This is a genomic window from Nocardiopsis terrae, assembly GCF_014651695.1.
GTDB lineage: Bacteria > Actinomycetota > Actinomycetes > Streptosporangiales > Streptosporangiaceae > Nocardiopsis > Nocardiopsis terrae.
This window is the reverse complement of the sequence record NZ_BMXJ01000009.1, coordinates 1-54,824: the sequence shown is the minus strand read 5'-3', so window position 1 is coordinate 54,824 and position 54,824 is coordinate 1. Positions and strand designations below refer to the sequence as shown.

59 protein-coding genes (1 of these 59 running past the window's edge) are annotated in these 54,824 nt (G+C 71.1%); 33 read left to right on the top strand and 26 right to left on the bottom strand.

The window, feature by feature from the left end:
* On the top strand, nt 1–425 hold the 3' portion of the coding sequence (locus IE195_RS23545; protein ID WP_191275371.1) for a GreA/GreB family elongation factor. 34 nt of this gene lie to the left of the window's left edge; only the last 425 of its 459 coding nucleotides appear in the window; the start codon falls outside the window, past its left edge; it ends in the stop codon at nt 423–425.
* Nucleotides 426–477: 52 nt separating this feature from the next.
* Here IE195_RS23545 and IE195_RS23540 read toward each other — a convergent pair whose 3' ends face one another.
* The 3 genes from IE195_RS23540 to IE195_RS23530 all read right to left on the bottom strand — a co-directional run bounded on the left by IE195_RS23540 (nt 478) and on the right by IE195_RS23530 (nt 2,301).
* Nucleotides 478–783 (bottom strand): helix-turn-helix domain-containing protein, encoded by a 306-nt coding sequence (locus IE195_RS23540; protein WP_191275369.1) that lies wholly within the window; start codon nt 781–783, stop codon nt 478–480.
* Complete coding sequence (locus IE195_RS23535) at nt 780–1,130, bottom strand: type II toxin-antitoxin system RelE/ParE family toxin (protein WP_191275367.1); 351 nt, start codon at nt 1,128–1,130, stop codon at nt 780–782. Before IE195_RS23535 ends, IE195_RS23540 begins: the two co-directional genes overlap by 4 nt.
* Before the next feature lie 172 nt (nt 1,131–1,302).
* Nucleotides 1,303–2,301, bottom strand: coding sequence for a hypothetical protein (locus IE195_RS23530; RefSeq protein ID WP_191275365.1), 999 nt, complete (start codon nt 2,299–2,301; stop codon nt 1,303–1,305).
* Between the two features lie 207 nt (nt 2,302–2,508).
* Here IE195_RS23530 and IE195_RS23525 point away from each other — a divergent pair, with 207 nt between their 5' ends.
* Nucleotides 2,509–2,925, top strand: coding sequence for a PaaI family thioesterase (locus IE195_RS23525; protein ID WP_191275363.1), 417 nt, complete (start codon nt 2,509–2,511; stop codon nt 2,923–2,925).
* Nucleotides 2,926–2,973: 48 nt separating this feature from the next.
* Here IE195_RS23525 and IE195_RS23520 read toward each other — a convergent pair whose 3' ends face one another.
* The 7 genes from IE195_RS23520 to IE195_RS23490 all read right to left on the bottom strand — a co-directional run bounded on the left by IE195_RS23520 (nt 2,974) and on the right by IE195_RS23490 (nt 10,413).
* Complete coding sequence (locus IE195_RS23520; protein WP_191275361.1) at nt 2,974–3,939, bottom strand: nucleoside hydrolase; 966 nt, start codon at nt 3,937–3,939, stop codon at nt 2,974–2,976.
* Nucleotides 3,939–4,718: a phosphate ABC transporter ATP-binding protein PstB gene (pstB, locus tag IE195_RS23515; RefSeq protein WP_191275359.1), complete on the bottom strand. Its 780-nt coding sequence runs from the start codon at nt 4,716–4,718 to the stop codon at nt 3,939–3,941. The genes IE195_RS23520 and pstB overlap by 1 nt, the downstream gene beginning before the upstream one ends.
* A gap of 19 nt (nt 4,719–4,737) precedes the next feature.
* Nucleotides 4,738–5,817 carry a phosphate ABC transporter permease PstA gene (gene pstA, locus IE195_RS23510; RefSeq protein WP_191275357.1) on the bottom strand — a complete coding sequence of 360 codons (1,080 nt, stop codon included), beginning with the start codon at nt 5,815–5,817 and terminating at the stop codon, nt 4,738–4,740.
* Nucleotides 5,814–6,779, bottom strand: a complete 966-nt coding sequence (gene pstC, locus IE195_RS23505; RefSeq protein WP_191275355.1) for a phosphate ABC transporter permease subunit PstC — start codon at nt 6,777–6,779, stop codon at nt 5,814–5,816. Before pstC ends, pstA begins: the two co-directional genes overlap by 4 nt.
* Before the next feature lie 304 nt (nt 6,780–7,083).
* Nucleotides 7,084–8,061: a mycothiol synthase gene (gene mshD, locus IE195_RS23500; RefSeq protein WP_191275352.1), complete on the bottom strand. Its 978-nt coding sequence runs from the start codon at nt 8,059–8,061 to the stop codon at nt 7,084–7,086.
* Between the two features lie 141 nt (nt 8,062–8,202).
* A complete protein-coding gene (locus IE195_RS23495) occupies nt 8,203–9,351 on the bottom strand; it encodes a hypothetical protein (protein ID WP_191275350.1) in 1,149 nt (382 codons plus the stop codon).
* Nucleotides 9,352–9,636: 285 nt separating this feature from the next.
* On the bottom strand, nt 9,637–10,413 hold the full coding sequence (locus tag IE195_RS23490; protein WP_191275348.1) for a winged helix-turn-helix transcriptional regulator: 777 nt from the start codon (nt 10,411–10,413) through the stop codon (nt 9,637–9,639).
* A 108-nt stretch (nt 10,414–10,521) separates the two neighbouring features.
* Here IE195_RS23490 and IE195_RS23485 point away from each other — a divergent pair, with 108 nt between their 5' ends.
* The 8 genes from IE195_RS23485 (at nt 10,522) to IE195_RS23450 (ending at nt 18,379) form a co-directional block, all read left to right on the top strand.
* Complete coding sequence (locus IE195_RS23485) at nt 10,522–10,779, top strand: MoaD/ThiS family protein (protein WP_191275346.1); 258 nt, start codon at nt 10,522–10,524, stop codon at nt 10,777–10,779.
* 34 nt (nt 10,780–10,813) lie between these two features.
* Entirely contained in the window at nt 10,814–11,080 is a 267-nt protein-coding gene (locus IE195_RS23480; RefSeq protein WP_191275344.1) for a glutaredoxin family protein, read from the top strand.
* A 381-nt stretch (nt 11,081–11,461) separates the two neighbouring features.
* On the top strand, nt 11,462–12,154 hold the full coding sequence (locus tag IE195_RS23475) for a redox-sensing transcriptional repressor Rex (RefSeq protein ID WP_191275342.1): 693 nt from the start codon (nt 11,462–11,464) through the stop codon (nt 12,152–12,154).
* Between the two features lie 144 nt (nt 12,155–12,298).
* On the top strand, nt 12,299–13,822 hold the full coding sequence (locus tag IE195_RS23470) for a glutamyl-tRNA reductase (protein ID WP_191275340.1): 1,524 nt from the start codon (nt 12,299–12,301) through the stop codon (nt 13,820–13,822).
* Nucleotides 13,819–14,775, top strand: coding sequence for a hydroxymethylbilane synthase (gene hemC / locus IE195_RS23465; protein WP_191275338.1), 957 nt, complete (start codon nt 13,819–13,821; stop codon nt 14,773–14,775). The genes IE195_RS23470 and hemC overlap by 4 nt, the downstream gene beginning before the upstream one ends.
* 133 nt (nt 14,776–14,908) lie before the next feature.
* Entirely contained in the window at nt 14,909–16,600 is a 1,692-nt protein-coding gene (locus tag IE195_RS23460) for a bifunctional uroporphyrinogen-III C-methyltransferase/uroporphyrinogen-III synthase (protein WP_191275337.1), read from the top strand.
* A 41-nt stretch (nt 16,601–16,641) separates the two neighbouring features.
* Entirely contained in the window at nt 16,642–17,640 is a 999-nt protein-coding gene (gene hemB / locus IE195_RS23455; protein ID WP_191275334.1) for a porphobilinogen synthase, read from the top strand.
* A 136-nt stretch (nt 17,641–17,776) separates the two neighbouring features.
* On the top strand, nt 17,777–18,379 hold the full coding sequence (locus IE195_RS23450; RefSeq protein WP_191275694.1) for a bifunctional DNA primase/polymerase: 603 nt from the start codon (nt 17,777–17,779) through the stop codon (nt 18,377–18,379).
* On the opposite strand, the gene IE195_RS23445 is transcribed toward IE195_RS23450, so the two are convergent.
* On the bottom strand, nt 18,348–19,526 hold the full coding sequence (locus IE195_RS23445; protein WP_191275333.1) for a calcium/sodium antiporter: 1,179 nt from the start codon (nt 19,524–19,526) through the stop codon (nt 18,348–18,350). The genes IE195_RS23450 and IE195_RS23445 overlap by 32 nt on opposite strands.
* An 89-nt stretch (nt 19,527–19,615) precedes the next feature.
* The gene (gene rraA / locus IE195_RS23440; protein WP_191275323.1) at nt 19,616–20,098 is read right to left on the bottom strand and encodes a ribonuclease E activity regulator RraA; all 483 of its coding nucleotides are present in this window, start codon (nt 20,096–20,098) and stop codon (nt 19,616–19,618) included.
* A 296-nt stretch (nt 20,099–20,394) separates the two neighbouring features.
* Between rraA and IE195_RS23435 the strand changes: the two genes are divergently transcribed.
* The 7 genes from IE195_RS23435 to IE195_RS23405 all read left to right on the top strand — a co-directional run bounded on the left by IE195_RS23435 (nt 20,395) and on the right by IE195_RS23405 (nt 26,707).
* Complete coding sequence (locus IE195_RS23435; protein ID WP_191275321.1) at nt 20,395–21,060, top strand: phosphatase PAP2 family protein; 666 nt, start codon at nt 20,395–20,397, stop codon at nt 21,058–21,060.
* Nucleotides 21,061–21,204: 144 nt separating this feature from the next.
* Nucleotides 21,205–22,608 carry an AAA family ATPase gene (locus IE195_RS23430; RefSeq protein ID WP_191275319.1) on the top strand — a complete coding sequence of 468 codons (1,404 nt, stop codon included), beginning with the start codon at nt 21,205–21,207 and terminating at the stop codon, nt 22,606–22,608.
* The gene (locus IE195_RS23425) at nt 22,580–23,146 is read left to right on the top strand and encodes an RloB family protein (RefSeq protein ID WP_191275317.1); all 567 of its coding nucleotides are present in this window, start codon (nt 22,580–22,582) and stop codon (nt 23,144–23,146) included. Before IE195_RS23430 ends, IE195_RS23425 begins: the two co-directional genes overlap by 29 nt.
* An 88-nt stretch (nt 23,147–23,234) precedes the next feature.
* Nucleotides 23,235–24,536, top strand: coding sequence for a glutamate-1-semialdehyde 2,1-aminomutase (hemL, locus tag IE195_RS23420; protein ID WP_191275315.1), 1,302 nt, complete (start codon nt 23,235–23,237; stop codon nt 24,534–24,536).
* 54 nt (nt 24,537–24,590) lie between these two features.
* The gene (locus tag IE195_RS23415; protein ID WP_191275313.1) at nt 24,591–25,226 is read left to right on the top strand and encodes a histidine phosphatase family protein; all 636 of its coding nucleotides are present in this window, start codon (nt 24,591–24,593) and stop codon (nt 25,224–25,226) included.
* Between the two features lie 219 nt (nt 25,227–25,445).
* Complete coding sequence (locus IE195_RS23410) at nt 25,446–25,544, top strand: 30S ribosomal protein bS22 (RefSeq protein WP_013155353.1); 99 nt, start codon at nt 25,446–25,448, stop codon at nt 25,542–25,544.
* 227 nt (nt 25,545–25,771) lie between these two features.
* Complete coding sequence (locus IE195_RS23405) at nt 25,772–26,707, top strand: NAD-dependent epimerase/dehydratase family protein (protein ID WP_191275311.1); 936 nt, start codon at nt 25,772–25,774, stop codon at nt 26,705–26,707.
* A 77-nt stretch (nt 26,708–26,784) separates the two neighbouring features.
* Here the strand turns inward: IE195_RS23405 and IE195_RS23400 are convergent, their stop codons facing one another.
* A complete protein-coding gene (locus IE195_RS23400; protein ID WP_191275309.1) occupies nt 26,785–27,591 on the bottom strand; it encodes an HAD family hydrolase in 807 nt (268 codons plus the stop codon).
* Nucleotides 27,592–27,839: 248 nt separating this feature from the next.
* On the opposite strand from IE195_RS23400, the gene IE195_RS23395 reads away from it, so the two are divergent.
* From IE195_RS23395 to IE195_RS23375, 6 genes are all read left to right on the top strand, one after another.
* On the top strand, nt 27,840–28,982 hold the full coding sequence (locus IE195_RS23395; RefSeq protein WP_191275307.1) for a putative quinol monooxygenase: 1,143 nt from the start codon (nt 27,840–27,842) through the stop codon (nt 28,980–28,982).
* Between the two features lie 241 nt (nt 28,983–29,223).
* Nucleotides 29,224–29,922, top strand: coding sequence for an LmeA family phospholipid-binding protein (locus IE195_RS23390; RefSeq protein ID WP_191275306.1), 699 nt, complete (start codon nt 29,224–29,226; stop codon nt 29,920–29,922).
* The gene (locus tag IE195_RS23385) at nt 29,922–30,245 is read left to right on the top strand and encodes a TlpA family protein disulfide reductase (RefSeq protein WP_191275305.1); all 324 of its coding nucleotides are present in this window, start codon (nt 29,922–29,924) and stop codon (nt 30,243–30,245) included. Before IE195_RS23390 ends, IE195_RS23385 begins: the two co-directional genes overlap by 1 nt.
* A gap of 149 nt (nt 30,246–30,394) precedes the next feature.
* On the top strand, nt 30,395–30,481 hold the full coding sequence (locus IE195_RS26735) for a putative leader peptide (protein WP_373295679.1): 87 nt from the start codon (nt 30,395–30,397) through the stop codon (nt 30,479–30,481).
* A 389-nt stretch (nt 30,482–30,870) separates the two neighbouring features.
* Nucleotides 30,871–31,716 carry a sulfurtransferase gene (locus tag IE195_RS23380; RefSeq protein WP_191275304.1) on the top strand — a complete coding sequence of 282 codons (846 nt, stop codon included), beginning with the start codon at nt 30,871–30,873 and terminating at the stop codon, nt 31,714–31,716.
* Nucleotides 31,713–32,018 carry a DUF1416 domain-containing protein gene (locus IE195_RS23375; protein WP_191275302.1) on the top strand — a complete coding sequence of 102 codons (306 nt, stop codon included), beginning with the start codon at nt 31,713–31,715 and terminating at the stop codon, nt 32,016–32,018. Before IE195_RS23380 ends, IE195_RS23375 begins: the two co-directional genes overlap by 4 nt.
* A 137-nt stretch (nt 32,019–32,155) precedes the next feature.
* On the opposite strand, the gene IE195_RS23370 is transcribed toward IE195_RS23375, so the two are convergent.
* Nucleotides 32,156–32,722, bottom strand: coding sequence for an ABC transporter permease (locus IE195_RS23370; protein WP_191275300.1), 567 nt, complete (start codon nt 32,720–32,722; stop codon nt 32,156–32,158).
* Entirely contained in the window at nt 32,719–33,261 is a 543-nt protein-coding gene (locus tag IE195_RS23365; protein WP_191275298.1) for a hypothetical protein, read from the bottom strand. Before IE195_RS23365 ends, IE195_RS23370 begins: the two co-directional genes overlap by 4 nt.
* A gap of 396 nt (nt 33,262–33,657) precedes the next feature.
* Between IE195_RS23365 and IE195_RS23360 the strand changes: the two genes are divergently transcribed.
* The 3 genes from IE195_RS23360 to IE195_RS23350 all read left to right on the top strand — a co-directional run bounded on the left by IE195_RS23360 (nt 33,658) and on the right by IE195_RS23350 (nt 37,915).
* Nucleotides 33,658–35,847, top strand: a complete 2,190-nt coding sequence (locus tag IE195_RS23360; RefSeq protein ID WP_191275296.1) for a hypothetical protein — start codon at nt 33,658–33,660, stop codon at nt 35,845–35,847.
* An 86-nt stretch (nt 35,848–35,933) separates the two neighbouring features.
* Entirely contained in the window at nt 35,934–37,190 is a 1,257-nt protein-coding gene (locus tag IE195_RS23355) for a Mur ligase family protein (protein WP_191275294.1), read from the top strand.
* 11 nt (nt 37,191–37,201) lie between these two features.
* On the top strand, nt 37,202–37,915 hold the full coding sequence (locus IE195_RS23350) for a type 1 glutamine amidotransferase (RefSeq protein ID WP_191275293.1): 714 nt from the start codon (nt 37,202–37,204) through the stop codon (nt 37,913–37,915).
* A 91-nt stretch (nt 37,916–38,006) separates the two neighbouring features.
* On the opposite strand, the gene IE195_RS23345 is transcribed toward IE195_RS23350, so the two are convergent.
* A complete protein-coding gene (locus IE195_RS23345; protein WP_268249194.1) occupies nt 38,007–40,199 on the bottom strand; it encodes an Orn/Lys/Arg family decarboxylase in 2,193 nt (730 codons plus the stop codon).
* A 387-nt stretch (nt 40,200–40,586) separates the two neighbouring features.
* Between IE195_RS23345 and IE195_RS23340 the strand changes: the two genes are divergently transcribed.
* Nucleotides 40,587–41,288, top strand: coding sequence for a DUF4352 domain-containing protein (locus tag IE195_RS23340; protein ID WP_191275289.1), 702 nt, complete (start codon nt 40,587–40,589; stop codon nt 41,286–41,288).
* 52 nt (nt 41,289–41,340) lie between these two features.
* Here the strand turns inward: IE195_RS23340 and ygfZ are convergent, their stop codons facing one another.
* Nucleotides 41,341–42,360 carry a CAF17-like 4Fe-4S cluster assembly/insertion protein YgfZ gene (gene ygfZ / locus IE195_RS23335; protein WP_191275287.1) on the bottom strand — a complete coding sequence of 340 codons (1,020 nt, stop codon included), beginning with the start codon at nt 42,358–42,360 and terminating at the stop codon, nt 41,341–41,343.
* A gap of 345 nt (nt 42,361–42,705) precedes the next feature.
* Nucleotides 42,706–43,251, bottom strand: a complete 546-nt coding sequence (locus IE195_RS23330; RefSeq protein ID WP_191275285.1) for a nitrobindin family protein — start codon at nt 43,249–43,251, stop codon at nt 42,706–42,708.
* 216 nt (nt 43,252–43,467) lie between these two features.
* On the opposite strand from IE195_RS23330, the gene IE195_RS23325 reads away from it, so the two are divergent.
* Both IE195_RS23325 and IE195_RS23320 read left to right on the top strand, forming a co-directional pair.
* Nucleotides 43,468–44,244, top strand: a complete 777-nt coding sequence (locus tag IE195_RS23325; protein ID WP_191275283.1) for a GIDE domain-containing protein — start codon at nt 43,468–43,470, stop codon at nt 44,242–44,244.
* A gap of 4 nt (nt 44,245–44,248) precedes the next feature.
* Nucleotides 44,249–44,611: a DsrE family protein gene (locus IE195_RS23320; protein WP_191275281.1), complete on the top strand. Its 363-nt coding sequence runs from the start codon at nt 44,249–44,251 to the stop codon at nt 44,609–44,611.
* Nucleotides 44,612–44,706: 95 nt separating this feature from the next.
* Here the strand turns inward: IE195_RS23320 and IE195_RS23315 are convergent, their stop codons facing one another.
* From IE195_RS23315 to IE195_RS23295, 5 genes are all read right to left on the bottom strand, one after another.
* Nucleotides 44,707–45,453, bottom strand: coding sequence for a phosphoglyceromutase (locus IE195_RS23315; RefSeq protein ID WP_191275279.1), 747 nt, complete (start codon nt 45,451–45,453; stop codon nt 44,707–44,709).
* Between the two features lie 90 nt (nt 45,454–45,543).
* Nucleotides 45,544–46,056 (bottom strand): YbjN domain-containing protein, encoded by a 513-nt coding sequence (locus IE195_RS23310; RefSeq protein ID WP_191275277.1) that lies wholly within the window; start codon nt 46,054–46,056, stop codon nt 45,544–45,546.
* Between the two features lie 68 nt (nt 46,057–46,124).
* On the bottom strand, nt 46,125–47,435 hold the full coding sequence (gene mshA, locus IE195_RS23305) for a D-inositol-3-phosphate glycosyltransferase (RefSeq protein WP_191275274.1): 1,311 nt from the start codon (nt 47,433–47,435) through the stop codon (nt 46,125–46,127).
* A gap of 109 nt (nt 47,436–47,544) precedes the next feature.
* Nucleotides 47,545–48,537 (bottom strand): alpha/beta hydrolase, encoded by a 993-nt coding sequence (locus IE195_RS23300; protein ID WP_191275272.1) that lies wholly within the window; start codon nt 48,535–48,537, stop codon nt 47,545–47,547.
* Nucleotides 48,538–48,707: 170 nt separating this feature from the next.
* Nucleotides 48,708–49,667: a YbgA family protein gene (locus IE195_RS23295; protein WP_191275270.1), complete on the bottom strand. Its 960-nt coding sequence runs from the start codon at nt 49,665–49,667 to the stop codon at nt 48,708–48,710.
* An 86-nt stretch (nt 49,668–49,753) separates the two neighbouring features.
* On the opposite strand from IE195_RS23295, the gene IE195_RS23290 reads away from it, so the two are divergent.
* Nucleotides 49,754–51,061: a cryptochrome/photolyase family protein gene (locus IE195_RS23290; protein WP_191275268.1), complete on the top strand. Its 1,308-nt coding sequence runs from the start codon at nt 49,754–49,756 to the stop codon at nt 51,059–51,061.
* 47 nt (nt 51,062–51,108) lie between these two features.
* Here the strand turns inward: IE195_RS23290 and IE195_RS23285 are convergent, their stop codons facing one another.
* From IE195_RS23285 to IE195_RS23275, 3 genes are all read right to left on the bottom strand, one after another.
* A complete protein-coding gene (locus IE195_RS23285; protein ID WP_191275266.1) occupies nt 51,109–51,273 on the bottom strand; it encodes a hypothetical protein in 165 nt (54 codons plus the stop codon).
* A 4-nt stretch (nt 51,274–51,277) separates the two neighbouring features.
* The gene (locus IE195_RS23280) at nt 51,278–51,706 is read right to left on the bottom strand and encodes a hypothetical protein (protein ID WP_191275264.1); all 429 of its coding nucleotides are present in this window, start codon (nt 51,704–51,706) and stop codon (nt 51,278–51,280) included.
* Between the two features lie 125 nt (nt 51,707–51,831).
* The gene (locus IE195_RS23275) at nt 51,832–52,356 is read right to left on the bottom strand and encodes an O-acetyl-ADP-ribose deacetylase (RefSeq protein ID WP_191275262.1); all 525 of its coding nucleotides are present in this window, start codon (nt 52,354–52,356) and stop codon (nt 51,832–51,834) included.
* 195 nt (nt 52,357–52,551) lie between these two features.
* Here IE195_RS23275 and IE195_RS23270 point away from each other — a divergent pair, with 195 nt between their 5' ends.
* The 3 genes from IE195_RS23270 to IE195_RS23260 all read left to right on the top strand — a co-directional run bounded on the left by IE195_RS23270 (nt 52,552) and on the right by IE195_RS23260 (nt 54,299).
* Nucleotides 52,552–52,914 (top strand): BlaI/MecI/CopY family transcriptional regulator, encoded by a 363-nt coding sequence (locus tag IE195_RS23270; RefSeq protein ID WP_191275260.1) that lies wholly within the window; start codon nt 52,552–52,554, stop codon nt 52,912–52,914.
* 5 nt (nt 52,915–52,919) lie between these two features.
* Complete coding sequence (locus IE195_RS23265; protein WP_191275258.1) at nt 52,920–53,864, top strand: M56 family metallopeptidase; 945 nt, start codon at nt 52,920–52,922, stop codon at nt 53,862–53,864.
* 135 nt (nt 53,865–53,999) lie between these two features.
* On the top strand, nt 54,000–54,299 hold the full coding sequence (locus tag IE195_RS23260) for a DUF2516 family protein (protein WP_191275256.1): 300 nt from the start codon (nt 54,000–54,002) through the stop codon (nt 54,297–54,299).
* Nucleotides 54,300–54,824: the final 525 nt, after the last annotated feature.

Genomic DNA, 54,824 nt, shown 5'->3' with positions numbered 1-54,824 from the left:
GGACGTACGAACGGCTCACCGCCGAACTGGCCGTCCTCACCGGCGCGGCCGGCCCCGAGGAGCACGGCTTCGCCGGCATCGAGGACAGGGACGCCCGGGAGGCGCGCGTCAACCGGATCCAGGACCTGTTGAAGGACGCGGTCGTCGGTGAGGCGCCGCCGGACGACGGCATCGCCGAGCCCGGCATGGTCGTCACCGTCCGCTACGGGGACGACCCCGAGCCCGAGACCTTCCTGTTGGGGGTGCGCGACCGCGCCGACGCCGACGGGATCCCGGTCTGCTCGCCCGACTCACCGCTGGGCCGGGCCCTGATCGGGGCCGCCCAGGGGGAGGAGCGCACCTACACGGCGCCCAGCGGGCGGACCCTGGGGGTCAGCCTGGTGCGCGCCGTGCCGTACGGACCTGAGTCCGCGCAGGTGCCCTGAACCGTGGCGGGGCCGCCGGTGTCGACGGCCCCGCCACGGTGGGCGGGTGTGTTCAGGCTGCGTTCGGAGACTCCAGGCGCACGTTCAGTACCAGCCCCAGAGCTTCGGCGAGTCGTTCCAGGGTGGTCAGGGTTGGTTGTGTGCCACCGTGCTCGAACCTGGCGATGCTGGACTGCGGCATCCCGCATCGGCGCCCCAGCTCGGCCTGGGACCAGCCGAGTTCCTCCCTGCGCAGCCTGACCGCCTCACCGAGCTCGAACCGCAGCCGGGTCATCTCGTAGGCTTCCTGAACCTCGGGGCGTCCGAAGCGCTCGGAGGCTCTGAGGTCGTCAAGGGTCACCCGGTCGGGGATGCTCACGCTTCCTCCTCGTCGGTGGTGTGGCCAGCTTCCACACACGTGTCCATCGCGCGTTTCGCCCGCCGTACCTCGGCGGATTCACGGCGGCGGGTCTTGTGGAACACGGTCAGCATGATGATGCGACGCACTCCGGTGATGAAGTAGGTGATGCGGACCTGGCGTCCGCCGCAGTAGAACCGGAGTTCCCGAAGCTTGCCGTCGAGTTGGCTCGTGTACGGGAAACCGAGGTTCACCCCCCGGGACTCCAGAAGGTCCAGATGGAAAAGCGCCTGTGCCCATTCCTCTTCGGTGAGTCCTGCCAACCATTCGCTGACTTCCGTCTCCAGTTCGATCTTACCCCAGGCCATAGCATTGATGCTATAAGCGAGAGGTGTGCTCACGGAGGTGTTCCAGGAATCGGTCAGGATGCTTCGGTGAGCGGCCCCGGTCAGGTCGGCTGCTTCACGCCGAGCAGTGTTCCGGGAGGGCGGGGCCGCCGGTGTCGACGGCCCCGCCCGGGGCACCCCGTGACGGGTGGGTTCAGGCCACGTCGCCGGAGAAGTGCAGCGGGGCGTAGAGCCGGTTTCCGTCCTCGTCGAAGAACTCCAGGGTCCAGGACAGGTAGGTGTCCTCCTCGTCGGCCCAGCAGTCCGCCTCCCAGCTGCCGCTCCGGCCCGGTTCCAGGTTCTGCGGCGGGTTGACGGTCTCGCCCAGGACCGGGGCGGAGGACTCCTCCAGCGGATCGCCCACCGCGCACGTGCTGGTGATCGAGCCGGTGTGGACCGCCTGGTCCGTGCCGTTGGTGATCTCCACCGTCCAGGCGAAGTAGTCGTCGCCCTCCTCGGCCGCCCCCTCCGTGGCCTCCTCGGAAGGCTCCTGCGTCGGCTCCTCCGCGGGGTCTTCCGTGGCCTCGCCCGAAGGCTCCTCGGTGGCCTCCCCGGTGGGGTCCTCCGTGGTCTCCTCGGTGGCCTCGTCCTCCGCCGGGGACCCGGGTGCCCCGGTGGTCCCGTCGGTGGGCTCCCCCGTGGTGTCCTCGGTGGCCTCCGCCCCCTCCTCACCCTCCTCGGGGTCCTTCCCGGTGGGGGCTGCGGGTTCCTCGGGAGTCTCCTCGGAGGTTCCCTCCTCCTCCGGTCCGGTGTCCTCGTCGGAGGCGCCGGGAGAGGTGCCGCCGGGGCCTTCCCCGTCCTCCCCGGTGGTGCCGTACTCCTCCACGGACCCGGTCCGGCGCTCCACGGGACCCATCGAGACGGTGAAGCCGTCCTCGAACTCGTGGCTCTCCCCGAGACCGAGCGAGACCGGTTCGTCGGGGAGGTACGGGGGCTCCTCCTCCCCGCCCCGGGGCGGCGGGGTCCGGGTGGGCCCCTGGCCGCCGGGGTCACGTTCCTCGGGGCTCCGCGTGGTCTCTTCGGGGGCCTGCGTGGTCTCGGTGTCGTTCTCCGTGTTCTGTTCCTGGTCGCCCGTGGTGGTCGCGGTCTCGGGCCCGCAACCGACGAGGGCGACCAGGAGAACGGCGGCCGGTACCGACGTGAAGCTACGCACCACCATCATCCTCCCTCGCTCAAGGGGGACCCTAGGTGACATAAGCCCATAAAAAGGGGCAATTTGCCAGAGTCGAACGAAACGCATCCCGGACAGTGACCCCGCCGAGCAACGGCCCGGGCGCGCACGGTATCCGGACGGGCCCGCACCGGGAGGCGGCCGGGCCGGGTCCTAGGGTGGCGGTACCGCGCACAGGAAGGACACCCCGTGGCCGAGGAGATCACCCCGGAGTTCGCCGCGCTCGTCCTGGACGCCCAGCCCTTCAGCAGGCTGGTCCGGGTCAGGATCGCCGTGTTCGAGCCCGGCCGCGCCGTACTGGAGGTCGGCGTCCGTGACGACCTCCTCCAACAGAACGGGTTCCTGCACGGCGGGGTGCTCTCCTACGCGGCGGACAACGCGCTCACCTTCGCGGGCGGTACCGTGCTGGGCGCCTCGGTGCTCACCAGCGGGTTCTCCATCGAGTACCTGCGCCCCGGCCGGGGGCGGCTGCTCAGCGCCCGCGCCCACGTCCTGGAGTCCACGCGTCGGCGGGCCGTGTGCCGCTGCGACCTGGTGATGGTCGACGGCGAGGGAGCGGAGAAGCTCGTGGCGGCGGCCCAGGGCACCATCGCTCTGGTCGAATGAGCGCGAACCGCCCCGGAACGCCCCGGGGAACGCCCCCGGCCGCCCGGATCACAGACCGGTGACCGCCCGGGGCGGCTCGGTGTCGCGGGACAGCAGCTCCAGGACGTACCCGAAGAAGGCCTCCGCGTCGATCTCCTCGACCACCCGGGCGTTGGGCTCCAGCCCGTGGACGCCCCAGGACATCGCCGAGTAGCCGCGGGTCAGCTCCCCGGCGGTCTCCACGTCCACGTGGTAGCGCGAAGCCGCGCGAACGAGCTCGGGACGAAGCAGCACCGCGGCGGTCAGGGAGTCGGGGTGGGTGGTGCCGTCGATGCCGACGCTGCGGTCGAACTCCAGGGTCGGGCCGCAGATCCTCGTGAAGAACCGGGCCAGCGGGGTGCCCAGGGCGGCGATCTCGTCCAGCCGCTCCTGCCCGAACACGGCCTGCTTCAGGGTGAGCGGGTCCCAGGGCACCACGGTGACGTCGAACCCGGCGGCGAACACCGCCTTGGCGGCCTCCGGGTCGACGTAGAAGTTGAACTCGGCGGCGGCCGTGATGTTGCCCCGCCCGTTGTTGGACCCGCCCATGACGTACAGCGACTTCACGTTCCGGGCGAAGCCGGGATCCCTGACCACGGCCGCGGCGATGTTGGTGAGCGGGCCGATCGCCACGACCGACAGTTCGCCGGGGTTCTCCGCGGCCATCCGCACCAGGGCGTCCACGGCGTGCTCGCCGCTCGGCTCCAGCCCGTCCTGGTCCATCCGGAGCCCGCCGGACCCGTCCCCGTGCACGTTCTCCGCGCTCACCCACTCCCGTACGAGGGGGCGGCGGCAGCCCAGGTGGACGGGCACCCCGGTGCGTCCGCCGGCGACGTTGAGCGTCATGAAGGCGTTGCGCACCTGCTGGTCGAAGCCCACGTTCCCGGCGACCATGGTGATCGCCCGCAGGTCCGCGGCGGGGTCCAGCAGCCCCACCAGCAGGGCGACGCAGTCGTCCTGGGCGGTGTCGGTGTCGATCACCAGGGGCGTGCCCATCACCCGAACCGGCCGGTGATGTAGTTCTCGGTGTCCTTCTGCTCCGGGCGGGTGAAGATCTGGTTGGTCTCGCCCATCTCGATCAGCCTGCCGGGCTTGCCGGGGGCCGACAGGTTGAAGAAGGCGGTCCGGTCGGAGACGCGGGCTGCCTGCTGCATGTTGTGCGTGACGATCACGATCGTGTAGTCCTCCTTCAGGTTGTGAATGAGGTCCTCGATCGCCAGCGTCGAGATGGGGTCCAGGGCGGAGCAGGGCTCGTCCATCAGCAGCACGGACGGCCTGACCGCCGTGGCGCGGGCGATGCACAGGCGCTGCTGCTGGCCGCCGGACAGGCCCGCACCCGGCTTGTTCAGGCGGTCCTTGACCTCACCCCAGAGGTTGGCGCCGCGCAGCGACTCCTCCACCAAGTCGTCGGCCTCGGACTTGCTCATCCGCTTGTTGTTGAGCCTGGCCCCGGCGATCACGTTGTCGTAGATCGACATCGTGGGGAACGGGTTGGCCTTCTGGAAGACCATGCCGATCTCGCTCCGGACCATCACCGGGTCGACCCCACGGCCGTAGATGTCGAGGTCGTCGAGGAGGACCTTGCCCTCGGCGCGGGCACCGGGGGTGACCTCGTGCATCCGGTTGAGGGTGCGCAGAAAGGTGGACTTGCCGCAGCCGGAGGACCCGATGAACGCCGTCACCGACCGGGGCTCGATGGTCATGGACACGTCCTCCACGGCGAGGAAGTCGCCGTAGTAGACGTGGAGTCCGGAGACGTCGATTCGTTTCGCCACAGGATGTACCTCGAGTGCTCTAGCGGGACTTGGGTGCGAACAGGCGGCCGATCAGGCGTGCCAGGAAGAACAGCAGCATGACCGTCAGGACCAGCGTCAGCGCCGCCGCCCAGGCCCTCTCGTAGTTGACGGCCCCACCCATGCGGAACTGCGAGTAGATGAACACCGGGAGGTTCATCATCTGGCCGTCGAACAGGTTCCAGTTGATGGCGACCGCCGAGGATCCCGCGGTGAGGACCAGAGGTGCCGTCTCTCCGATAACACGCGCGATGGCGAGCATGATTCCGGTGGTCAGACCGGCGGCCGAGGTGGGCAGCACCACCTTGGTGATCGTGCGCCACTTGGGCACGCCCAGGGCGTAGGAGGCCTCGCGCAGGTCGCGGGGGACCAGGCGCAGCATCTCCTCGCTGGAGCGGACCACCACGGGGATCATCAGCACGGCCAGGGAGACGGCGCCCGCGGCACCGTTGGTCCTGCCCGGGCCGAAGAGCATCATCCACAGCGCCACCACGAACAGACCCGCGACGATGGAGGGGATGCCCGTCATGACGTCCACGAAGAAGGTGATGACCTTCTTCAGGCGGCCCTGGGCGTACTCGACCAGGTAGACGGCGGTCAGCACGCCGATCGGCACCGAGATGAGCGTGGCCATGCCGGTGATCGCCAGGGTGCCGACGATCGCGTGGTAGACGCCGCCCGCGTCCATGCTCGGCAGGACACCGTTCATCGACACGGTGAGGAAGTACCAGTCGAAGCGGTCCAGGCCGTAGCTGACGACCGTGTACAGCAGGGACACCAGCGGGACCATCGCCAGCAGGAACGCCGAGTAGACCAGCGAGGTGACCAGGCGGTCCTTGGCCTTGCGGCCGCCCTCCACCCTGGCCGAGGCGGTCACGGCGATGACCACGTAGGAGACGCCGGTCAGCAGGGCCCACAGGATCAGGCCGAAGGAGGCGAACGCGGCCAGCACGCCCGCGACCACCGTGGCGCAGACGACCAGCAGGACGGCGGGGAAACGGCTCGGCAGGGCGCCGGCGCGCAGTTCGCTCTTGCCCGGCCCCGTCTCGGGCCCGGGGGGTTGCGTGGTCGTCATGCTCATGCGGACTCCTTGTTGCCCCGGGCCACGACGTAGCGGGCGCCCATGTTGACGGCCAGGGTGATCGCGAACAGGACCAGACCGGCGGCGATCAGCGCGGACACGCCGTAGCCGGTGGCCTCCGGGTACTGGAGCGCGATGTGCGCGGCGATGGTCTGGTTGCCGCTCTGGAGCAGGTTGAAGGAGATCGCCAGGGACGGGGAGAGGATCATGGCGACCGCCATGGTCTCGCCCAGGGCGCGGCCCATGCCGAGCATGGCGCCGCCGACGATGCCGGACTTGCCGAAGGGCAGGACGGCGAGGCGGATCATCTCCCAGCGGGTGGCGCCCATGGCGAGCGCGGCCTCGCGGTGGCCCTGCGGGACCTGGTGGAACACGTCCCGCGACATCGCGGTGATGATCGGCAGGATCATGACGGCCAGGACGATGCCCGCGGTGAGCAGGGTCCTGGCGGAGGTGGAGGCGGGCCCGGCGAAGAGCGGGATCCAGCCCAGGTACTCGGTCATGCCGTCGTAGACCGGCACCAGTTCCGGGGCGAGCACCATCATGCCCCAGAGGCCGTAGACGACGCTGGGGATCGCGGCGAGCAGGTCCACCAGGTAGCCGAGCGTCGTGGCCAGCTTGCGGGGTGCGTAGTAGACGATGAACAGCGCGATGCCGATCGCCACCGGGGTGGCGAGCAGGAGCGCGATCGCGGCGGCCGTGACCGTGCCGAACGCCAGCGCGGCCACACCGAACGACGGGTTCTCCCGGACGTTGGCTTCCCATGACTGGTTGGTCAGGAAGTTCGAGGTGTTGGCCGCCAGCGAGGGCCAGGCCTGGATCAGCAGGAAGGCGGCCACACCCGCGAGGATCAGCAGGATCATAATGCCCGAGCCTCGGGCGAGCCCGGCGAAAACGACATCGCCGATCCGGCGCTTGCCCGTGGGCGGCGGTGCCGCCTGGGGCGCGTCCGTGGTCGTCATGGGTTCTCCGGTTCGGAAAGGTTGCGGGTCCGGTCGCTCGGTCCGTGTCCCACCGGGACGGCCGTGCGTCGCACGGGGGGCGACCGCCGTGTCGCGGTCGACGCGAGGACGACAGCCGAACCGCGCCGAATGCGAAGGTAGGCGTAGGAGGTGACCAGTTGTCCCAGGAAAGGTGAACGGCAGGTGAACGCGGTGTCGCACTCCCGTGGCGCAAAGGAGTTCGGTCGGTGAATGTGACGAGACGCACCCCGAAAACGGTCCGGACGCAGGCCGAATCCGCTTCGGACGGGTGGCTGCCGGTCGGTCAGTCCCGGTCGCCGGACGGCGCGAACATCACGTCCGTGTCCCACATGGAGAAGCCGAGGGACTCGTACAGGCGCACCGCCGCCTCGTTGTCCCCGTCCACGTACAGGTGCACCCAGGGCAGCCCGGCGTCACGCAGGTGGGCCAGCCCGGCCAGGGTCAGGGCACGGCCCAGGCCGGTGCCCTGCCAGGCGGGATCCACACCGACCACGTAGACCTCACCCACGGTCTCGCTGTCGCTGAGCCCCGCTCCGTCCGCGTGCGTCTTGGTCCAGTGGTAGGCGGCGATCGAACCGCTGTTGGTGACCGCGACGAAGAAGCCCCGCGGGTCGAACCAGTCCTCGACCTCCCGCTGGAGCAGGTCGTCCAGGGTCAGGGAGCCCTGCTCGGGATGGTCGGCGAAGGCGCGCGCGTTCGCCTCCAGCCACGCCTGCTCGTCCTGGCCCACCACGAAGGGGCGGATCCGCACCTTCTCGGCCACCTCCGGCCGCAGGGCGGGCTCGGGGATCCCGGGCGCGGTCCACGGGCCGCCGGGCACCTCGGGTCCCAGGTCGCGCAGGGGCATCCGCATCTTGTGGAGTTCGCGGGCGGGGACCCACCCTTCGGCCTCCGCCACCGAGACCGCTCCGGGCGTCCGCCCGTGCGCCCACACCCGGACCCCGTCCGGTCCGGCGTCGGCGCGGACCGAACGCAGCAGCGCGGAGCCGTGCCCCCGGCCCCGGTGGGCGGGGTCGACCACGACCTCGCCGGAGTCGGGTTCGCTCTCGACCCGTTCGACGAACGCGAAGCCCACGGTCAGGCCGTCCTCGGAGAGCACGTGGAAGCGGCTGCTGCCGGCGGGGGCTCCGTGCCGGATCCTGAGCAGGGTGTGCTCGGACAGGGGCGGGACCCCGTCGGCGGCGCGCGCCGCCTCAGCCAGGGCGAGGACGGGTTCGGCCAGTTCGGGCGCGAGGTTGTCGGTGACTAGCGGGGTACTCATGAGCCAGAATCCTAGATCCTGTTGGCCGAACTCCTGGCCCCGACGCCCGCTTCCGGGCGGTTTCCGGAGCGGGTGCGCGGAACCCGGCGCGGTTCCGGGTCCCGGAACGGCTCCCGGGACCCGGTTCGGTACGGGTGCTGGTCAGCCCTTGCGGCGCCTGCCCTGGTAGCCGCCGCCGAGCCGGACCCTGCGGGTGGGGGCGAGCGGGGTGGCCAGCAGCAGGGCGAGCAGGAACGCGGCGAGCAGGACCGCCGGTGTGACCGAGGGGCCGAGGTCCGCGTGGTCCGCGGCGATCTCGGTCTCGGTGTCCTCGTCCTCCCCGGAAGTGGGGGTGACCAGCGGGAGCTCGGCGAGGTCCTCGGCCGGACCCGGGGCGAGGTCGGGGAGCTCGGCCTCGTCGCTCGGGAGCGTGGGGATGCTCGCGCTGCTGGTGGGCACGCTGCTGACGTTCGAGCGCGGCGGCCGGCCGGAGTTGTTCGAGGGGGTCCGGTCGTTGCCGGAGTTCCCGGCACCGGAGTTCCTGTTGCCGGAACCCCCGTCGCCGGAGCTGCCGTTCGAGTCCTTGTCGGTGGTGCCGGCGGTCGGCGACGGTTTCGGTGAGGGCGTCCCCGACTCCGACTCCGTGGGGGAGGTCGGAGACGGTGTGGGGCTGGGGCTGGGGGTCTTGGTCGGCAGGTCGGTCGGTGACGGGCTGGGGGTCCTGGTCGGTTTCTCGGTGGGGCTGGGGCTGGGGCTGGGGGTCTTGGTCGGCAGGTCGGTCGGTGACGGGCTGGGCGTCTTGGTCGGTTTCTCGGTGGGGGGTGGAGTCGGCGTGGGGGAGGGGGAAGGAGTGGGGTCGGTGACCTGGACCGACCAGGTGGCGGCGGCGTACTCGTCCGCCTCGGCGCCGACGCACCCGGTCTCGGCGTCGGCGAACGCGTAGGCCAGGGTCGCTACCACGTCGACCGTCTGGCGGGCCGGCCCGTCCACCGTGCCGAGCGGGAGGCTGGCGCCCGGGGCGACCTCGGCTCCGGCCGGGAAGCCCTTGTTGTGGAAGTCGGAGGCCGGGACGTCCAGGCCGATGAGGCACAGGGCCAGTTCGCCGCTGTTGTTGGTCACCGTGAGGGGGTTGGGCGCGAGCTCGGTGCCCGCACCTACCTCCTCGGCGGGGCGGTCGAAGGCGAGGGAGGCCGCGACCGGGTCGGCGTGCGCGGGCGCCATCACGGCGATCAGTGTGGAGCCGACGAAGGCGGCACCGATGACTCTGAGCAGGCGGGGTCTGTATGGGGCGGGGGTGGCGGGGGACGGCATCGGTGCGATCTCACTCCTCCGGTGACGCGCCATTGCGGCTCGGACCGCACCCGGACGCAGGGCTCCGCCGCGCCTGCCATGCCCCGTCCGTCGGGTGCGTCAACGATCTTAGAGCGTGTGAACGCGGAGTACGAGTGCGAGCGCGCTGGGTTTTGGAATCGATCGCCCACCGAGGACGAATCGGACTCTTCAGGAGGTAATGACTCAGCGAAGGACTCCGGGGCGCCCTCGCGCGAACGCGGGCGCCCCGGGGTGTTCGTGACCGGCGGTGCCGGGCTCGGGCCGTTACTTGGTCCCGGCCTCCGCGGAACGGGCCGCGGGCAGTTGCTCGGCCGATTCGGCCGGAGCGTTCGCCGCCGGTGCCGCCTTGGCCACGGGGTCCGGTACGAAGCGGTAACCCACGTTGCGGACGGTTCCGATGAGCGACTCGTACTCCGAGCCCAGTTTGGCGCGCAGCCGTCGGACGTGGACGTCGATCGTCCGGGTGCCGCCGAAGTAGTCGTAGCCCCAGACCTCCTGGAGCAGTTGCGCCCGGGTGAACACCCGGCCGGGGTGCTGCGCCAGGAACTTGAGCAGTTCGAACTCCTTGAAGGTGAGGTCGAGGATGCGTCCGCGCAGGCGGGCGATGTAGGTGGCCTCGTCGATCACGAGGTCACCGCGGCGGATCTCGTCCGGGTCGTCGGCTCCGGCGTCGGCCGAGCCGACGGCGAGGCGGAGGCGGGCCTCGACCTCGGCGGGTCCGGCGGTGGCCAGGACGAAGTCGTCGACCTGCCAGTCCGGGGTCAGCGCCGCGACGCCGCCCTCGGTGAGGACGACCAGCAGCGGACAGTCCAGTCCGGTGGTGTCGAGCAGGCGGCAGAAGTTGCGGGCCGCCGCCAGGTCGGTCCGGGCATCGACCAGAATGGCGTCAACCGGGGTGCCCGAGTTTCCGCCGGCTCCGGAGGCCAGCAGGGCTCCGGCCTCCGCGGGCGCCACCCGCACCGAGTGCAGGAGGAGTCCGAGGGCGGGAAGAACGTGGTCGGACGGTTCGTTCGAGTTCGTCAGTAGCAGCAGATGGCTCATGCGTCTCTTCTCGTCGGCCCGCGTGTAACGGGCGATCGAAGGCGCCATTGCCCCCGGTGAAGATTGTTTAATACGTCGCCTCCGAGCAACTCCAAGGATAATCAACAGATGGCGAAGTGCACTATCCGGTACTGGGCTTCCGCTAAGGAGGCCGCTGGAACAGCTGAGGAGACCGTCGATGCGCACACCCTCGCGGCGGCTCTCGAAGCGGCGTGTCACCTGCACCCCGACGACCGTTTCCGGCGCGTACTGGGGGCTTCCTCCCTCCTGGTGGACGAGCGGCCGGTCGGGCGGAGGGCTCACGGTGAGGTCGCGGTCGCGGACGGGACTGTGATCGAGGTCCTACCGCCCTTCGCGGGCGGGTGAGAGGCCGGAAAGCGTGACGGAATCGGAGCGAAACATGGCGGAAATCCCTGCGTGGTCGGAGAAGGCGCGCGTGGTCATGCTCGGCAGGGCCGGGTGCCACCTGTGCGAGGAGGCGTGGTCGGTCATCGAGCGGGTGACGGACGACCTCGGGGCGGACCGGGCGGAACAGGATCTGGGGTCGGTGCCGGAGGCGGACCGGGAGGAGTACTGGGACAAGATCCCGGTGACCTTCGTCGACGGGCGCCGTCACGACTTCTGGCGGGTGTCGGAGGGGCGCCTGCGTGCGGCGCTGTCCCCCTGAGCCGGTGCGGGGCCCTGCGGGCCCGTGCGGCCCTGCGGGTCCGCCTGGTCCCGAAGGCCGGTGCGGGCCGGGGCCGGGCGTGCGGCGGTGCCCGTGCCGGCGGCGGCGCGTCCGTGAAAGGCGCCGGTTCCCTTTTCGTTCGTTCGGAATACGGAAGGTGTGATCTCTCGTTTCGGCCGGGTCTTCCGATGCCCCATTTGTGTGAACCCGCTCATCGGGTGTCACATGGAACCCCACTTTGTGCATGCTTTCACAAGCACGTAATCTGGGGTTCCCAGAATCAGCAGGGCGGGGAAGCCCGTGCGGCGGCGGTGTTCGGCACAGGAACCGCGCGTGCTCCCGTACCCGCCCGAACCGACCGCCGCCCAGGAGCGCCCGCCTGTGACCAGTCGTCCACCTCGGCCCCGGGAGAGGGGAATCCCGGAGGCCACCGTCGCCCGACTTCCGGTCTACCTCCGAGCCCTCCAGGCCCTCCAGGGCCGTGGTACCGCCACCGTCTCCTCCGAGGGGTTGGCCGGCGCCGCCGGAGTGAACTCGGCGAAGCTCCGCAAGGACCTGTCCCATCTGGGGTCCTACGGGACCCGGGGGGTCGGCTACGAGGTCGAGTACCTCATCTACCAGATATCACGTGAGCTTGGTCTCACCCAGGACTGGTCCGTGGCCATCGTCGGCATCGGGAACCTGGGGCGCGCACTGGCCAACTACGGGGGCTTCGGCACCCGGGGCTTCCGGATCGCGGCCCTGCTCGACGCCGACCCGGACGTGGTCGGCCTGACCGTGGCGTCGCTGGACGTGAGGCATATTGACAGCCTGGAGGAGGTTGTGCGTTCCAAGGGCGTGTCCATCGGTGTGATCGCCACACCGGCCGGCTCGGCCCAGGGTGTCGCCAGCCGCTTCGTGGAGGCCGGGGTGACCAGCATCCTCAACTTCGCCCCCGTCGTGCTGAATGTGCCCGACGGGGTCGATGTGCGTAAGGTCGACCTGTCCATCGAACTCCAGATCCTCGCCTTCCACGCACAGCGCAGGGCCGACGGCGACGGCCAGGCGGAACGGATGGGACTGGAAGTGACATGAGGCGGGCGGGGCCCGGACCAACGGTCCCGGGGCCCGTGAAGCGGTGGCGAAGAGCGAGCGTACGCCGCGTTTCGGGGGGCTGACGGCGGGGGACCCCGGCCGTACCCGAACATGGAGAGACATAGTGCCTGCATAGGAGTGCGGATGAGTGTCCTGGCCCTGGGGTTGAGCCATCGGAGTTCGCCGGTGGCGCTGCTCGAACGCGTCGCCCTGAACGGGCAGACGCGTGCCAACGCGGTCGGGGAGATGGTGGGTTCCGACGCGGTCAACGAGGTCATGGTGGTCTCCACCTGCAACCGCACCGAGGTCTACGCCGACGTCGTCGGTTACCACGCCGGGGTGGCCGCCATCACCGAACTCCTCTCCTGGCACACCGGAGTGACCCTCGGCGAGCTCTCCGAGCACCTCTACGTGCACTACGAGGACAGCGCGGTCCAGCACCTGTTCTCCGTCACCTGCGGCCTCGACTCCATGGTCGTGGGCGAGGGCCAGATCCTCGGCCAGGTGCGCGACTCCCTCAAGGAGGGCCAGGAGACGGGCTCGGTCGGACGGGTCCTCAACGACCTCGGCCAGCGCGCCCTGCGCGTGGGCAAGCGCGCCCACACCGAGACCCACCTCGACCACGCCGGGGCCGACATGGTCAGCTTCGGCCTCACCGTCGCCGCACGCGGCCTCTCGGTCACCCCGAACCCGGGCATCCCCGCGGCCGACGTCACCCCGCCCGCGGGCTGCCCCATGTCCGGACAGGGCGCCCCGGCGGACCAGGACCCGGCGGAGCGGCCCGCCGCGGAGCGGCCGCTCACCCTCAGCGCCGACCTGCCCGCCGGTCCGCTCACCGGCACCCGCGTGCTGGTCCTGGGGGCCGGTTCGATGAGCGCGCTGTCCGCCAACACCGTCGCCCGCCAGGGCGCCGGGACGGTCATCGTCGCCAACCGCACCCACGAGCGCGCGGCACGCCTCGCGGAGTGCCTCAACGAGGCGTACGACACCGTGCACGCGAGCACCGTCCCCTTCGCCGAGGCGGCCGACGCGCTCGACGAGGTCGACCTCGTCATCTCCTGCACCGGCGCCCAGGGGCTCGTGCTCACCGCCGACGCCGTGGCCGCCGCGACCGAGGGCCGCGCCCGCCCCCTCGTCTTCCTGGACCTGGCCCTGCCCCGCGACATCGACCCCGCCGTACGTGACCGGCCCGGGATCCGCCTCGTCGACATCGAGGACCTCCGCCAGGCCGCCGCGACCGGCGCCGGCACCGAGGGCGGGCGCTCCAACGCCCTCCTCCTCGTACGCGGGATCGTCGACGAGGAGGTCAACGAGTTCCGGTCGGTCCGCCGCGCCAACGAGGTCGCCCCCACCGTCGTCGCCCTGCGGGCCCAGGCCCGCGACGTCGTCGAGTCCGAGCTCTCCCGCCTCCACGGCCGTCTGCCCGACGACCTCGACGAGCGCACCCGTGAGGAGATCGGCCGGGCCATGCGCCGTGTCGCCGACAAGCTTCTGCACAGACCGACCGTTCGCGTGAAGGAACTGGCCGCGGCCCCCGACGGGGAGTCCTACGAGGCCGCCCTGCGCGAACTGTTCGACCTCGAACCGCAGTCCCCGGAGTCCCCGCAGACCGTGGCCGACCAGGGGCGGCCCGTCGCCGCCGCGCGGCCCGCACAGGAGAAGGCATGACCGCCACACCCGCCAGGCTCGGCACCCGCCGCAGCACCATGGCCACCACCCAGTCCCAGGGGGTCGCCGACACGATCACCGAGCGGACCGGGCAGGCGATCGAACTGGAGCTCATCACGAGCTTCGGCGACGTCACCAAGGCCCACCTGACCCAGCTCGGCGGCACCGGTGTGTTCGTCAACGCCCTGCGTGACGAGCTGGTCGCGGGGACCATCGACTTCGCGGTGCACTCGCTCAAGGACCTGCCCACCACCCCCGCCGAGGGCCTGGTCCTCGCGGCCATCCCCGAGCGGGACGACCCCCGCGACGCCCTGTGCGCCCGGGACGGCCTCAAGTTCGCCGACCTGCCCGCCGGGGCCAGGATCGGCACGGGCTCCCCGCGCCGCGTCGCCCAGTTGGCCGCGCTCCGCCCCGACCTGGTCTACCTGCCCATCCGCGGCAACGCCGAGACCCGCCTGGGCAAGGTCTCCTCCGGCGAACTCGACGCCGTGGTCCTGGCCTACGCCGGTCTGGGCCGCGTGGGCCGCCGCGACGACGTCACCGACGTGTTCGAGCCCGAGCAGATGCTGCCCGCGCCCGGCCAGGGCGCGCTGGCCGTGGAGTGCCGGACCGAGCGGGCCGACGCCGACCTCGCCTACCTGTCCGCCGTCGACCACGCGCCCACCCGCGCCGAGGTCGTCGCCGAACGCGCCGTGCTCGCCGAGCTCGAAGCGGGATGCGCCGCACCGGTCGGCGCCTACGCCGAGTACACCGAGGGCCGCCTGCGTCTGCGGGCCGCCGTGGTCGCCACCAACGGCGCCACCGCCGTGCGCCGGGAGCGCACCATCGACCTCGACTCGCCCGGGGACCTCGACACCGCCGTCGCCCTGGGACGGGACCTGGCCCGACAGATGATCGCCGAGGGCGCCGACCGCATCGTCGCCGAGGCCTTCGCGGAGAGGGACACACCCTAGACAGCCGGAGAACGGCCCGGGCAGCACCTCAGCCGCACGGGGGAACACCAGAGCGGGTCGCCCCCGCCGCACCGTCACCGCCCCGGAGTCCGCGTCCCGGGGCACAGGCGACCCACACACGAGGAGCGAGTACGTGAACGCCAACGCCAGCCCCCAGCCGGAGGAACCGCGTCGCCGCGCGCGCGGGTCCGGTCACGTCGCCCTGGTCGGTTCCGGTCCGGGCGGGGCCGACCTGCTGACCCTGCGCGGCGCCGAGCTGCTGCGCCGCGCCGACGTGGTCATCACCCTGCGCGAGCCCGCCGCCGAGGAACTCGCCGGCTTCCGCCAGGAACTGCTCTCCCACTGCTCACCGGACGTCACCGTGGTGGAGGCCGCCGAGTGCGGCGGGGACATCAACACCCTCGCCGTCACCCGCGCCCGAGACGGGCAGCGTGTCGTGCGCCTCTACTCGGGGGACCCCTTCTTCGGCTGCCGCGGCGCCGAACTGGTCGCCGCCTGCAAGGAGGCCGGGGTGGAGGTCGAGGTCGCCCCGGGCGTCTCCTCGATCACCTCCGTCCCGACCTTCGGGGGAATCTCCCTGCTCACCGACGGCCAGGCCGAGGTGCGCGTCCTGCACGCCCGCCCCCACGGAGACGCGGAGGTCGACTGGCAGGAGGCCGCCGCCAGCGACGCACCCCTGGTCATCCTGGGCGCGGACGCCCCCGCGGGGGAGGCCCCCGAGCACCAGGGGCCCGGGCTCGACGTGGTGTGCAAGACCCTCGTCGCGGGCGGGCGCCCCGCCACCACCCCCGTGGCGGTGGTACGGGCCGGAGGCACCACCAGGCAGACCACCGTCACCTCGACGCTGGCCCGCCTGGTCGCCGAACTCAAGTCCACCGACGCGAAGAACCACCACGTCACTGCGCCCGCGACGATGATCGTCGGCGCCCCGGTGGCCCGCCAGCCCGAACTCTCCTGGTACGAGACCCGGCCGCTGTTCGGCTGGCGCGTCCTGGTGCCCCGCACCAAGGAGCAGGCCGCGGCCCTCTCCGACCAACTGCGGGGTTACGGGGCGGTGCCCGAGGAGGTGCCCACCATCTCGGTGGAACCGCCGCGCACCCCGCAGCAGATGGAGCGCGCCGTCCGCGGCCTGGTGACCGGCCGCTACCAGTGGGTCGCCTTCACCTCCGTGAACGCCGTCCGCGCCATCCGCGAGCGCCTGGAGTCCTACGGTCTGGACGCCCGGGCCTTCGCCGGGGTCAAGGTCGCCGTGGTCGGCGAGGCCACCGCGCGGGCCGTGCGGGACTTCGGCATCCAGCCCGACCTGGAGCCCCCGGAGGAGGTCCAGTCCAGTAAGGGGCTGGTGGAGGTCTGGCCGCCCTACGACGCCGAGATCGACCCCATCGAGCGGGTCCTGCTGCCGCGCGCCGACATCGCCACCGAGACCCTTGCCGCCGGGCTCACCGACCTGGGTTGGGAGATCGACGACGTCACGGCCTACCGCACCGTGCGCGCCGCGCCCCCGCCCCAGCCGGTCCGCGAGGCGATCAAGGGCGGCGGCTTCGACGCCGTGCTCTTCACGTCCTCGTCCACGGTGCGCAACCTGGTGGGGATCGCGGGCAAGCCGCACAACACCACCGCCATCGCCGTGATCGGCCCGGAGACCGAGAAGACCGCGATCGAGTTCGGCCTGCGCGTCGACGTCGTGGCACCGAAAGCCTCGGTTTCCGCCCTCGCCGAGGCGCTTTCGGAGTACGGTGCGGCCAAGCGCAGGGAGGCGATCGAGGCGGGCAAGCCCGTCCTCAAACCCAGCCAGAAGCGCCGCGGCCGCCGCCGCAAGCTCTGACCCGACCACCCCGACCACCCCGAACACCCGGGAGCCCCGAGATGACCGCTGCCAGACACGACGCCGAGTTCCCCATCGCCCGGCCGCGCCGCCTGCGTCGAGGGCCGGCGCTGCGCCGTCTGGTCGCGCAGACCCGGGTGCTCCCGGAGAACCTCATCCTGCCGCTGTTCGTCAAGGAGGGGCTCACCGAGCCGGTGGCGATCTCCTCGATGCCCGGCCAGGTGCAGCACACCCGGGAGAGCCTGCGCAAGGCCGCCCGTGAGGCGGTCGAGGCGGGGGTCGGCGGACTGATGCTGTTCGGGATCCCCGAGCACAAGGACGGCGTGGGGTCGCAGGCCGACGACCCGGACGGTGTCGTCCAGGTGGCCCTGCGCGAGTTGTCCGCCGAGGTCGGCGACGACATCGTGGTGATGGCCGACCTGTGCCTGTGCGAGTACACCGACCACGGCCACTGCGGGCCGCTGGAGGAGAGCGGGCACGTCGACAACGACCTCACCCTGGAGCGGTACGCGTCCGTCGCCGTCGCCCAGGCAGAGGCCGGAGCCGCCGTGGTCGCGCCCAGCGGCATGATGGACGGCCAGGTCGGGGCGATCCGCGCTGCCCTGGACCGGGCGGGGTTCCCGCACGTGCCGATCCTGGCCTACGCGGCCAAGTACGCCTCCGTGTTCTACGGCCCCTTCCGCGAGGCGGCCGAGGGCGCGCCTCAGTTCGGTGACCGGTCCGGCTACCAGCAGGACCCGGCCAACGTCCGCGAGTCCCTGCGCGAGGTGGCCCTGGACGTGGCCGAGGGCGCCGACATGGTTATGGTCAAACCGGGTCTGGCCTATCTCGACGTGGTCGCCAAGGTCGCCGAGTCCTCCCCCGTACCCGTGTCGGCCTACCAGGTGAGCGGTGAGTACGCGATGATCGAGGCGGCGGCCGAGAAGGGGTGGCTGGACCGGGAGCGGGCGATCCTGGAGACCCTGACCTCCTACCGGCGCGCGGGGGCCGAACAGATCCTCACGTACTGGGCCACCGAGGCGGCCCGACTGCTTCGCTGACGCGACCAGGCCCCGTCCCGGTCGCGGCCGCCGGGCGCTGGGCCAACCGGCCGGCCGCGCCCGCACCGATGACGACCGGGGAGTCTTGATGGCCGACGTGCTGTACCGACGGAAACGACGCCACGCTACGGACAGCATGCTGGAGTCGGCGCTGCGCTACGCGGGCCTGGGCTGGCCCGTGGTCCGGGGAGCGGCCCCGGGCGGGGACCGGGCGTGTACGTGCGACCGGATGGGCTGTCCCGACCCGGCCGCCCACCCGGTCACCGCGGCCTGGGGGGTGGAGGCCAGCACCGACGCGGAGACGATCCGCCGGTGGTGGACGGCGAGCCCGCAGACCAACATCGTGCTTCCCACCGGCCGCGTCTTCGACGTCCTGGACGTACCCCGCGAGGCCGGTGTGATGGCCCTGGCCAGGATGGGACGCGCGGGAGTCCCGGCGGGCCCGGTCGCCTCCCTGGACTCGCGTTACCTGTTCTTCGTCGCCACCCGCTCCCCGACGGACGAGGACGAGTGGTGGTCCTGCCATCTGGACTGCGTCCCCGAGGCCGTCGAGGAGATGCCCGGCCTGCGCTGGCACTGCCGGGACAGCTTCGTCCTCGGTGCGCCCTCCGCCCTGCCCTCCGGCGGACACGTCACCTGGATCCGGACCCCGCGCGACGTCGAGGGGGCGGTGGTGCTCCCCGACCCCATCGCGGTCCTGGATATCCTCAGCGACGCCAGCGAGGAGTTCGCGGTCTGAGGGCCGCCTCCGGGTCGCTCGGCTCCCGCGTTCGTTCGCGGCGGTGGGCGCTCAGTTCGTAGACCATCACCGCCACCAGCCACACCGCGGTGATCGGGATGACGAACCACAGCATCGCGGCGCTGAAGGGCTCCAGGAACGCGTGGTCGGTGGCCTGCACGACGAGGTAGGTGATGTAGGCCGCGTAGAAGCCGACGAGCAGCGCGCCCTCCCAACGGGCCACGCCCAGCCCGGTCACGGCTACGGGCAGCAGCACGAGTGCCACCGCCACCATGATCGGCAGGTCGAAGCGCAGGGCCGCCGGGGCGACGGCGATCCCCACGGGGGACACCATGGCGGTGATTCCCAGGACCGCGCCGATGTTGAACACGTTGCTGCCCACGATGTTGCCCACCGCCATGTCGCGTTCGCCCCGCATGACCGCGACGACGCAGGTCACCAGTTCGGGCAGGGACGTGCCGACCGCCACCACGGTCAGCCCGATCAGCAGGTCGCTCACCCCCAGCGCCGTGGCGATCGCGCTGGCCCCGTGGACCAGCAGCCGTGCCCCCGCCACCAGCAGGCCCGTGCCCAGGACCACGAGCACCAGGTCGCGCAGGACCGACTTCGTCTTCGGGGCGGCCCGGGACGGCCCGCCCGTATCCGGGCCGGAGCCGTCGGCGCCCACCCGGACGGAGACCGGAGCGGGCGCCGACCGCCGTCGGGAGACGAGCACCGTCACGGTGACGTAGACCAGCAGGACCGCGAACAGCAGAGCACCCTCGAACCGGCCCAGGTTCCCGTCCAGGGCCATCAGGAGCACCGCCACCGACAGCGCCGCCATCACCGGGATGTCGGCGCGGACGACCTGGGAGCCGACCGCCAGGGGGGCGAACACCGCCGACGCCCCGAGCACCAGCAGGATGTTGGCGATGTTGCTGCCCACGACGTTGCCCACGGCCAGCCCCGGATACCCCGAGAGCGCGGCGTCGGTGCTGACCGCCAGCTCCGGGGCCGAGGTCGTGAATGACACCACGGTTAGACCCACGACCAGCGAGGACATCCCCAGGGTCCGCGCCAGCGAACCCGCGCCGCGGACGAGTGACTCACCTCCGGCCACCAACAGAACGAATCCCGCCACCAGAGCGAGGATCACCAGTACGTTCACGCGAACCCTTCGATCGTGTCGCTGTGCTGCTACGTCGCGTCCGGCTGTACGTCGGCCGCGGGTCCCGTTGTCCGCGAAACGCGGACGGACTAGAGCCTCGAGGCGTTGACGACGACGCCGTCGTGGTCGCTGTAGAGCCACTCGCCCGGGACGAAGGTGACGTCGCCGAAGGTGACCGGGACGTCCTGGCGGCCGGCGCCGTCCTTGAGGGACTTGCGGGGGTTGGAACCGAGGGCCTTCACCCCGAGTTCCAGCCGTCCCAGGGCGACGGTGTCGCGGACCGCGCCGTTGATGACCACCCCGGCCCAGCCGTTGCGCACGGCGGCCTCGGCGATCATGTCCCCCATCAACGCGCTGCGCGGGGACCCGTTGCCGTCCACGACCAGGACGGCGCCCTCGCCGGGGGAGTTGAGGAGCTGCTTGACCAGCCCGTTGTCCTCGTGGCAGCGGACGGTGCGGATCGGCCCGGAGAACACTTCGCGCCCTCCGTACTGCCGGAACTGCGTGGAGCAGCTGCGCAGGGTGTCGCCGTGGTCGTCGATCAGGTCCGCCGTGGTGAAGTTCGTGGCCATGACAGCTCCGGTCTGTGAGGAGGGCCCGGGGGCCCTGCGGAGGGAACGGGTGGACCAGGCCAAAGTTACTTGTTGGTAGAACGATGCCTTCCGAGCGGGGCCGCGTGTCTCTTTGGTCGATGGTCCCCGTCTCTTCGGTCGGGATCGCGCTTTCGCGTCCCTTTCGGACTCGGGCAGATGACAGGATGAGGACCTTCCCGTCATTCATTCGTGGGAGTCCCGTCACCGGGGCGTCGCCCGGCCCTCCCCCTGCTGCCCGAGCGACCCTTCTCCCCGTACGACCCCAATGGAGAGAGATGGTCTCCGAGATCTTCGCCACCAGCGCCGCCTGGTCACGTGCGGTGATCGAGTTCGCCGACGGACTCGACCCCTGGGCGCGGACCGCCGCCCAGTGGGGCACCGACCTGTTCCTCGGCGTCTTCGCGTTCCTCTTCCTCATGGCCTGGTGGCGTGCCCGATCCGCCGGTTCCCGCCTGGTCGGTCTGGCACTCCTGGCCCCGGTCGCCACCGTCATCGCCTACTTCGCCAGCGTGACGGTCAAGTCGTTCTTCCAGCAGTTGCGCCCCTGCCAGGCCATGACCGACCTGAACACCATCGCCACCTGCGACCCCGTCGGCGACTGGTCCTTCCCCAGCAACCACGCCGCCGTCGCCGGAGCCGCGGCCGCCGCCGTCATCATCGCCTGGCGCCGCTTCGCCGTGGCCGCGGTCCTCTTCGCCGCCCTGGAGGCTTTCTCCCGGGTCCTCGTCGGCGTCCACTACCCGCATGACGTCACCGTCGGCCTCCTGGTCGGCGCCGCCGTCGCCACCCTGGTCTGCCTTCTGGCAGCCCGGCCGATGACCTTCCTCGTCGACCGGCTCGCCGAGAACGACCGCCTCCGCCCCCTGCTCCGCGCCCGGGCGGCCCCCGGCCCCGGTCCCGAGATCGAACAGATCCGCGAGAAGGCCCACAGCAGCGCCTGACCCCCGGGAGCGTGCCCCGCTGCGAAGGCGGGGCACGTGTGTATGCCACGGGTTTGAGGCCATTGGCCTGTGGCACTCTGAGGGTGTGTGGTTTTCCCGCGCGAAGAGCGGCTGGGCCACCCTTGATGAGGGGAGAAATCCGCTATGTTGCTGAGTTTCCGCGTGGAGAACCACAAGTCCATCCGTGAAGAACAGCAGCTCCTCCTCACCCCTACCTATGACGACGCCCGCCCCGAGTCCGCTGACTGGGAGGCCATCACCGTCGCGGGTATCTTCGGCGCCAACGCTTCGGGAAAGTCCAACCTGCTCAACGCGCTCTCCTTCATGCGGGACACCGTGCGCTGGTCCATGAACCACGGAGAACCCGGAGGCGGTATCCGTCGGGAGCCCTTCGCGCTCGACGCCGAAGCCGCTGCCGACCCCTCCGTCTTCGTCGTCGACCTGATGCTCTCCGGGGTTCGTCACACCTACGGCTTCGCCATCGACGACGAACAGGTGCTCGAGGAGTGGCTGTATACCTACCCGAAACGTCGTAAGCGCGTCCTCTTCGAGCGCGACGGCGAGGAATTCGAGTTCGGTGACAGCACCCCCGCCAAGCTGCGCCGGGCCAAGGACATCACCGGCCCCAACGTCCTCTTTCTGACGGTCGCCGCACGCGCCTCCAACGAGGAGGTGGAGCCGGTGTACCGGTGGTTCTCCGAGGAGTTGTTCTTCGCCTCCGAGAGGAGTTCGGGACCTCCCGCGTGGTTGACCGAGCGACAGGTGACCCAGGAACAGTTGGTACGTCTCAGTGAGCTTCTGCGCTCAGCTGACACCGGCGTCCACTCCGTCGTGCTGAAGACGTCGCCAGGGAACGTTGAAGGGGTGACATTTGCCGTGGACGGGCGAGTGGTGCCACCAGGGGAGTGGGAGGATCTTCGTAGGGAGGAAACGAGGAGAGTCGCGCGTGGCGACCGTGATTTCTCACGGCTTTCGGCTGTCTCAGCAGTGATCGCACAGACGAGTGGAAGGCCCCCTGAGCTCCTCTTCCACCACGGTGGTCTCTCTGTGCGCCCCTTCACCTGGGAGGAAGAGTCCCAGGGCACCCGTACGCTCACCGCGCTGGGTTATGAGGTCCAGAGTGTTCTTGAGGCTGGCGGCGTTCTGGTCGTCGACGAGATCGACGCCAGCCTGCACCCGCACCTCTCCGCGCAGGTGATCGCTCTTTTCCGGGACGTGACGAGGAACCCTCACGGCGCGCAACTCATCTTCACCAGTCATGACGCCGCGCTGCTTGGACAGATTCGGGGAGAGCGAGTCCTCCTGCGAGATCATGTCTGGTTCGTGGAGAAGGAAGCGTACGGACGAACCACTCTCTACCCTCTCAGCGACTTCAGACCGAGAGGCGAGGACAACCGTGCCCGACGGTATCTGGTGGGGCGCTATGGCGGGGTCCCGGACATCGATGAGTCCACTCTTCGAGACGCCCTTAGCCAAGGGGCGTCGAAGCGGGAACCTTCGGTCCGGAAGGTGTGCCTAGGTGAGCAAACGTGCCAAACGACAGAGTGATCTGGCGCGCAGAAAGCCCGCTGAACAGCGAAGCCGCAGGATCTACCTGGTTGTCTGCGAGGGCGAAACCGAGAAGCGCTATTTCGACTCAATGCGCAAGCACCCCGGTGTCCAGATCCATGCTGTGCACGTCCGTCAGGCGAAGCACCCGCAGCGAGAGCGGGTGCTCCGTTCGGCCAAAGAAGCAGAACGGAGCAGCTACACCGAAGTCTGGGCAGTCTTCGACACTGACGGGGACGACGTCGCCGTGCTCTGCGAGGAGGCTCGCCGAGACGGTGTTCGGACAGCACCCACCACTCCTACCTTCGAGGCATGGCTCCTCCTGCACCTCACTGACCAACGTGCTGCTCTCATGAGCGGAGCCAAGGCCGAGAAGACGCTGAAGTCCCTCCTGCCGAATTGGAGAAAGGGAAGCACCCGGTTCGATGATTTCGCGCACGGACTCCAGGACGCCCTCGAACGAGCCGAACGTCTTTCGCCCGGTTCGGACCCCAGCACAGAGGTCCACAGGCTCGTACGCGTTCTGCTGTGTGGCTGAGATGCTGTCCGAGGCCGTGCGCGGTGGTCAGAGCCGGTGCGGGGCGGGTCACGGTCACGGTGGCGGGGACAGCTGACACACTGGTGAGGTGGGTACTCAACAGACTTCAGCAGAGCTCTTCCAGCGGGCGTCCGCCGTCGTTCCGGGCGGGGTGAACTCGCCCGTGCGCGCGTTCGGGGCCGTCGGCGGCACCCCGCCGTTCTTCGTCAAGGGCGAGGGACCCTACCTCACGGACTCCGAGGGCCGACAGTACGTCGACCTCGTCTGCTCCTGGGGGCCGCTCATCCTCGGCCACGCGGAGCCCTCCGTGGTGGAGGCCCTGCACGGTGCCGTCGCGGCGGGGACCTCCTACGGCGCTCCGACCCCCGGCGAGGTCGAACTCGCCGAGCTGATCGTCGAGCGCACCCCCGTGGAGAAGGTCCGCCTGGTCAACTCCGGGACCGAGGCCACCATGTCCGCGATCCGCCTCGCCCGCGGGTTCACCGGGCGGAGCAAGATCGTCAAGTTCGCCGGCAACTACCACGGCCACGTCGACGCGCTCCTGGCCGCCGCCGGCTCCGGCCTGGCCACGTTCGCCCTGCCGGACTCCCCGGGCGTCACCGGGGCCAGCGCGGCCGACACCCTGGTGCTGCCCTACAACGACACCGAGGCCGTCGAGCGCGCCTTCGCCGAGCACGGCGACGACATCGCCTGCGTCATCGCGGAGGCCTGCCCCGCGAACATGGGCGTCGTCCCGCCCAAGGCCGGGTTCAACGCCCGGCTCAAGGAGATCGCGCACGCCAACGGCGCCCTGCTGATCCTCGACGAGGTCCTCACCGGTTTCCGGGTCAGCGCCTCCGGCTGGTACGGCCTGGAGGGCGTCGCCCCCGACCTCATGACCTTCGGCAAGGTCATGGGCGGCGGGCTGCCCGCCGCGGCCTTCGGCGGCCGCGCCGAGGTCATGGACCGCCTCGCCCCGGACGGACCCGTCTACCAGGCGGGCACCCTGTCCGGGAACCCGTTGGCCACGGCGGCCGGTCTGGCTACCCTGCGCGGCGCCACCCCCGAGGTCTACGCGCACATCGACCAGGTCTCCGTCCGGGTACAGGACGAGGTCGCCAAGGCGCTCAGCGCCGAGGGCGTGACCCACCGCCTCCAGGGCGGCGGCAACCTGTTCACGGTCTTCTTCACCGACCGGGAGGCGACCGACTTCGACAGCGCCCGCACCACGGACACCGAGGTGTTCGCCGCGTTCTTCCACGCCATGCTCGAACAGGGCGTCTACCTGCCGCCCGCCGCCTTCGAGGCCTGGTTCTTCTCCTCGGCGCACGACGACGCCGCCGTCGACAGGGTGGTCGCGGCTCTGCCCGCGGCCGCGCGGGCCGCGGCGCGTGCCCAGGACCGGGGCTGATCCGATGCCCGAGCCCCGAGAGAAAGCCCGGACTCCAGCCAGAAAGCTGTCACGATGACCACGACCACCGTCGTTCACCTGCTCCGGCACGGCGAGGTGTACAACCCGGAGAGGGTCCTCTACGGTCGGCTCCCCGGCTACCACCTGAGTGACCGGGGCCAGCAGATGGCGGAGATGGCCGCCGACTGGTTCGAGGGGCACGACATCGCGGCCCTGTTCTCCTCGCCGCTGGACCGCACCCAGGAGACCGCTGTTCCGCTCCAGAAGGCGTTCGACCTTCCGGTGACCCTGGACGACCGGCTGATCGAGTCGGACAACAAGTTCGAGGGGATGGCGTTGTCCGCGAGGTCCGCGCGCGACCCCCGGGTCCTGAGGCGGCTCTACAACCCCTTCAAACCGTCCTGGGGCGAGCCCTATCAGGAGATCGTCAGCCGAATGGTCGAGGTCATCAAGGCCGTCCGCCGGGCTGCCTGGGGCCGTGAGGCCGTGTGCGTCAGCCACCAGCTGCCGATCTGGACGGCCCGTCGCGCGGCCGAGAGCAAGCGCCTGTGGCACCGTCCCGACCAGCGCGAATGTAACCTGGCCAGCGTTACGTCGCTGACCTTCACTGATCAGAAGCTGGTCAGCGTCAGTTACGCGGAACCGGCCGCCGCGCTCTACGGCGACGGTCCGTCGCTTCCCGGGGCGTGACCCGCTCCGGTTGCCCGTAGCGGTAAGCTTGGGCCACGGGTGCGGTAGACGTGCGTCTTGCGAGCGTCGTCCTCCCCGGGGTCCGCCCCGGTCGCACCGGCCACCCGCGTCGTGCGCGCGTGTGCCCGAGCGAGCCCAGCAACCGCATCCGAACCAGCAGGTGTTCGTCACCGGTGGTTCGGCATGTCCGTACTCACTCGTCAGCGAGAAGGTGATCCCATGGGTTCCGTCATCAAGAAGCGCCGTAAGCGGATGGCGAAGAAGAAGCACCGCAAGCTGCTCAAGCGCACGCGTGTCGCGCGTCGCAACAAGAAGTAGGACCGTTCGCGGCGTACGTCGTCTCTCCGCGGGCGAGGGCGGGCCAAGGCACGCCCCGGGCGCGGAGATACTTCACTTTCCCTGCCCGGCGTCCGCCGGAGCAACGGAATTTTCTGGGTGAACCACTGTTGTGTTTCACGGGTCGCGGTAGCCGGTTCACCCCCTGCGGGTGAACGGTCCGCGGGCCTACCGGACAACTACCGTCTCCTTCCAAGGAACGTGTCGCCATGGCTCGTGTCGTACTCGTCACCGGGGTGTCCAGCCCCCTCGCCGCCGGGGTCGCCCAGACCCTGGGCAAGGAGCCCGGTGTGCACCGGGTGATCGGCGCGGACTCCGCCCCGCCGCCGAGCGGGACCACGGGTGTCGAGTACCAGCACGTCGACCTGCATGACGGCAGTCTGGACCGGATCGTCGCCGAGTCCGGCGCCGAACTGGTCCTGCATCTGGGCCTGGACACCCTGAAGGGCCCCAACCGGGAGGACGACCTCCTGGGCACCATGAGGGTTCTGGGGGCCGCCCAGCGCTCCTCCACGGTCCGGCGCCTGGTGGTGCGCTCCAGCGCCACCCTGGACGCCGACGACGCGGCCGAGGTCGAACGGCACACCCAGGGCCTCCAACGCCGCCGACCGGACCTGTCCGTGGCCGTTCTCAGGTTCGCCAACCTCATCGGACCGTCCGTGGACACCCCCCTCACCCGGTACATGGACTCCCGGGTCGTGCCCACCGTCATGGGCCGCGACCCGCGCGTGCAGTTCCTGCACGAGGACGACGGTGCCGAGGCGCTGGTGCGGATGGCGCTCAGTGACCGGACCGGCTCCTTCGACGTCTCAGCGGCCGACTCCGTCCCGCTCTCGCGCTGCCTGCGCCGTATCGGCGGCCAGCGGCTGCCGGTCCCGGCACGCGGCCTCAGGGTGCTGCGCGGTGTGGCCAAGCACGGCCGGATCGACTACGCCAGCTCCAGCGCCGCCCGTGCGGCGGGCGTCGGCCTGACCGCCTCCAGGCTGGACCCGGCACCGCTGTACAGCGCCCTGGACTGGGCGCCCTCCTACAGTTCGGCCGAGGCGTTCGAGGCCTACGCGCACAGCCGCGGCGGCTCTTCCCGCGGCGCCGGCCTGCGCCCGGCCCACGTCTTCGCCCTCGCCCGCGCCACCCTCGGCCGCTAGGCCGCGCCTCCCGGGTGCACAGGGGGCCGCGAGCCTCCTCGCCGGTGTTTCCGTCGGCGTCGCTGATCGGCGCCCGTTCAGTGCGTGCTGAGGGCTCTGCGGTGTCTGACCGCGCGCATGGCCACGGCCCCGGCGACGGCGCCCGCCACGGCGGCGGGAAGGGCCACCTTCAGCGCTGCCCGGTGCCTGCGGAAGTCGTGGACCGGCCACTCGTGGGCGCGCGCGTACCGGCGCAGGTCCCCGTCCGGGTTGACCGCGTGCGGGTCGCCGACCTGGGAGAGCAGCGGGAGGTCGTTCGAGGAGTCGCTGTAGGCCGAGCAGGCCTCCAGGTCCCACCCCTCCTTCCGGGCCAGCGCGCGCACCGCCACGGCCTTGGCCGGGCCGTGCAGCAGGTCGCCGTTGAGCCGCCCCGTGTACACCCCGTCGATGCTCTCCGCCTCGGTCCCCAGCGCGCCGGTGAGCCCCAGTTTCCGGCGGATGATCTCCGCCAGTTCCACCGGTGTGGCGGTCACCAGCCACACCGGCCGTCCGGCGTCCAGGTGTCCCTGCACGAGCGCGCGGGTGCCCTCCCAGATCCGGCTGGCCATGGTGTCGTCGTAGATCTCCTCGCACAGGTTGACCAGGTCGTCCACGTCGTGCCCGGCCACGAAGGCCAGTGCCGCCTCACGCGCGGCGTTGATGTGCTCGGGCTGTTCGCTGCCGGTCACGCGGAACACCGTCTGCCCCCATGCGAACCGCATCAGGTCACGGGTGGTGAACAGGTCGCGGGAGGCCAGGCCGCGGGCGAAGTGGTAGATCGAAGCGCCGCGCATCAGTGTGTTGTCCACGTCGAAGAAAGCGGCTCCGGGGCCGACCGGTTTCGGGGAAACGGCGTCGTGTGACACGGTTCTCTCCTGGCTTGGGTGGGGGAGGCGGCCCTCCGGTGTCCGGGGTGGCGCTCCCCGCGTACTGCGAGCCTACGGCCACCCGCGGGTCCGGTGGGGTCGCTGTACAGCAGCGTCAAGACGGGTGAGGAAGATCACAGTGTCGAACCCGGGTTTGGCCTCCACTCTGCGGGATCTTCCCTGAGACCGTCCCGCCAAAAGTGCACGCTGTGCATATCCACCCGTCGGCGTGCAGCATCATTGTCGAGATGGTCACGGTAGGACTGACATTCATAAGCGCGTTGGTGGGCTGGAGCGCCACCGCCGCGCTGACCGCGTATGCCCAGCGCCGCCCCAGTGTCGCCGCGATCGCTTGGCTGGTCGCCGCCCTGGGCGTCACCGTCGGACTCAGCGCCGCGGTGATCGGTGTGCTGTTCGACTTCGGGGAACTGACCTTCCGGCTGCTGCACATCGGTGTCAGCCTGATAGGTCCGCTCTTCGTGGCCTGGGGCGCCTTCGAGTACGCCGTCCGTTCACCGAACGGCCGCTTCACCGTGCGCCTGTTCATGAGCGCCCTGACCATCGTCCCCCTCGTGGTGCTGAGCGTCGACCGCATCAGCGGCCGGTTCGACGCCGCCTTCCCGCCGTTGGGCGAGCACTACGACCTGATCCCCCGCGCGCTGGTGAACGGTGCGCAGGGCTTCGCCGCCCTCCTCCTCGTCCTCGTGTTCGTCGCCGTCCTGCGGCGCGGTACCCGTGGTCCGGGCACGAACGACCTGGCGGTGCTGGGTCTGCTCGTCCTCACCGTGCTCCTCTCCGTCGTGGTCGGCCGCGCGGGTCTGGGCGCCTTCGGCCCGCTGCTGATGCTCGGCGCGGTCTCCTCCCTCTGGGGCGCCGGGGCGTTGGCGGCCAGGCCGCGTCGCGACCCCTACGACGATGACGACTACGACGACGACTACGACGACGAGTACGACGACGAACTCGACGACGAACCCCAGGAGCAGCCCGTGCGCCGCAAGCGCCGCAACGCCGACCCCTACGACGACCTCTACGGTGACGCGCCCACGGCTCCGCCCGCCAAGCTGCGCGGCGTCATCACGATCTACACGCTCGGCGAGGGGCAGGGGGACGGGTTCGACCAGCTCGCCAACGCCGTCGTCGCGGAGGTCGCCAAGCGTGAGCCGGACACCCTGCTGTTCGCCGCGCACACCGTGCCGAGCGCGCCCCTCCAGCGCATCGTGTACGCGATCTACCGGGACGAGCTCGCCCAGGAGGAGCACGAGCGGCAGCCGCACACCATGGAGTTCACCCGCCTGCTCTCCAGGCACGTGGTGGCCACCAACGTGATCGAGCTCTCCCTCTCCGGCGCCGCAGCCAACGACGGCCTCGCCGCCATGCTGATGCCCCGCTGAGCAGCGGTTCCGTGGCGCACGAACCCCCGGTGCGGGCCGGGGCCTCCTCCGCCACCGCCGGGGCCCGCCCCGCGGACGCAACCGGTTCCGGGCAACCTGCGTCCCATCCAGGGTGAAGTAACCTTCCCTACGGGTTTTTCATGACCGGCACCCGTCGGGTGCCGTTGGCGTGTGACCGAGACCGGCCGGATGACCCAGCCGACAGGCGCGCCGGAGCGAAAGAAAGTGTGCTGGGATTCCGATGCGTAAATTTCTTGTCGTCCTCCTGATCCTTCTCGCCGTGCTGGTGGTGGCGGCTGATGTCGGGGCGCGTTCCCTCGCGCAGAACACCCTGGCCGAGCGCCTGGCCCAGCAGATGGAGATGTCCGAGGAACCGGACGTGTCCATCGAGGGCTGGGCCTTCCTCCCGCAGGTGCTCGGCGGGACCTACACCGAGGTCAACATCCGGGCGGCCAGCGCGACCATGAGCGGTGTGACGGTCGAGAGGGTCGACGCGACCGCCTCCGACGTCGAGGCGCCGCTGAGCGACCTCATGGACCAGCCCACGGTGACCGCGGGCCGTGTCGACGGCTCCTTCGTGGTCCCCTACGCCTACTTCGACCCGCACCTGCCCGAGGGCATGACCATCAGCACCCAGGACGGCGAGCCCCGGATCAGCGGGGAGCTGGCCATCCCCGAGCTGGGCATCAGCGCCCCGGTCTCCGCGGGCGGCGAGTTCACCGTCGACGGCGACAACCTCTCCGTCACCCCGGTCGACATCCAGGTGGGCGACGCCCCCATCGACGTCAGCGGCGCGGTCGCGGGCATGCTGACCTTCAGCGCCCAGGTGCCGAACCTGCCCTTCGGGCTGACCGTCACGGACATGGAGGCGACCTCCAGCGGCCTCAAGGTCACCGGTACCGGCGACGACGTCCCCCTGATGGGTTCCGAGGCCGCCTGATGGGACCGGACGCCGAACGGCTCGGCGCCGACGTGCTCGGCGCCGAGCTGGGCACGAGGGCCACCCTCGTGCAGGTCTCCAGTGCCTTCTGCCAGCCCTGCCGGGCCACCCGCCGTGTCCTGGGAGAGGTGGCGGACATGGTCGGGGGTGTGGCGCACGTCGAGATCGACGCCGAGTCCAGGCTCGACCTGGTGCGGAGCCTGGAGATCCTCGGGACCCCCACGGTGTTCGTGCTCGACGCCTCCGGCCGGGTCGTCCGCCGCGCCCAGGGCCAACCCCGCAAGGCCGACGTGATCGCGGCGCTCGGCGAAGCGGTGCTCTGACCGGCGGGCCGGCGGACCGGAGCGAACCTCCGCCGGGGCCTCCGCCCGGGCCCGTGGCACCGGTTTCGCCGTCTCACGGAGTGAAACCGCCGTCTTGTGATCCAGGCCACCAGTGACAAGAGTGCGGTCCGGCCTGTAGCGTCTGGGACGTGACTTCCTTGACGAGCGCGTATCTGACGAAGCGACGTGCGGTGGACCTCTGCCGCGTCGCCGCCGCGCTCTGTCCGTGTCCCTAGGGCGGACGGGCCCTTCGAGCCCTCGCTCGCTGCCGTGCGACCGGACCCTCTCCGAGCACACGACCGGATGACCGACGACGGCTCCGGGACACTGACTCCGACGAACAGTCCTCCGACCTCCAACGGACGGCTCTCCTGGATGTCCGCGCCCCGAAGACCGCCGAGGACACCCCGTCACGTGCCCGAACGGATCGCCGCCGCGACCGCCCTTCCCAACGCGTAGTGCTTCCCCTCGCCGCCCGGCCCCGCGCCGGAGGCGAACGGTAACCGGACGGTTACCGTCCCCTCCCGGGGAAGCCGCATGAAACCCCTGTTCCGGGCACCGCCTCCCGGAACGCGACGCACCGACCGCACACGCGACACCGCACTTCAAACACAGGAGGTTCCCCATGAGCCGCTCCGACGTCCTTGTGGACGCCGACTGGGTGGAGGCTCACCTGGACGACGCCAACGTCGTTCTGGTCGAGGTGGACGAGGACACGTCCGCCTACGACAAGGGCCACATCCCCGGCGCCGTCAAGATCGACTGGAAGACGGACCTCCAGGACCCGGTCCGCCGGGACTTCGTCGACCGGACCGGCTTCGAGAAGCTGCTGTCCGCCAAGGGCATCGGCAACGACGACCAGGTCATCCTGTACGGCGGCAACAACAACTGGTTCGCCGCCTACGCCTACTGGTACTTCAAGCTCTACGGCCACGAGAACGTCCGCCTGCTGGACGGCGGCCGCAAGAAGTGGGAGCTCGACTCCCGCGAGCTGGTCGAGGAGGTCCCGGAGCGGGCCGCCACCGAGTACCGGGCCAAGGAGCAGGACTCCTCGATCCGTGCCTTCCGCGACGAGGTCGTCGACGCCATCGGCGCCAAGGACCTGGTCGACGTCCGTTCGCCCGACGAGTTCACCGGCAAGCTGCTGGCCCCCGCGCACCTGCCGCAGGAGACCTCGCAGCGCCCGGGCCACATCCCGACCGCGCGCAACATCCCGTGGGCCAAGACGGCCAACGAGGACGGCACCTTCAAGACCGCCGACGAGCTGCGCGAGCTCTACACCGAGGCCGGGGTGGACCTCGACAAGGAGATCATCGCCTACTGCCGCATCGGCGAGCGCTCCTCGCACACCTGGTTCGCCCTGCACGAGATCATCGGGCTGGAGAACGTGAAGAACTACGACGGTTCCTGGACCGAGTACGGCTCCCTGGTGGGCGTGCCGGTCGAGCTCGGAGAGGCGGAGGCCAAGTGAGCGACAGCTGCGGAGCACCCGAGGGCGGCGTGGCCCTGGCCGACGTCGACGCCGGCAACCAGGCCGTCATCCAGGGCACGGTGACCCGTGACGGCCAGCCCCTGCGCGGCGCCTACGCCCGACTGCTGAACGAGTCCGACGACTTCGTCGGCGAGGTCGCCACCGGGGACGAGGGCACCTTCCGCTTCTTCGCGGCCGACGGTGCCTGGAAGGTGCGGGTGCTGGCCTCCAAGGGCTTCACCGGCGAGTACCCGGTCACGGCCGAGGTCGGCAAGGTCATCGACATCCAGGTCCAGGCCTGATCGCACGGGGCTGAGCCGCCGAGGGCCGACACCACCGGGCGCACACGGCGCCGGTACCGACGGAGTGATCCGTCCGGTACCGGCGCCGTGCCGTTTCTCCGGGCCTTCGGGGTCGCGATCCCGAAGGCCCGCGGGGCTCATCGCTTCCGGGGCGGCGGGGGTTCCTCCTCGGGGGACTCGTACCGGGCGGCCAGGTCCAGGTTGGTCTCGATCGCCCGGGCACTCCGTCTGAGCACGTGGACCCGGTGGACCGGCACGGCCAGGGCCGTCAGGAGGAGCCCCGCGGCGATGACGAGTGCCGCCCCCGGGGCGAGCCCGTCGGTCACGGCGAGGAACCCGGCGAACAGCGGCGCGAGGAACACCGCGTTCCAGGCCGCCCAGGGGTTCTCCCAGTCCTCGTAGGTCTGTGCGGCCCAGTGGCACACCAACAGGGCGGTCCTGGGGCCCCGCGCCCGCTCTCCCCGCCGGATGAGGCGTTCGGCGCACCGGCGGCGCTGCGCGATGTGCGGACCGACCCCCTCGCGTCGGTGTTCGTCGAGGTGCTGGCGGGGTCCGTAACCCCTCGCGGACCCCGCCACGCGGAACGGCGCACGCCCGTGTCGCCGGTTCCAGACCACGTCCGCCACCGTGCACACGAACACCCCCGTCGCAGCGATGGCCAGCAGCACGTTGAGGGCCGCCCCGGCCAGTTCGGACCAGCTCATCCCGACCCCTCCTTCCCCGGTGCCGCGGACCTGTCGGATCCGGCGCACGGGCCCCGGTCGCTTCGGGTCGGCGGGTCCGGGGTCTGGGCGGCGAGCGCTTCGTTGGCCTCGATCGCCCTGCGGGCCGGCGGCAGGACCCGGCGCCGTTTCACCGGGTGGTACACCGCGAAGGCGGTCAACGGGAGCAGGAGCGCGTACAGGACACCGGCGGGAACGCGCCCGCCCAGGACCATCTGGCCGAGGTTGAGGAGTATCGACGAGACGAACAGGACATGCCCGTAAGGAAGCCAGGGGTTCTCCCACGCGCGCAGGAGCTCACGTGCCGTGGCCACCGTCAGCCGGGCCCGCTCGGGGTCGGGCGCGGCCTCTCCCGAGCGGACGTAGGGCCTGACCCGGCGCCGGTCCGCCGCGGGGGGCGCCTGCGCGGCCGGTTCCCGCCGGCTCCGGTTCGGGCGGTCGTGCCGCCGGTTCCACCGGGTGCCCAGGGCCATGCACACTGCCGCGGCGACGAGGACCGTGAACGCGGCGACCAGGAGCACGTGGTGCAGGAGCTCTGAGGAGAGGGTCGGTTCCGGGATGGGGGTTCACTCCCCTGGAGTGACGGGTTCGGTTGTTCCTCGGTCCCTGTTCCCATGCCCGAACGGATGTCGGTGGACACCGGTGCCGCCGTGGGGTTCCGTGCGGGTTCGGGACAAGGAGTTTTCCACAGGTGGCGGTTGGGGCTGGCAAGCGGTGGACGGCCCTGCTTCACTGATGATCATGGCCACGCCGTTCGGAGCGGCCGGGTGCCCCGGTGCCCGACTCCGGCACGGCTGGCCCGCGGTAAGCACGCCGGGAGCCGCTCCCAGTCCCCGACCCCCGATCCGGTGGCCGGAGCCCCGCGTGAAGGATTCCCGGCGGTTCCTCTCTCCCGCCGGTCAGGAGGTGTACGGACGGTGCCCACACCACGGTCGTCGGCGACCGGGGCCAGCACGCCCCGGGGCGAGACGGGACGCACCTACATCGGCTGGCGGCACAGGATCGTGCTTCCACCACCGGGCCCCGCCCCGCGCCGCCCCGCGCCCGCGGACTTCGAGGCGCTCAGCGAGGAGTGGGTCTCCGGGCAGCTCGACAGCGAGGCGCGGACCAACCGGCCGCTCTACTTCACCCTGGCGGGGCTCGGGCTCCTCACCCTGGCCTTTCCGCTGCTGTGGAACCTGCGGATCCTGCCGGGCAGCCTGGCCCTGGGCGGGGTGCTGGCCTGTACGGCGATCGCCGCACCGGTGGTCTTCGCCCTCGTGCAGAGTCGGCAGGTCATGGCCGACCGGCTCGCCCGGGCCAGGGAGCGGCTGGCCGAGCAGCGGGCCGAACGCGAGCGGGCCCTGCACGAACAGCAGCGCCGACACGCACACCGGTACACCGAGTGGCAGGCCGCCGCGCGCGCCTACGAGGCCCAGCCGCGCTGGTACGGACTGACCGTGCCCTCCGGGACCTCGGCGGTGCTCGTGGTCGGCGGTACCGACGCTGGCTGGTCGGCGCTGCTCACCACCATCGGGGTGTCCCGGCTCCGGGAGGGCGGTGATCTCACCGTCGTCGACCTCACCGGCCGTTCCGTCGCCCGTGAACTCGTCAACCTGGCCCGGCGCTGCGCGGTGGAACCCCGCCGATGGGTACTCCCGGCCGACCTGCCCAGGATGACCCTGGGTACCAACCTGGACGCCGGTCAGCGCGCCCGGATCCTCTCCGCGGTGGCCGCCGCCTCCGGTCAGCTCGAGGACGTGGACGCCGACGAGACCCTGCTGCTGAGGTTGTTGGAGGTGCTCGGCCCCGGCGTGGGCATAGCCCGGCTCATCGGGGGGCTGCGCGCCCTGGTGACCCCGCAGGAGGACGCCGCCGAGGACGACCCGGCCCTGGCCCTGCTCACCCGGGAGGAGCGCCTCCGGGTCCGTGCCCGCTGCGCCGACGACCCGGGGGTGCGGGAGCGGGCCTGGGCGCTTGAGAACCGGCTCAGCCCCTTCGAAGCGGTCGGTACCCGCGCCGACGACGGCGCCTACGCACAGGTCAAGATCATCTCCACGGACCGGGCCTCGGGGCAGGCCGCGGCCCGGGTCTACGGGACCTACGCCGTGGCCGCGCTCAGCGAGCTGCTGGATACCCGCGCGCCCGAACCGTCCCCGGTCGGCGGCCGTTCGCGCGGAGCCGGGCCGGACCGGACCCGCAGCGTGGTCGTCTGCGGGGCCGAGACGCTCCCCGACGAGGAGGTGGACCAGGTTCTCGACGCCGCCGCGAAGGGCGGGGTGGAGGTGGTCCTGATGTTCCGCACCGCGGTGCCCGCCGCCCTGGAACGCTTCACCGACCCCGCCTGTCTGCCGGTCGTGATGCGCCAACCGGACGGGGCCGAGGAGGTCGGGAACGCGGTCGCCGCCGCAGGGGGAGCGGCGGACCCGCGGCGCCTGGAACTGCACCGGCTCACCGAGGTGATCGGTGACGAGGTGGCCGGACCGGTCACCGGGCCGGACGGCTCCGAACCCGGTGAGAGCGCCGACGAGGAACCCCTCTTCCCCTCCCCGCACACCGAGTCCGGCGCCCTCATCCGCAACGCGGCCGCCGCGGTCGCCCCGCTCGACCTGGTCCGTCATGTGAGATCTGCCACGGCCTGGGGGCGTGCCACGGCCCGGGCCGAGGGAGCCGACACCTCCGTCCGGAGCGAGGCACAGGAGAGACCGGACATCCGTACCAGCGGACTGGACGCCGAGGCGCTGCGGGAGCTGCCGCCCACCGCGGCTCTGGTCCTGACACCCGACGGCCCGGTCGTCGCCGACACCAACCCGGGTATCCTCACCCTGTCCACGGCCACCCTGGCCACGGCGGAGGACGCCCGGAACACCGGTGCGGGCGGGGGTGCCGGGCACGGTGGTGCCACCGACGGCACCGCGGGGGACCCGGGGGGCGGACGGCGTCCGCCGGAGGTCAGACCCCGGATCGTGCCGCCGGGCGGGGCCGTGCGGGCCGACACGCCCCAGACGCCGAACGGGGTCGACGGCGGGCAGGCCCCGGAACCGGTGCGGACCGTCGACCTGTCCGACCCGGAGCGGGTTCCGCCCAATCTCGGGCCGCCGCCCGAGCGTTTGGACTGGCGGGTCTGAGGGTCGATGGACAATAGGCTTGGCCCGACACATCGCCCGCCGCCGAAGTGTGTTCGTGCGGGTGATCTAGCGATCGTGGAGATTTGATGAGCGAGCTTCCCTTGCGCGCCCAACTGGCCTCGGTACTGGGCAGGAGCGCAGCAAGCCTGTCCAGGGCCACCGGACGCGGAGACGGCTCCGTCATCGGTGGGCGCGTCGCCCTCAAGGTCGAACCGGACCTGCTCGCCAAGCTCGCCCAGGGCCGCCGCCTGGCCCTGGTCAGCGCGACCAACGGAAAGACGACCACGACCCGGCTCATCGCGCAGGCCCTGCGCGAGTACGGCGACGTGGCCACCAACGAGCACGGCGCGAACATGCCCACCGGGCACATCACGGCACTGGCCGACAACAAGGCGGCCGTCAACGGCGTGTTGGAGGTGGACGAGAAGTACCTCCCGCAGGTCCTCAAGGCCACCAACCCCGCCTTCGTGGTCCTGATGAACCTGAGCCGCGACCAGATGGACCGCGCCTCGGAGATCAACCTGCTCGCGAAGAAGTGGCGCACCGCCCTCTCGCAGACCAACACCCACGTCATCGCCAACGCCGACGACCCGCTCGTGGCCTGGGCCGGGCTGGGCGCCCCCAACGCCACCTGGGTGTCGGCCGGGCAGCGCTGGAAGGAGGACTCCTGGTGCTGCCCCGAGTGCGGCGGTCACCTCAAGCGCGAGGTCGACCCGTACTGGGAGTGCCCCGAGTGCGGCCTGGCGCGTCCCCGGACCACCTGGGAGGTGGACAACGCCGACGACTCCCTGGTCGTCCCCGGCGGTCAGCGGATCAAGCTCCGGATGAACCTCCCCGGTGACGCGAACCGCGCCAACGCGGCGATCGCCGCGGCCACCGCGGCCGGTTACGGGATGCACCCCGAACGCACCATCGAACGGCTGCGCGAGGTCACGTCGGTGGCCGGACGTTACACCTCCGTGGTCACCATGGGGGTCGAGGTCCGCCTGCTGCTCGCCAAGAACCCGGCCGGGTGGCTGGAGTCCTTCGCGGTCCTGGACCCGCCCCGGGTCCCCGTGATCCTCGCGGTCAACGCGCAGATCCCCGACGGCAAGGACACCTCCTGGCTGTGGGACGTGGACTACACGGTCCTGCGCGACCGGAGGGTGTTCGTCATGGGTGAGCGCCGCACGGACCTGGCGTTGCGCCTGGAGACCGACGGGGTGCCCTTCGAGGTCGCCGACCGCGTGGACGAGGTGCTGGGCCGGCTCAAGGCCGAGCGCCCCGACATCACCAAGGTCGACGTCATCGCCAACTACACAGCCTTCCAGCAGATCCGCACGGCGTACGGCCGCGTCCAGTAGGGGAGACACACATGTCGAACACCAGCAGCGCCCTGCGGATCGTGTGGATCTACCCCGATCTGCTCAGCACCTACGGGGACCAGGGCAACGTCCTCATCCTCAAGCGCCGCGCCGAGCTGCGCGGCATCCCCACCGAGATCGTGCACGTGCACTCCAGCGACCCGGTGCCCGAGCAGGGCGACATCTACCTGCTCGGCGGCGGCGAGGACCGGCCGCAGATCCTGGCCGCCGACCGCCTGCGCGCCGACGGCGGGCTGGCCCGGGCCGCCGCGCGCGGCGCGTGCGTGTTCGCGGTCTGCGCGGGATACCAGATCATCGGGGAGAGCTACGGCGACGACGAGTCCAACCCGCTTCCCGGGGTGGGGATCCTCGACATCCGCAGCGGCCGCGGCCAGACCCGCGCCGTGGGCGAGATCGTCGCCGACGTCGATCCGGCCCTGGGCGTCGGCCGGATCACCGGCTTCGAGAACCACCAGGGCCGTACCGTGATCGGCCCGCAGGCCCGTGCGCTGTCCACCACGGTGAAGGGCATCGGGAACGACGACCACACCGAGGGCGCCTACCAGGGGCAGGTTCTGGGCACCTACCTGCACGGCCCGGCCCTGCCGCGCAACCCTGAGCTGGCCGATCTGCTGCTGCGCTGGCGTGTGGGCCAGCTGAACCCGCTGCCCGCCTCCTGGGGCGAGCGCCTGCACGACGAGCGCCTGACCGCCGCCCTGCGCTAGCGGAGTGCCCGGACACGTGTGAGCCCGGTGCGGGGGTCCTCCCCGCACCGGGCTCCGTCGTCTCCGCGGGTGCCTCGCGGTGTTCGACGGCTCACGCGGTTCGACGGGGCAGGCAGTTGATCGCGTGCGCTCCGGTCTCCCCGTCGCGTTCGATGCCGTGGATTCCGGTGCCGAACCCGGGAAAGGAGCGTTCCTGCTCCTCCATCGCCCTCAGGTAGCGCAGGCGTGCTCCGTCAACGGGACCCGTCCGTTCCCCCGGCAGCAGCAGAGGGATTCCCGGAGGCGTGGCCACGACGGTGGAAGCGGCGACCCGGTCGGCTGCCTGCGCGAGCGGGACCCGGTCGACCTCACCCCGGCGGACGCTGCGGTGGCACTGCGCCGGGGTGAGGGGTGCTTCCGGTAGTTCGGTGAAGGCCAGATCCAACAGGCTGGTCAGGTCCGCTCGTTCGTAGTGCGCGTGCAGCTTTGAACACAGCTCGGGCAGGGTCAGTCCGGCGTAGTGCGAAGGATGTTCTCTGGCCAGGTCGGGGAGGGCCTCGATCATCGGCGCCCGGTCGTCGTACAGGTCCTTGAAGTGCTGGAGGGCCTTGAGCAGCCCCAGGCTCTTGGCTCGGGTGTTGCCCAGGGAGAACAGGACGAGGATCGTGTAGGCACTCGTCTTCTCCACCATGATCCGCTGGGTCTCCAGATAGGCGGCCAGCACTGGTGCCGGGATCCCCCACACGCCGTCGTCTCCGCCGAAGCGTGCGCCCGGGCACACGATGGTGACCTTGAGGGGGTCGAGCATGCAGTAGCCGCTCTCCAACCCCTGGAAACCGTGCCAGTCGGCGTCGGGTTCGAGTTCCCAGCAACGGTTCTCGGAGACGAGGAGTTCCAGGGGCGCCTCGGCGAAGGGCAGACGGTCCCCGGATACGGGGTCGGGGACGTCCGGGGGCTGCCACAGGTCGAAGAACCAGCGGGAAGTGTCTCCGGCCGGGGAATCGCGGAGTCTCAGGAAGGCCTGACGGAAACGGACCGCCTCGCGTATCGCGTCATCGACCAGGTTGTGCCCCGAGGGGCCGTCCAGCATCCCCGTGGCCACGTCGAGCGAGGCGATCATCGGGTAGAGCGGTGAGGTGCTGGCGTGCATCACGTAGGTCTCGTTCAGCTGCTCGGCGGACACCGGGGCGCGTGGTGCCGAACGCACGTGCAGCATGGCCCCCTGGGAGATCGACGCCAGGACCTTGTGGGTGGACTGTGTGCTGAACACCGTCGGTCTTTCCGGGCCGGGAAGGGACTCGGCGTGCACGGACATGCCGTACCGCCGGCGGTAGAGGGGGTGGAAGCGGGCGTAGCCGAACCACGCCTCGTCGAAGTGCACGCGGCCGGTGGTCCGGGACAGGAGTCCGCTGACCCGGATGGCGTCGTAGCACACTCCGTCGTAGGTCGAGTTGGTCACCACGGCCATTCGGGCACCGGAGTCCGCTCCCGTGCCCGCGGCGTTCAGCTGTGCCGGTGTGACGGGGCCGATCAGCCCCAACCGGTTGCGAGTGGGGAGCATGTACACCGGCTGGGCGCCGCTGATGACGAGCGCGTGCACGATCGCCTTGTGGCAGTTGCGGTCGACCAGCACCGTGTCCTCCGGCGCGAGGCAGTGATGGCCGACGATCCGATCGGCTGACGAGGTGCCGTTGAGAACGAAGAACGTGAAATCGGACCCGAAGACGCGTGCGGCATTGCGTTCCGCTGCGCCGATCGGTCCCTGGTGTTCGAGAAGGGAACCGAGGCCGGGGGCTGATACCGAAAGGTCGGTCCGGAAGAGTTTCTCGCCGTAGTATTCGAAGAAAGCGCGTCCGACGGTGGATTTGAGGAAGGCGACACCGCCGGCGTGGCCGGGTGTGTGCCAGGAATAGGGTTTTCCCCGGTCGAACTCCACCAGCGCCTGAAAGAACGGAGGCAGGTGGGGGAGGGACGACTCCTCGACCGCCGCGCTGATCCGTCCCGCGATGAAGTCGGCGGTGTCCTCCTCGGGGAGGACGTAGCCGGCCACGGTGCGCCCGGGGAGGAGTGGTTCCAGGTCCGTCGCCTCCGGGGACGGGGCGAGGAAGACCGGGACGCCGTGGTGGCGGGGCATCGAGCGGTCCAGCAGTGCGAACCACTCGGCCTGTGGCCTCCGCCCCGAGGCGGTGGCCGTGTCGATCACGAGGGCGGCCGCGTTCGGCAGTACGTCCGGCCTGCTCAGGAGCTCCTCCGGCGAGCGGGCCCAGGTGACCGCGAAACCCCGTTCTGCCAATGATTGGGCCACATAGTGGAATCTGTGTTCGTCCGGTCCTGCGATGAGAACGTTTCTGAACTGCAATAGTTCCCCGGTGCTGTGAGGTTGGTCAGGTAGGTGTTTTCTTTCATCCCCTCGAAGTCAGACATGAATCATGTCGCCGTGGACACACTTTTCTTTCCGGGGCCCGGACGTTCTCTTCTTGATTTTTGGAAGTCTTCTTTGTGCTCTTGGTCTGGTTCTGGGGCGGTTTCTTTCTCCTGGGCCCGGACCGGGTCCGGCGACACGGGGCGGAGGCGTGTTCGACCGCCGGGTGCCCGACGAGACGTGAACCGTCCTCCCTGGTCCCGTCGGCCCCTGGCGGCAGGGAAGGACCCGGCCCCGGAATGTCCGGGGCGTGATCCGCGTCTCAGTGGTATGAGTACGAGTGATCCCCGTCCGCCGTCACCGGGGCGGGTCTCCACGGTGGTACGCGTCCTCGCGATCCCCGTGGCGGTGATCGTCGCCGGGGCGGCGTTCGCGGTCACTCTGCTCGCGCTGAGCTCGCTCTCCCTGCCGAACGTCCAGGTGGTGCTCGGAGAGGAGGAGTCGTCCTCCGGGCCCGCATCCGCACCGGAGTCCCCGGAACAGGGGGAACCAGGGGCGGAGGAGGCCGAACCTGAGGGGACCGAGCCCGAACCGGCCCCGGAGCCCGCGGAGCCGCGGACCCCGGCGGAGCCCGACTCCGTCCCGCCCTCCTCCTACGACGGGGCCAGCACGGCGGTCGGCGTCTTCCGGGTCCATGTCGAGACGGCCTACACCGACCCCACCGTCACCAACGGCAGGGGTTCCTACGCCGAGGCCCCGTCCGGCTGGGAGTACCACATCTACCGGCTCAACGTCACCAACGAGGGCTCCTCCCCGGCAATCTTCGACAGCTCGGGGACGGTGGGCACGACCACGGACGGCCGGTCGTTCGGCAACGACATCGACGCCGAGCACACCGTCGCCTACGACTACTTCTGGGGTGAGATCGCCCCGGGCGCGACCGTCACCACGCACATCATGTTCCTGGCTCCGGTCGGCACCGAGTTCGCGCACGTCCTGGTCTCCGGGCAGAGCGACCTGCGACCCGGCTGAGCCGGGCCCTCCCGTCGGCTGAACCGGCTCCCTCCCGTTCGGGGCGTCCCGGCTACCTCGGTTTGCGGCGGAAGTCGTCGAGCTTGGCGTTGGCTCCGGTGTCCGGGTCCACGATGACCTCCTGGCCCGCGGCGATGCCGTCCACGACCAGGTCCGCGTCGACCGGGGCGGTGCGCTTGACCAACCCGAGGGCGATCGGGCCCAGCTCGTGGTGGCGGGCGGAGGTGCCCACCCGGCCGACTCTGCGTCCGCCCAGTTCGATGTCGCTGCCCACCTTCGGCAGGCGTTCGGCGGTCCCGTCCAGGTGCAGCATCACCAGGCGGCGCGGCGGGCGGCCCAGGTTGTGCACGCGCGCCACCGTCTCCTGGCCCGGGTAACACCCCTTCTCCAGGTGCACGGCGGGGCCGATCCAGGCCATCTCGTGCGGAATGGCGCGGTCGTCGGAGTCCAGCCCGGGGCGGGCCCGGTGCGCGGCGATCCGGTGTGCCTCGTAGGGCCACATCCCCGCCGGACGCGCCCCGGCGGCGGTGAGCTTCTCCGCGGTGGCGACGAGGTCGCCCGAGGGCACGAACAGGTCGGTCTGGTCCCCGGTGTCCCGGGTGGCCGCGGCCTCGACCGCGCCCGCGGCCTTCGCGCGGTCCGGGCCGAGCACGGTCAGCACGGCGAAGGAGCCGGAGAGGTCCTCGACCTCCACCCGCAGCATGAACACCATGGAGTCCAGGAACTCCGCCAGCGCGGGGCCGCCGCCGGGCTCGGTGTGGATCCACGCCGCCTCGCCGTCGTCCACCAGGGACAGGTGGTGGCGCAGGTGCCCCCGGGTGTCCAGGACCAGGGACTCGGTGGCGCTTCCGGGGGCGAGGTCCCGGGTCAGCTGGCTGGTGATGTCGTTGAGCCAGCCCAGGCGGTCGGGTCCGCTCACCCGCACCACGCCCCGGTTGCTCCGGTCCACCCAGGCGCTCGAACGTTCGATCGCGCGTGCCTCGTGGGAGGGGTCGCCGTAGTGCGCGGCGACGTCGGAGTCGGGGCTGTCGGCGCTCACGGCACCGGGTGTGGTCAGCAGCGGCGAAGTCATACCGCAGAGGTTATCCGGCCCGGCAAATGCTCCGAGAGCACCGCTCTGACCTGGGGATACAGATCACAGAAAATCACTTGCCGCACCCCGGCGACGGCACGTACCTTCGGAGGCACGCAGGAAAGGAGGTGGTCCAAGAGATGGTTGATTCTAGGACTGGCGAGGTGTTCGTCCGCTAGGGCGACGCTGAGCATTCGCTCGACGTCGTTCGTGCGAATCCCAGACGGACACCCGAACCCCGGGCTGCCGGACCTTGTCCGATCCGGCCCCGCACGATGCGGGAGACAGCCCGGGGTTCGTCCTGTCCGCTTCCGGCCTGTTCGAGGCCGTCGCGTTCCTTCGGTGCTACTTCGCGCCGGCCTTCTTGAGCTGTGCGGACATGTAGGAGCGCAGGTCGTGGCCGCGCGCGGCCAGGTCCCAGGCGTAGCCCAGGGTGTCGCGGTTGTCGCCGAACAGCCCGTAGAGGCGGTGCGAGGCCTTGACCTCCAGGCCGGTGATGGTGTGCATCACCGCGTTGGTGGCCATCTCCACCCGGTTCGCGAACACGTTGCCCAGGTAGGACTCGATGAACCCCTCGTTGTGGGCGATCAGCACTTCCAGGTGGATGATGTTCTTGTCGTCGTCCTTGGCGTACTGGGCGGTGTCCTCCTCCGACAGGGCGCGCCAGTAGCCGGACTCCTCCGTGATGAGCTCACCGAGCGTGCCGTCGGCCTTCATCCGCCAGGCCCGGCTCCGATAGTCCAGATAGGGCATACCGTCCCTGACGGTGAACTCGACCTCCTGCCCGAACTGGAGCTCTTCCTCGTCGGCGTAACCGGCGACGCCGACGCCCTCCCAGCGCCCGAACAGGAACGACAGTTTCTCCAGATCGGGGTGTACCTCAGCGTCCATAACCATCGAGACTAGCGGTGACCGGGGAGTGGCGGTGACGCCCACGCGCGGGCGCCCTCCGGGCAACCGGTGGGCCTTGGACTGGACATGCCCAATTGGCCCGGCTTTCCCGGAGAACTGGTAAAGATTGTCACCAGACACGGTGCGGTCACAGGGGCTCTGCACCCGCCGTTGTCGTCGACCTCCTACTCGCTTCCAAAGGGGCTGCCTGTGTTAATGGTGATCGGTGTGGCGCTGCTCGCCATCGCGGCGGTCCTCCTGCCGCTGGCCGTCATCGGGCTGCGCCGCTGGCTGCGGCAACGGGGGCTCGCGCAGCTCCTCCCCAGTGCCCTCGCGGCCCGTGAGGGCCAGCGGGTGACCCTGACCGGCGTGGCCGCCCCCGGCCCCTCCGGACCCATCGAGTCCGGGCTGGCCGGGGCCGAGTGCGTGTGGCACGGCCACGAGGTGCTCCGCCACTACCGGCCGCTCGCCCGTGACCAGGCCGACGGCGCGGTCAGCGAGCGCGCCTGCGACTCGATCGCCGACTACGGTTCCGAGGACCTCTTCGGCCTGGTCGCCGAGGGCCGGTCCGGTCAGGCCGAGCGCGTCTACGTGGCGCCCGGGGGCGCCGAGCCGCGTGACGCGGAACTGTGCCTCAAACGCCTGGTCGGCCGCCCCCAGCCCGGGGTCGCGGCCGCCGCCGACGACCTCCTGCCCCGGGTCCGGGGCAGGATCTCCGGTGTCTTCCGCGGCGAGACCATCGAGTTCGAGTACCGCGAGTGGATCATCCGCCCGGGCGCCCGCCTGCGCGTCACCGGACAGGTCCGGGTGCGGGACGGCCGGGTGGTGCTGGTCGCCCCGGAGGGCGGTTCCCTCAGCGTCGAGCACGGGGTGCTGGAGCGCCCGGCCCGGGTCTCGCCCCGCCGCAGGGAGGCGGTCCTGCTCCTGGTGGCCTTCGCCGTCTGCGCGATCGCGGGCGCGGTCGTCACCGCCGCCGCGTTCTCAGTAGGCTGACGGCATGACTCGCTCCCTGGTGATCAAGGTCACTGTCGGTGCTGACTCCCCCGAGCGCTGCAACCAGGCCTTCACGGTCGCGGCGGCGGCCGTCGCGAGCGGGGTCGAGGTCTCGCTCTGGCTGACCGGGGAATCCGCGTGGTTCGCGCTGCCCGGCCGGGCCGAGGACTTCGAGCTCCCGCACGCGGCCCCGCTCCAGGACCTGTTGGCCGCCGTGCTCGCCGCCGGGCGCGTCACCGTGTGCACCCAGTGCGCGGCCCGCCGGGACCTCGGCCGGGAGGACCTGATCGGGGGCGTGCGCATCGCGGGCGCGGCCGCCTTCGTCGAGGAGAGCATCCGGGACGGGGCCCAGGCCCTGGTCTACTGAGCCCCGCTGCCCCGCTGCCGCCCGGGTGTCCCGGCCCCGGAACGGCCGCGCCCGCACCGCCTGGTGGCGGCACGGGCGCGGGAGGGTGAGCCGGGCTACTTCTTGCCCTGGTTGGCGACGGCCTCGATGGCGGCCTTGGCGGCCTCCGGGTCGAGGTAGGTGCCGCCCGGGTTGGTCGGCCTGAACTGGTCGTCCAGCTCGTACACCAGCGGGATGCCGGTGGGGATGTTCAGCCCGGCGATGTCGGTGTCACTGACCCCGTCCAGGTGCTTGACCAGCGCGCGCAGCGAGTTGCCGTGCGCGGCGACCAGCACGGTCCGGCCCGCGGCCAGGTCCGGGACGATGCTGTCGTACCAGTAGGGCAGGGCGCGGTCGAGGACGTCCTTGAGGCACTCGGTGCGCGGGAGCAGCTCCGGCGGGAGCAGCCCGTAGCGCTTCTCCCCGGCCTGGGAGTAGGGGTCGTCGTCGGCGATGGGCGGCGGGGGCGTGTCGTAGGAGCGGCGCCAGGTCATGAACTGGTCTTCGCCGTACTCCTCACGGGTCTGCGCCTTGTCCTTGCCCTGGAGGGCGCCGTAGTGGCGCTCGTTGAGGCGCCAGGAGCGCTCGACCGGCAGCCAGTGCAGGTCGGCGGTCTCCAGCGCGAGGTTCGCGGTGCGGATCGCGCGCTTGAGCAGCGAGGTGTGCAGGACGTCCGGGGTCACCCCGGCGCCCTTCAGGAGTTCGCCGCCGCGGCGGGCCTCCTCCTCGCCCTGCGCGGACAGGTCCACATCCACCCAGCCGGTGAACAGACCCTTGGCGTTCCAGACGCTCTCACCGTGTCGAAGCAGTACCAGAGTTCCCATGGGGACCAGCCTAGCCAGCCGCCCCCACTGCTCTTCCCCCGGCTCGCACCCTTGCTCCGCCGGCCGGTCCGGGCCGGCGCCCGCACGGGTCTACCGGTCGTCCCCGGTCTCGGCCAGGTGGGCGAAGGCCCTCAGGTTGCGGGTGTCGTGACCGCGGTCGGTCCGCCACTTCCACTCCTTGCGGATCGCCGAGGCGAAGCCGAGTTCCAGCGCGGTGTTGAAGTTCTCGTCCGAGTAGGTGAGCACACAGCCCAGAAGGCGGTCCACCTCCTCCGGGGTCACCCCGCCCAACGGCAGACGGCCCCGGAGGTACACGTCACCGACCTCGTCGGAGGCGAACGCCATCCCGTAGGTGTCCGAGTTGCGCCGGGTCAGCCACTGGTAGAACGCGGCGTGGTTCTCGTCGGGCTGGCGGCAGAAGAACGAGGTCAGGGTGAGGCTGTGCGGTCCGGCCTCCAACCACACCATGGTCTTCAGCTTGGCCGTTCCGGGGATCGTGACCAGGAACGAACCCTCACGCGGGCACTCGACCTCCAGCCCGGCCTCCGCCACCGCCTCGGAGATCGCCCTGATCGCGCTCTCGCGTACCGATTCCGTTCCCACGTTCTCCCCTCTCGTTCCTTCGGCGCCGTCCGCCGCCCGGCCCGTTCCGCCTGCCCGGCACACGGCCGTCACCGGCACGCGGCCATCCGGAGCCCGCACGGGGCGGGAGCGGGGGCGAGGGCGTCCCGGTAGGCGTCCAACAGCTCGTCCACGGTCCGCGACCACCCCAGGGTGGCGGCGTGCCCGGGTGCCGCTCCGGCCAGCTTGGCACGCCAGGCCGGTTCGTTGATCATCCGGTCCAGCTCCGCGGCGTAGTGCCCCGGGTCGTGTCCCTCGACCAGGACCCCGGAGACCCCCGCGGACACCGCCGTGGTCAGCCCGCCCACCCGGGCGGCCAGCACCGGGGTGCCGCAGGCCTGGGACTCCACGGCGACCAGACCGAAGGACTCGGAGTAGGACGGCACCACGGTCACGGTCGCGGCCCGGTAGTAGTCGGCCAGCCGACGGCGGTTCTGCGGCGGTTCCATCCGCACCACGTCGGCCACGCCCAGCGAGCGGGCGAGGTCGGCGAGCAGGCCGGGTTCGCGTCTGCCTTCGCCGGACAGCCCGCCGACGATCCCCACCACCAGGCGGGAGCGCAGCGACGGGTCGCGTTCGAGGAGTTCGGCGGCGGCCCGGATGAGCACGTCCGGGGCCTTCAGCCGCTGGACCCGGCCCACGAACAGCAGCAGTTCGGTGTCGTGGGGCAGCCCGATCCGCCGCAGTGCCTCGGAGCGGGGGCCGGGTGTGAAGGTCTCCAGGTCGACGCCGGGCGGGATGGTGCTGATCTGTTCGCTGCGGGCACCGTAGAAGCCGGTGAGCTGGCGCGCCTCGTCGTCGGTGTTGGCGATGAGCCGGTCGGCCTGGCGGACCAGTTGGTCCTCGCCCCGGACCCGCGCCTCCGGTTCGGGGGCGTCGCCCGCGGCGAGCGCGGCGTTCTTGACCCGGGCCATCGTGTGCATGGACTGCACCATCGGTACGCCCCAGCGGCGGGCGGCCACCACGCCGGCCCGGCCGGACAGCCAGTAGTGGCCGTGCACGAGGTCGTAGTGGCCCGGATCGCCCTGGGCCTCGGCGCGCAGCATCCCGAAGATGAACGGGCACAGGTGGTCGGCGAGGGCGTTCTTGTCTAGGTGGCCGTAGGGGCCGGCGGGTACGTGCCGCACGTTCACGCCCGGCGCGAGCTCGACCACCGGGGGGAGCTCGGGGCTGGTCGCACGGGTGAACACGTCCACGGCCACGTTGCGTTCGGCCATCCTGCGGGCCACCTCGACCACGTAGACGTTGAGCCCTCCGGCGTCACCGGTGCCGGGCTGGTCGAGGGGGGAGGTGTGCAGGCTGACGGTCGCGATCCTCGAGGGAACCGACGCCTGATCTCCCAACGGAACGGGTCCGGACACCGGTGGTCCCTCCAGTTCGTGCGTACAAGCCGTAGTCGTCAACAGCGACGAAGGTACACACTGTTCCCCACCGGACCGTCCGAGGGGGCCGGGGTTGACCCGGGCCGGGTCACGGCGTGGCGGACCACCCGGCCACCAGGAAGTCCACGGCTTCGGGGAAGGTGCGCTTCCACGTGCCCAGGTCGTGGCCGCCCCGGGGATGGAGCGTGGTGACCGTCATACCGCGCTCGCCGAGCAGCCCGGCGAACCGTTCGGCCTCGCCGTGGATGCTTCCCCGCTGCAGCGGGGTGTGGTCCCGGCGCCCCTCCACCAGCATGAACCGGAGGTCGCGCACCTCCTCCCGGTCCAACAGCAGGTCCGGGGAGTGCGGATCGGTGTCCTCGCCGAAGGTGCCGTGGGGGTCGTCGACCCGGAAGTACCCGGCCCAGCTCACCACCTGGGAGTAGAGGTCGGGGTTGCGCAGGGCCAGGGCGGCGGCGCCGTAGCCGCCCATGGAGAAGCCGCCGATGGCCCGCAGGGAGTCGGGGCGCGGGTGTTCGCCCTCCACCGCGGCCACGACGGGGCCGGTGACGAAGCTCTCCAGCGCGAACCGGCCGTCGTGGGCGTCGCCCCACTCGGTGTTGGTGCCGCCGCTCTCCTGCCCGTACGGGGCGGCGATGACGAACTCGACCCCCGAACGGCACATCTGCCGGTCCAGGCGGCTGCCCAGGTCCGTGTCCATCAGGGTGCGGTGGGTGGAGGCGGAGCCGTGCAGCAGGTAGAGCACGGGCAGGTCGGCGCTGTCCAGGCCGGGCGGGCGCCGGATCCACAGGGGGCGCCCGCCTTCGGGTGCTCCGGGGTCGGCCAGGGTGACGACCTCGTCCCTGCCGGGTTCCTCGCAGACCGCGACCTGGCCCGGGCGGGGGATCGGCGCGGGGGTGGAGTCGGAGGCCGGCGGGAGGCGCGCGTGCCCGTGGGCCAGTTCGGGCCCGGTGGTGCTCAGGTGACTGGTGATCCGCTCGACCAGCAGTTCCGGGGACGCGGTGGCCAGGGAGGCCGCGACCAGGATGACGGCGCAGGAGGAGACGAGCACGGCGGCGCGTCGGGGGAAGGAGGCGAACACGTCGGAACCTCGCGGGTCGGGGGCAGCCGGGAACCGCGTTCTACACGGCCAGGAATGTGGCCCACTGTAGTTGAACGTGTTCTCTACGTGTGGAAAATGCGACGCGCCTTCTCAAGGGCCGGCGGCCTGTTCCCGGCCCGTTCCCGTTCGGACCGGCGCGCCGTTCCCGGTCAGACCGCCACCGGGTGGCGAAGGCGCAGGGGGTCGGGGTAGGGGCGCAGGTAGGTCTGGCTGTCGGCCCACGCCACGTCCTCCGCCGCGCAGTGGTGCCGCAGCAGCGCCACCGGAAGGCTGAGCGGCGCCTGCCCCTCCCGGTACTCCTCGATCCCGGCCAGCAGGTCGTGCCTGCGGGCGTCGTCCAGCAGCGGGCTGATCATCCCGAAGACGTGCTGGAGCGCGTTGGCGTGCTTGCCCCGGCTCGACTTCACCGCCAGCGTCCGGTGGAAGGCCTCCGAGTAGGAGGCCGCGATCTCCTCGGGGGTGCTGGTGCCGACCCGGGCCACGATCCTTCCGGTCTCCCGGTAGCCCTCAGGGGAGTGCGCCATCAGCTGGAGCTTGTGCCGGGCGTGGAACTCCACCAGGTCGCGCGGGCGCCAACCCGAGTCCAGCAGGGTGCGCAGCCGCGCGTGCGCGAACACGCGCTCCACGAAGTGCTCGCGCAGCACCGCGTCGGAGAGGCGGCCCTGTTCCTCGACGGGCAGGTCGGGCAGCAGGGCGGTGAGCCGGGCGGCGAAGGCGCCCCGGCCGGTCCCGCGCAGCCGGTCGGCGTTGTCGTCGAACACCGGAAGCGCGTACAGGCCGCAGCTCGGCGACTTGTTCTTGAGCACGTAGCCGTCCAGGCGGCGCAGCTCCCGCAGGTGCCGGTCGGCGACGTCGGCGAGGTCGTCGGTGTGGTCGGCCCCGTCCTTGCTGGAGATCACCCGGTCGGAGCCCTCCGAGTCCTGGAGCCGCAGGGTCGGCCGGGGGACCCCCAGGCCGATCTCCGCCTCCGGGCAGACGGGCAGCCAGTCCACGTGCCGGTCCAGCTCCTCGGTGAGGAACTTGTAGCGGGAGTGGCCGCCGTTGTAGCGGACCGGGGCGCCGATGAGGCAGCTGGAGACCCCGACGACGGGCCGAGGAGGTGTGTTCATGCTGGGCCCCTACCCCGACCGGCGTCGGACAACCACCAATGGACACCCGTAGTAGTGTTTTGGTATCGCAAAGTGAAGGAGTCCCGTTGGGTGTCCCCGCCGTCGTCCTGTTCACCCAGGACCTGCGCCTGCACGACCATCCGGCGCTCACCGCGGCGCTGCACGACTCCGGGACGGTCGTGCCGCTCTTCGTCCTCGAACCCCCGCTGCTGCGCCGCGCAGCCCGCAACCGCATCGCCCACCTCGGTGAGGCCCTCGCCGACCTGCGCTCCGGTCTGCGCGGGATCGGCGGCGACCTGGTCCTGCGCCGGGGCGACACGGCGGCCGAGGTCCTCGCCCTGGCCCGGGAGACCGGGGCGCGCACCGTCCACCTGAGCGCGGGCGTGAGCGCCTTCGCGCGGCGGCGGTTGTCCGACCTGCGCGCCACCGGGTTGGAGGTGCGCACCCACCCCGGACTGACCGTCGTCCCTCCCGGCGCCCTCACCCCGGCCAGGGGCGACCACTACAAGGTGTTCACGCCCTACTGGCGCGCCTGGGAGGCCGCGCAGCGCCGTGAGCTCCTGCCCGCGCCCGAACGCCTCCGGCTGCCGGAGGGGACCGCCCCGGGCGAGCTGCCGGACCTGGCGGACGGGGCGGACGGCGCCGGCACCCTCGCCCCGGACCGTGTCCGCGGCGGCGAGGCCCCGGCCCGGGAACGCCTGCGGACCTGGATCGGGGGCGGTCTCGCCGACTACGGGGACCGGCACGACGACCTCCCCGGCGCCGCCACCTCGCACCTGTCTGCCGACCTGCGGTTCGGCTGCCTGTCACCGCTGGAGGCGGCCCTGCGCGCCCGGGACCTGCCCGGCGGCCCAGAGTACGTCCGCCAACTGGCCTGGCGCGACTTCCACCACCAGGTCACGGCCATCTTCCCGGAGATCAACACCCGGGACTACCGGCCGCGCCAGCGCGAGTGGCGCCGGGACGCCGGCGCCCTCGCCGCCTGGAAGGAGGGGCGCACCGGGGTGCCGGTCGTGGACGCGGGTATGCGGCAGCTGCTCCGGGAGGGGTTCATGCACAACCGCACCCGGATGATCACCGCCGCCTTCCTCACCAGGACGCTGCGCGTGCACTGGAGGGAGGGGGCCGCGCACTTCGACGCGCACCTCACCGACGGAGACGTCGCCAACGAGTACGGGAACTGGCAGTGGGTGGCCGGGACCGGTAACGACACCCGCCCCAACCGCCCGTTCAACCCCTCGCGCCAGGCCCGCCGCTTCGACCCCGGGGGCGTGTACGTGCGGCGCTACGTGTCCGAGCTCGCGGACCTGCCCGGGGTTCGCGCCCACACCCCGTGGCAGGAGGAGGGCGGGGTCGGCGGCTACCCGGCACCGATCGCCGACCCCGGCCGCTGAACGGGAACCGCTGCGGCCGCCCGCCCCGGAGCCGGGGCTGGCGGCGGTCAGCGGTTGTAGTGACCGCAGTTGGGGCAGGTGCGCACCCCGGCGTTGAGGTACTCACCGCACCTCTCGCACAGGCCGACGATGGGTTTGTCGTGCTTGGGGGACATGGCCGGGGCCGACAGGGGCAGCCGGGGGAGTCGTGGGTGCTGGGGGGCGGGCTTCAAGGTCTCAACCTTCCGTCTCGGCGAGCCCGTCGATGATGTCGTCCAGGACCAGGGAGCGGTCCGCGGCCGACATCAGGCGCAGTTCCCGGAGCGCGGGGACGGTGTCCACCCCGTCGCCCGTCACCGTGCACACGCGCATGCAGTGCTGGGTGGGGGGCTGCCAGAAGTCCCGTTCGTCGATGGGGGCGATGCGGTAGACCGTCGCCGGGTACTGGGAGGGCCGGCTGGGGGAGTGCCACTGTTGGACACGGGACAGGACGAAACCCGTGATCAGGGAGTCGAAGACGCCGCCTGACGACAGGTCGGACAGGGCGTCCTCGTCGCCCTCGGCCCGGCAGGCGTCGCACCCGGCGAGTTCGGCGCGCAGCAGCCAGCGGGCGCGCGCGTGACTCACCTCTGGGTTCTTGAGCTTGCTCGGATGCCGGTGTCCCATGCAACGGAGGGTACGACGGACCCGGTCTGCGCGCGGGGACCGGGTCGCCCGCCCGCGTCCGGGGCGGCGGTCCGCCCCGCCGGACGCGCCGAGGCGCGTCCCCGCACGGTGCCCGCGCGGCTTGTTCAGGCGGTGTCGAACGCCCGGCGGAACGCGGCCAGCGCGGTCTCGCTGAACAGCACCAGCTCCACCCTGGGCACCGTGACCTCGGCGTTGTGCAGGGCGTCGGCGGCGATCCGTGCCGCGTCGTCCAGCGGCCAGCGGTACACGCCGGTGGAGATCGCGGGGAAGGCCACCGACTCCGCGCCCAGTCCGTGCGCGACCCGCAGCGATTCGGTGAAGCAGGAGGCCAGCACGGCGGAACGGTCCTCGGAGGTGCTGTACACGGGGCCGACGGTGTGGATCACCCAGCGGGCGGGCAGGTTCCCGGCGGTCGTCGCCACCGCCTGACCCGGGGGGAGGCCGCCGCCGTAGTGGGAGGCCCGCAGTCTCCGGCACTCCGCCAGAACGGCCCCGCCGCCCTTGCGGTGGATGGCCCCGTCCACCCCGCCGCCGCCCAGCAGGGAACTGTTGGCGGCGTTGACGACCGCGTCCACGTGCTGTTCGGTGATGTCCCCCCGGGACAGGCTGATCCGCATCCGGTCGGCCATGCTCTCCCCCTCGAACGGTGTGACACCACCCCTACCCGAGGCGGGGGCACAGGTCACCCGGGGGATGGTGGCACCCGCCGCGGGGACCGCCGCGCGGATCTGACCGCGGGGCCTCGAAACCCTTCCCCACGGGTGATCCGGGCTTAACCAGGGGGTGCCACGGTGAGTAGTACTACCCGTCGTAGACTTAGGTATATGAATCGGCTTGGCGAACTTGAACGCGCGGTGATGGATGTACTGTGGGCACGCAACGAACCAATGACGGTTCGCGAGGTCGGCAAAGCACTCGCCGAGCGGGATCTGGCCCACACGACCGTCATGACGGTGCTCGACCGTCTGGCCAAGAAGAAGGTCGTCGACCGGGCACGTGAGGGTCGTGCGTGGCGGTACCGTCCGGCAGCCAGCCGGGAGAGCTACGTGTCGGAGTTGATGTTCGACGCGCTCGGTCAGACGGTGGACCGTGACGCGGCCCTGGCCGCCTTCGTCCAGTCCATGGACGGCCAGGAGGCTGAAGCGCTCCGGCGCGCACTCGCGGAAACCGAGCAGCCAAGGAACTAGTCCGTATGGTCAGTGCCGCCCTCCTCACCCTCGTCGCAGTGAGCTGTCTCGTCGCCATGGAGGCTCTCCATCGGGCGAAGTGGCCCTCCCGCGGTCCCTACACGGCTGTCATCGCCTGGCAGGCCCTGGGTCTGGCCTGGGGCGTGTCCACCATCGGCGCGCTGCTGGCCTACGGCCTGTCCTCCTACGAACTCGGTGCCGCGGGCGGTCTGATGGCCGCCGCGACCGACCTGTTCACCGGTGAGCTCCTCCTGGCCGAGTTCTCCCAGGGGGTCGAGGGCGTCAGCCACCTGGCGGCCGTGGCCCTGGCGGTCATCCTGACCCTGGTGCTCTTCTCCGGACTCGTCGCCTCCTTCGTGCAGGTGGTCCGGGTGCGCAGGCGCCACCACGACCTCCTCGAACTGGTGGCCAGCGAACACCCCGACGTGCCCGGTGCGAGGGTGGTCGACCATCCCGCTGCCGCCGCCTACTGCCTGCCCGGTGTGCTGCGTTCCCAGGTGGTGATCAGCGCCGGTGCTCTGGAGGTGCTCGACACCCGCGAGCTCGCCGCCGTCCTGGCACACGAGCACGCCCACCTGCGCCAGCGCCACGACCTGGTGCTGCTGCCGTTCTCCTCGCTCAAGAGGGCCTTCCCCCGGGTGCGGCTGGTGCGGACCTACTACGAGAGCGTCGCGCTGCTCATCGAGATGTGCGCGGACGACCAGGCGCGGCGCAGGAGTTCCTCCCGTGAGCTCGCGATGGCGCTGCTGCGCTTCGGTGCCGCGGGTGCCGCCCCGGTTCCGGTGGGGGCGATGGCCGCCGCGCAGGCCGCTGAGCCCGCCGTGATGCAGCGCGTCAACCGCCTCCTGCGGCCCGACGACGAACTCCCGTACCACGCGGGTGCCGTGATCATGGGGGCGTCGGCCTTCCTGCTGGCCACCGTCACCTGTCTCTGGCACATCCCGATCTGATCCGCGCCGGTCGGGAACCGGCCGGTCGGTACCTGTGATCCCTGACTCCACCGGGCACGATCTTCGGCCGCTGTCCGTTTACCGTGGAGAGCGGGCGGAACCCCGTTCGGACGCGTGTGGCGACTGGAGTGAGTCTTGTTCTTCTGGATCTGGCAGCTGATCTACCTCGTGACCTTCGTGGCCAGCCTCTACGCGTTCATTGAGGCGCTGCGCACCTCGGAGCAGGCCTTCGTGGTGATGGACAAGCAGACCAAGAAGCTGTGGGTCATCCTCACCGGTGTCGCGACGGGTGTCTCACTGCTCGCGGTGCTGACCGGTACCGGCATGTTCGTCATCCTGGGCCTGGTCGCGACCCTCATCTTCCTGCTGGACGTCCGCCCTGCCGTCAAGGGTGTGGGCGGCAACCAGAACAACGGCCCGTACGGGCCCTACTAGGGCGTGTCCGAGGGGCCATCCGAGTGCGCGGACCTGATGTTGCTTCGGTTCAGCGGGCACCTGTGAGCTGGGGTCTGCCCATGTGCTCCGGGGCCCGTTTCCGGCTGCCTGAGTGTGGCCGTCTTTCGCTTCGTGCGTCGAGGTCGTACGTCCTTGCTTCGCTCCGGGCGCTCCACCCTGACCCGCTTCGCCACGACGGCGGATCGGCGGCTGTCAGGAAACGGGGGCGTGTGGTCGGGGCGGTCAGGGGCCGAGCCCCTTCCCGGGGTCTGACGGCTTCGGAGGACCGCCAGCGGGGGCGGGGTGCTGGCGGACGCTGAGGAGGGCGGTCCCAGGTCCGTGGTGCCCGAAACCCGTCCAGCAGGGTGTCCGCTGCTTCCGAAACCGCCCCAACCCCGGTGATCTTGCTACCAGGGGCGATTTCGGCGCCTTGGGGTCAAGTGGTTGTTGCAACGAGGAACTCGTTGAGGACCTCGGCCGGGGTAGCCCAGCCCAGGGTCTGACGAGGACGGCCGTTGAGCTCAG

Coding starts and splice junctions, on each gene's coding strand:
- IE195_RS23535 (WP_191275367.1), bottom strand. CDS start 1,130: ATGGCCTGGGGTAAGATCGAACTGGAGACGGAAGTCAGCGAATGGTTG.
- IE195_RS23520 (WP_191275361.1), bottom strand. CDS start 3,939: ATGGGCACGCCCCTGGTGATCGACACCGACACCGCCCAGGACGACTGC.
- pstA (WP_191275357.1), bottom strand. CDS start 5,817: ATGAGCATGACGACCACGCAACCCCCCGGGCCCGAGACGGGGCCGGGC.
- pstC (WP_191275355.1), bottom strand. CDS start 6,779: ATGACGACCACGGACGCGCCCCAGGCGGCACCGCCGCCCACGGGCAAG.
- mshD (WP_191275352.1), bottom strand. CDS start 8,061: ATGAGTACCCCGCTAGTCACCGACAACCTCGCGCCCGAACTGGCCGAA.
- IE195_RS23495 (WP_191275350.1), bottom strand. CDS start 9,351: ATGCCGTCCCCCGCCACCCCCGCCCCATACAGACCCCGCCTGCTCAGA.
- IE195_RS23490 (WP_191275348.1), bottom strand. CDS start 10,413: ATGAGCCATCTGCTGCTACTGACGAACTCGAACGAACCGTCCGACCAC.
- IE195_RS23485 (WP_191275346.1), top strand. CDS start 10,522: ATGGCGAAGTGCACTATCCGGTACTGGGCTTCCGCTAAGGAGGCCGCT.
- IE195_RS23480 (WP_191275344.1), top strand. CDS start 10,814: ATGGCGGAAATCCCTGCGTGGTCGGAGAAGGCGCGCGTGGTCATGCTC.
- IE195_RS23470 (WP_191275340.1), top strand. CDS start 12,299: ATGAGTGTCCTGGCCCTGGGGTTGAGCCATCGGAGTTCGCCGGTGGCG.
- hemC (WP_191275338.1), top strand. CDS start 13,819: ATGACCGCCACACCCGCCAGGCTCGGCACCCGCCGCAGCACCATGGCC.
- hemB (WP_191275334.1), top strand. CDS start 16,642: ATGACCGCTGCCAGACACGACGCCGAGTTCCCCATCGCCCGGCCGCGC.
- IE195_RS23450 (WP_191275694.1), top strand. CDS start 17,777: ATGCTGGAGTCGGCGCTGCGCTACGCGGGCCTGGGCTGGCCCGTGGTC.
- rraA (WP_191275323.1), bottom strand. CDS start 20,098: ATGGCCACGAACTTCACCACGGCGGACCTGATCGACGACCACGGCGAC.
- IE195_RS23435 (WP_191275321.1), top strand. CDS start 20,395: ATGGTCTCCGAGATCTTCGCCACCAGCGCCGCCTGGTCACGTGCGGTG.
- IE195_RS23430 (WP_191275319.1), top strand. CDS start 21,205: ATGTTGCTGAGTTTCCGCGTGGAGAACCACAAGTCCATCCGTGAAGAA.
- IE195_RS23415 (WP_191275313.1), top strand. CDS start 24,591: ATGACCACGACCACCGTCGTTCACCTGCTCCGGCACGGCGAGGTGTAC.
- IE195_RS23410 (WP_013155353.1), top strand. CDS start 25,446: ATGGGTTCCGTCATCAAGAAGCGCCGTAAGCGGATGGCGAAGAAGAAG.
- IE195_RS23405 (WP_191275311.1), top strand. CDS start 25,772: ATGGCTCGTGTCGTACTCGTCACCGGGGTGTCCAGCCCCCTCGCCGCC.
- IE195_RS23395 (WP_191275307.1), top strand. CDS start 27,840: ATGGTCACGGTAGGACTGACATTCATAAGCGCGTTGGTGGGCTGGAGC.
- IE195_RS23390 (WP_191275306.1), top strand. CDS start 29,224: ATGCGTAAATTTCTTGTCGTCCTCCTGATCCTTCTCGCCGTGCTGGTG.
- IE195_RS23385 (WP_191275305.1), top strand. CDS start 29,922: ATGGGACCGGACGCCGAACGGCTCGGCGCCGACGTGCTCGGCGCCGAG.
- IE195_RS23380 (WP_191275304.1), top strand. CDS start 30,871: ATGAGCCGCTCCGACGTCCTTGTGGACGCCGACTGGGTGGAGGCTCAC.
- IE195_RS23370 (WP_191275300.1), bottom strand. CDS start 32,722: ATGAGCTGGTCCGAACTGGCCGGGGCGGCCCTCAACGTGCTGCTGGCC.
- IE195_RS23355 (WP_191275294.1), top strand. CDS start 35,934: ATGAGCGAGCTTCCCTTGCGCGCCCAACTGGCCTCGGTACTGGGCAGG.
- IE195_RS23350 (WP_191275293.1), top strand. CDS start 37,202: ATGTCGAACACCAGCAGCGCCCTGCGGATCGTGTGGATCTACCCCGAT.
- IE195_RS23340 (WP_191275289.1), top strand. CDS start 40,587: ATGAGTACGAGTGATCCCCGTCCGCCGTCACCGGGGCGGGTCTCCACG.
- ygfZ (WP_191275287.1), bottom strand. CDS start 42,360: ATGACTTCGCCGCTGCTGACCACACCCGGTGCCGTGAGCGCCGACAGC.
- IE195_RS23330 (WP_191275285.1), bottom strand. CDS start 43,251: ATGGACGCTGAGGTACACCCCGATCTGGAGAAACTGTCGTTCCTGTTC.
- IE195_RS23325 (WP_191275283.1), top strand. CDS start 43,468: ATGGTGATCGGTGTGGCGCTGCTCGCCATCGCGGCGGTCCTCCTGCCG.
- IE195_RS23320 (WP_191275281.1), top strand. CDS start 44,249: ATGACTCGCTCCCTGGTGATCAAGGTCACTGTCGGTGCTGACTCCCCC.
- IE195_RS23315 (WP_191275279.1), bottom strand. CDS start 45,453: ATGGGAACTCTGGTACTGCTTCGACACGGTGAGAGCGTCTGGAACGCC.
- IE195_RS23295 (WP_191275270.1), bottom strand. CDS start 49,667: ATGAACACACCTCCTCGGCCCGTCGTCGGGGTCTCCAGCTGCCTCATC.
- IE195_RS23280 (WP_191275264.1), bottom strand. CDS start 51,706: ATGGGACACCGGCATCCGAGCAAGCTCAAGAACCCAGAGGTGAGTCAC.
- IE195_RS23275 (WP_191275262.1), bottom strand. CDS start 52,356: ATGGCCGACCGGATGCGGATCAGCCTGTCCCGGGGGGACATCACCGAA.
- IE195_RS23270 (WP_191275260.1), top strand. CDS start 52,552: ATGAATCGGCTTGGCGAACTTGAACGCGCGGTGATGGATGTACTGTGG.
- IE195_RS23265 (WP_191275258.1), top strand. CDS start 52,920: ATGGTCAGTGCCGCCCTCCTCACCCTCGTCGCAGTGAGCTGTCTCGTC.